Raw genomic sequence first — 57,671 nt, 5'->3', positions numbered from 1 at the left:
ACCGACGATACCTGCTGTGACAGTCTGTTTAAGTGCCTGTTCCCCGAATTGTGCTCCGACGGAAGTCGAGTACATCTCTTCCAGATGGACCGGAAGTGCTCCGGCGTTCAGAATACCGGCAAGATCTTTCGTCTCTTCGACGGTGAAGCTGCCGGAGATTTCAACATTCGAGGAATTGATGGTCTGACGGACGGACGGTGCAGATATGAACCGCGGGTCCGGTTTTTTCATCTCTTCCTTATAGGAATCTTTTCCTTCTTCAAAATCGAGCCAGATGACCATGACGTTCTCCGGTGCTTTGGCTGCGACTTCCGATGTGACTTCCGCAAACTTGGAAGGGTCTTTCATTTCCAATGTGACGACCGGGTTGCCGTTCTCGCCGAAGTTCGCTTTCGCTTTGCCGGCTTTCAGGTCGTTCCCGTCGAGAAGCAGTTTGTCATCCGCATCCCGGAATGTCAGGTTGGCCTGTGTGGACAGCAGTTCCCGTGCCTTCTGCTGGTCTTCGACGCCGGCAAGCTGGACACGGATCCGGTTGTTCGATTCGATCTGGATGCTCGGCTCACTGACACCAAGTACGTCGATCCGGTTGCGGAGCGCTTTCGCTGTGTCCGCGACAACGTCTTCCGTGATTTTCTGGTTGTGATCCCCAGTCTTCAGCGGCTGGACCTCGTACAGGACTTCGAATCCGCCCTGCAGGTCGAGACCGAGTTTTACATTGTTCAATATCGGATTCGCCGTTCCGCCGATCGTTGCTGCAAAAATGACGATCAGCAACAGGAAGGCGACGATCCGTCCTCTTTTCTTCATGATCCGTTTTCCCCCTCTATCCGTGAAGCGGTCGTGCTTTGGTATGTACGTAAGAAACATCAACAAAACAATTATGAGACAGTGCCCGCGCCGTGTCAAATCTAAATGGAAGTTTACTAGTTCTGTTTGTCCTTTCTGGGAGCCAGCAGCAGCTGCAGTTCCTCGCTGTTCAGGTCGGAGAACCAGTCGGATGAACGCTGCTCCTCGATCTGCGTGTAGGTCATATATTCCGCCGGTGTCAATTCCATGACGCCGTTGATGATCTCGTGGGTGCGCATTTCCCCGATAATCCGCTTGCGCCATTTCTTCTGCACGCAGTACTTCCAGATATCCGCATCGGTCACCGTTCTGTAGCCGTAGAAATGGAATTCTTCCCGTTTGCTCTCCACTGCAGGACGGACGTGGTTGAATAAGTCTTCGTATTTGATCTCCACTCGCAGTCATCCCTTCTTCTAGCGAAGTTGTAAATACAGTATGTACCGCATACAAGTAGTGTATATGAATTGGCTCGACTTGAGAAGGAGATGTTTTCAATGTCCTCATTTATCCGCGGAACGGTGATCTTGACCTTCGCCGTTTTTATGACGAAATTGCTCGGTTTTGTATACCGCATCCAGTTCATGCGGGTGGCCGGCGAAGAGGCGGTCGGTGTCTATATGACTGCTTACCCGGCGTTCATCTTCTTCCTGTCTCTTGTACAGCTGGGGATCCCGATCGCCATTGCAAAGGTGATCGCCGAGCTGACGGCAAAAGGGCAATCCGCCCGCTTTGCACAAGTGATGCGATCTTCCGTGCTTCTAACAATCATCACCGGACTTATCTTCCTGCCGCTGTCCATCTTGTTTGTCCCGTTCCTGTCGAATACCCTCCTTGGCAATCCGGCGGCATCCGTTACGTTATTTGTAGGCATCGCCATCGTGCCGATCGCGGCGGTCGGCGGAATCATCCGCGGTTATTTCCAGGGGATTGCCAGGCTGGAAGAGACAGCCTGGAGTCAGGTGATCGAGCAGATCGTCCGCATCGGGCTCATCACCTGGATGCTGCCGTACTTCCTGACTGACGGCAGTATTGCCCTGAATGCTGCATATGCGATGGGCATCACTCTTCTTGCAGAAGCCGTGTCGGTCCTCTATTTGTGGATCAAGTTCAAGAAACAGCAAAAAAAGACTGCATCCCTGCAGTCGAAAGACGGACTGTATCCGGTGAACCCTTTGCTTGCGGTCGCCCTGCCTTCTTCAGGCAGCCGGTTGTTCGGCAGTTTCACCTGGTTCCTCGAGCCGATCATCTTCATCCGTGCGCTCGCTGTGTCCGGTCTGACGGCGGCAGCCGCAACATCACTGTACGGAGTCATCTCCGGCGTGCTCATCCCGCTGCTGCTGTTCCCGCAGTTCATACCATATGCGCTGTCCGTCGTACTCGTACCCGCGGTGAGCGGTGCGTCGGCGGCTGGAAATATCAAGAAACTGCAGGAGCGCATCCACTTGTCTCTGCGGTTATCGGCTCTGACCGGTGCATTTGCAGCAGCTGTCTTCTTCGTTCATGGCAAGGAGATGGCCGAGACGCTGTTCCACGTCAAACAGGGGGCCTCGTATATGGTGGTGCTTGCGCCGATCTTCTTCTTTTATTACATTCAGAGCCCTCTGTTCTCGATTTTGCAGGCGACAGATGAAGCGAAAGCCGCGATGATGAATTCCGTGTATGGCGGGATTGCCAAGCTTCTCGTCATGTTTGTCCTGGCGTCCCAGCCCGGACTCCAGGAGACCGGTGCCATCGTGGCGATCGGTTTCGGCGTCCTCATCACGTCCTTCCTGCATATCGCAACGCTGCGCAGGAACCGGAAGACCGCCACCGGCTTCACGATGTTCGTCCTGCCGTATGCATCGTTCATCATCACAGCAGTGCTGCGTCCGATCTTCATCCCGACCGGCGGGTACGGCCTGATCGCGGATTGCAGCATCACTGCCCTGTTCCTGGCGGTCGTCCTGTTCTTCACCGGACAGATCCGCGGGGAGGACTTCAGGCATTTCCGGAAACTTGCCGTGCGTCAGAGGTAATCTTTCTTCAGCTGGACTCTGAAATCATTCCCTTCCAGGGCACAGTAGAACACTTGCGCGGGATCGGTGATTCCTTTCTGTTTCAGTTCATCAAGCAGCCAGTCCTCGCTTTTCTCATAGATGCCGAGGTGCTGGCGGTCGATGTCCCCGTCCAATATGAGCGGCAGGACAGGTTTGGTCTCACCTTTTTTGAATACGGAAAGGTTTCCGGACGGTTCCAAATACGCATAGTCGACTTCGTACACCGAGCCGATCTGCTGTTCACGCAGCTGCTGGAACAGGTCATCCAGGTTGTAGCGCTGCTTCCGCATCTCCTCTTCCTGGATGACCCCATCCCGGATCAAGACAGACGGATCCCCATCGACCACGTCCCGGAACTTTTTGTTTTTCAAAGAGATATAGGAAGACCCGAATTGAATCAGCAGTAAGACGAGCATAGGCAGAATGGAATTGATGAGTTTTTCCTCTGGGGAATCCAGTGCAAAGGCAGCGACCTCCGCGATAATGACGAAAACGACTATATCGATGACACTCAGCTCTCCGACTTCCCGCTTCCCCATCAGCCGCAAAACCAGAACGATAAGCGCATATAAAAAGACGGTACGTAACGCAATAATCAGCAAATCAGGCATACAGGGTCCCTCCTCCTTGCCTTTCAGTCTGCCCCGACCCGCGCCCGTTTAAACAGAGAATAGAAAAAGCTGTCCACCCGGGATTATGAGCCCGGGCGGACAGCTTCATTTTTTCGGTTATCAGATAGCTGGTGTACTTTCCGTCACACGGCCGACAGCCTGCCGGTCGAACTGAAGGACTGTACCATCTGCCATCTTCAAAAACACGGATGTTTCGTCGACTGCATCGATTGTCCCATGCAAGCCGCCGATCGTCACGACACGGTCGCCGCGTTTCAGATTGGTCTGCATTTCTTTTGTCTGCTTCTGGCGTTTTTGCGCCGGACGGATCAGCAAGAACCACATGATGGCGATCATTGCGATGAACGGCAGCAAGTTTACTAACGTTGCACTCATCTAAATTCCCCCCCTACCCTGACTAGTATACAAGAATTAAAAGTTTTTTGCATTTGGTTTGTTGAAACCGTACTGCTCGAAAAACTCTTCCCTGAAATCGCCGAGCCGGTCTTGCCGGATCGCTTCCCGCACTTCCTCCATCAAGTGGAGTAAAAAGTACAGGTTATGATAAGACGCCAGCCGGAGGCCGAAAGTTTCATTGGCCCGGATCAGGTGCCGGATATAGGCCCGGCTGTAATTTTTGCACGCATAGCAGCCGCAGTTTTCGTCGAGAGGACCGAAATCATGTTCATATTTCGCGTTTTTGATGACGACACGGCCGTGGCTCGTCATCAGCGTGCCGTTACGGGCGATCCGTGTCGGCAGGACACAGTCGAACATGTCGACGCCGCGGATCGCGCCGTCGATGAGTGAATCCGGTGAGCCGACGCCCATGAGGTAGCGGGGCTTGTTCTCCGGCAGCAGAGGCGTCGTGAATTCGAGGACCCGGTTCATGACGTCTTTCGGCTCACCGACGGACAGCCCGCCGATTGCATAGCCCGGGAAGTCGAGTGACACGAGATCTTTCGCACTCTGTCTGCGCAGGTCTTCGAATTCGCCGCCTTGGACGATACCGAACAGGCCTTGGTCTTCCGGCCGCTGATGGGCATTCAGGCAGCGTTCCGCCCAGCGCGACGTCCGTTCGACGGACGCTTTCATGTAGTCATGTGTGGCAGGGTACGGCGGACATTCGTCGAACGCCATCATGATATCCGAGCCGAGCGCATTCTGGATTTCCATCGCCTTTTCCGGGCTCAGGAACAGTTTGCTGCCGTTCAGGTGGTGGCGGAAATGGACGCCCTCCTCTTCGATCTTGCGGAAGTCGCTCAAGGAGAACACCTGGAAGCCGCCGGAATCTGTCAGGATCGGCCGGTCCCAGTTCATGAACTTATGCAGTCCGCCTGCTTCCCGGATGATGTCATGGCCGGGCCGCAGCCAGAGGTGGTACGTGTTGCTCAGGATGATGCCTGCACCGATTTCCTTCAGTTCTTCAGGCGACAGCGTCTTGACTGTGGCCATCGTCCCGACCGGCATGAACGCCGGGGTCTCGAACGAGCCGTGCGGGGTGTGGACGATCCCGAGGCGCGCACCCGTCTGTTTGCATGTTTTGATATGTTCGTATGTGACTGCTGGCATTAGTGGTTCCCCTTTCGTGCAGGGCGGATGAACATCGCATCTCCGAAACTGAAGAAACGGTATTTCTCATCGACCGCCTGCTTATAGGCCTGCAAGATGTATTCCCGGGAAGCGAGCGCGGAGACGAGCATGACGAGCGTCGACTTCGGCAGGTGGAAGTTCGTGATCAGCCCATCGACCGCCTTAAACTCATACCCCGGGTAGATGAAAATCGATGTCCAGCCGGAGCCGGCCACGATCTTCCCGTCGTGTTCACTCGCAATCGTTTCGAGCGTCCGAGTCGATGTCGTGCCGACGGAGATCACACGGCCGCCGCGTTCTTTCGCCCGGTTGATGGCCGCAGCGGTCTCCTCGGTCACCTGATAGTACTCCGCGTGCATTTCATGGTCTTCGATCGAATCGACGCTGACAGGACGGAATGTACCCAGACCGACATGCAGTGTGATGAATTCGACATCGACCCCTTTTGCGCGCAGTTCATCGAGCAGTTCCTCCGTGAAATGGAGACCTGCCGTCGGCGCTGCTGCTGAGCCGCGTTCTTTGGCGAATACTGTCTGATAACGCGACTGGTCCTCAAGCGTTTCGGTGATGTACGGAGGAAGCGGCATTTTGCCGAGAGCATCCAGCAGTTCGTAGAAGATGCCTTCGTACGAAAACTTGAACGTGCGTCCACCATGGTCGGCGACAGCCGTGCACTCCGCTGTCAGACGGCCGTCACCGAACGTGATGACCGTACCGGGCTTGACCCGTTTCGCCGGTTTGACGAGCGTCTCCCATTCATTGTCACCGATTTCCTTGAGCAGCAGCACTTCAATCGAAGCACCAGTTTCTTCCTTAACACCGATCAGTCGGGCTGGCAGCACTTTCGTGTCATTCAGCACGAGGACATCCCCTGCCTCCAGTTCATCGATAATGGCGCGGAATTGTGTATGCCGGACCTCCCCGCTTTCGCTGTCGAGCACAAGCAGCCGGCTGGCCGTCCGATCGGCGAGCGGTGTCTGCGCAATCAGTTCCTGGGGCAGGTCGAAGTCAAAGTCATTAACATCCATTGCTATAATCTCCTAACTCATTCAAATCTATGTGCGGAATCACCGTTCCAGCCAAACAAGATGCTGGCAGTCCGGTTTCATCCGGCTTGGTTAATTCAGCTCAGGCACCGGAAGGCCGAAGTGTTCATAGGCGGATGGAGTGGCAATCCGCCCGCGCGGGGTCCGCTGCAGGAAACCTATCTGCAGCAGATACGGCTCGTAGACATCCTCGAGTGTCACGGATTCCTCACCGATACTCGCAGCGAGCGTCTCAAGGCCTACCGGACCGCCGCGGAACCGTTCGATCATCCCTTTCAGCAGCTTATGATCGATATGATCAAGGCCATGGGAGTCGACTTGGAGCATTTCCAGCGCCTCCTGTGCAATTCCGAGAGAAATTGTACCATTCCCGCGCACTTCAGCATAGTCACGCACTCTGCGGAGCAGCCGGTTTGCAATACGCGGAGTCCCCCGTGATCTCCGGGCGATCTCGACTGCAGCCTGATCGTCGATCTTGACGTCGAACACGCCGGCGCTGCGGATGACAATCTCGCGCAGCGGCTCGATTTCATAGTATTCGAGCCGCAGCGGTACGCCGAACCGGTCGCGTAGCGGTGCCGACAGCGAGCCTGCCCGTGTCGTTGCGCCGACCAGTGTGAATGGCGGCAGGTCGAGGCGGATCGATTTCGCGGAAGGCCCTTTGCCCACGACGATATCGAGGGAGAAATCCTCCATCGCCGGGTACAGCACTTCCTCGATCGCCCGGTTAAGCCTATGGATTTCATCGATGAACAGCACATCCCCCGGTTCGAGCGATGATACGACAGCCGCGAGGTCGCCTGGCCGTTCGATGGCAGGACCGCTCGTCATCCGCACATTGACGCCCATCTCGTTCGCGATGACCGATGCGAGCGTCGTCTTCCCGAGTCCCGGCGGTCCGTAGAGCAGTACGTGATCGAGACTTTCGCTTCGCCGTCTCGCCGCCTCGATGAAGATCGACAGATTGTCCTTCACCTTGTCCTGTCCGATATAGTGAGCGAGCATCTGCGGGCGAAGCGACTGCTCGAAGCCCTCATCGAAATCGGACAATTCACTTGACAGTACGCGTGAATCCACGGCACTCCCTCCTTTTCTTATCTATGCCCGCGCAGGTCACTGCTGTTTCAGCAGCAGCTGCAGTGCACGTTTCATGTAGTCTTCCGTTGTCATGTCCTCCTGTTCGAGCACTTTCTTCACTTTCGCCGTTTCCCGCGCCGAGTAGCCGAGCGCCTCAAGTGCAAGCATCGCTTCAGCAAGTGAGTCGTTCTCAGCAAGCGCAAAGAGCGAATCACCGTCTTCCGGCATGTCCACTTCCGTAAACAGATCGGCAAGCTTCCCTTTCAGGTCGAGGATCATCTGGCGGGCCGTCTTCTTGCCGACACCCGGGAACTGGACGAGGAATTTCTCGTCTTCCTGCTCGATCGCCGAGATGACCTGCGACGGGATGCCGCTTGCGAGAATGGCGAGCGCCCCCTTCGGTCCGATACCGGAGACTGTGATCAGCTTCCGGAACAGTTCCCGCTGTTCGAGCGACAGGAAGCCCATCAGCAGTTCCGCATCCTCCCGAACGTGATGGTGGATGAACACCTGCTGGACGCTCTCCGTCAGATGGAATGCATATGGATTCGGCGTGTAAACCTGGAATCCGATACCGTTCGCTTCTATTGTGATATACTCGGGTGTCACTCTTGTGATGATCCCTTTTATGTAATCATACAATGCTGCTTACCTCCTAGAGTCTTATCATCCAGTATACCACAGACAGACGAAAGCACAGCAAAGTTGGCATTGAAAAAAGAACTGTCCGCTGCCGCGTTTGGCGGCGGCCGACAGTTCTCATGTCCTGTCTTGTTTCCTCTGCAGCTGACTGTCCGAAAAGCGGCACAGCCCCGGCCAGGCGTGCAGTCCCTGTTTCGTGAATTGCACGAGATGGTTCCGGATGCGGTGCCGCCCGGGATCCGGCAGTCCGGCAAAATACAGCCACTCCCGCATGACTTCGTTCGGATACTGCAGCATGATGAGCGCTTCTTCACTCAGCTCCTGCAGACGGGGCAGCTCCCGGAACAGCTGCTCCCCGTCATACGCCATATGAGGCAGGACCCGGTGCAGCCAGAGGGCGATTTCGGCAGATGCCGAACCGACAGCCGCAAGGTCGAAGTCGATCAGGTAGACCGTTCCATCGTCTGCTGCGAGCAGATTATGATGGACGACATCCCCATGCAGGATTGTCGGCACTTCTTCCTTTTCACTGACACCCTCCAGCCTCAGCAGCGCCTCTTCTGCATACAGGCAGATATCGCTGAATGCCGAGGTGCCGATATGGCCTGCAATCAGTTCTTCCTGCTGTCTAAACCGTTCCAGCCGCCTCACCCACTTGCGATGCAGATTGAACCGGGGCAGGTAAGTGACGGAATTCCAGTCGATAACCTCACGGGTCGCATGAAGCGCATTGAGCGACCGGAGGGATGCCCTCCGGTCGGTGATGCTCGCGTAATCCACAGGCCGTGTGCCGGACAGCCAAGGCTGGATGATGAGATGGTCGGTCCCTTTGTCGGTCAGCGGAGCGATATATGGGAACCCGACAGCCTGCAGCTGATTGTGCAGTTTCCTCACTTTCCCGGCCCCTTTGCTGTCCTTATACCGTTTGACCGCGAACGACTGGCCTTCTTCCTCAAGGCGCCAGACGTGCGGTTTCACTTCAAAGAATAAGGTTTCCCGTTTTTCCTTCACTTAACAATTATCCATCGGATCCGTTTGTTCCTGGCCGTATCCCGGCATTTCCGGATATTGGGCACCCGGCATCATGGACGGCATAGGCGCCATGTACGGTACCATGCCGTAATAAGGATACGGAGACATCTGGGAGCCGCATGACGTACACAAGTGCATATAGTTCGGATGCTGCGATGCCTGGATACCCGGCATCGGATAGTTCGGCTGCTGATACACCGGCTGCTGGAACTGCGGCTGCTGGTAAGGCGGCTGATGCGGGATCGGCTGCGGAACGTATCCGTTTTCAGGCGGGCAATAGGCTGGCGGTGTCAGATCGAAGCCGGATGACTCATGGGCAGGCGGACGGTGGTAACTGGATTCGCAGTGATCCGTTTCACAATCGGATGGCGACATGCCGGGGAACTGGCCCGGTTTGATCGGTGATTCGTCAGGCGGACAGTCATTCATGTCCGGGGATTCCGGCAGCGGGCTCATGTGAGGCGGCCCCTGCATATCCTGCGGCAGCATCGGCGGAGTCATCGGCGCCGGCTGGACAGGCGGACTCATCGGCGGGACCGGCATCTCCTGTGCAGGCGGCAGATGCTGATGGCCATACGGGTAACAGTCCGCATCATAGATCGGCATCCAGCCGCACGGTATACCGATATACATCGGCTGCATCATCGGCGGATGCGGATGCGGAACAGGTGCAGGCATCTGCTTTTCACAGACGGGCTTTTCCGCTTCAGGCGGCTTCGGCATCGGAGACGGTTTCACTTCCGGCATCGGTTTGATTTCCGGTTTCGGTTTCGGCTTCGGGACCGGCTTCACTTCCGATTTCGGCTGAGGCTTCGGCACGGGTTTCACTTCCGGCTGTGGCTTCGGGGCCGGCTTCACCTCTGGTTTCGGCTGCGGCTTCGGAGCTGGTTTCAGTTCCGGTTGCGGCTGCGGTTTCGTCACAGGCGGCACAGGCGGTGTCTGTGGTTTCGCCGGCTTCTCCATGTGCGGTATCTTCTCTTTCGGCGGCTGGCCGCTGTGAGGTTTGGAATGGGGTTTCGTCCCTTTTCCGCCCTCTGGCAGAAAAATTTTCATGCCCGGCACTATGTAGTCCGGGTTCGCGAGATGGGCATTCACCTTTTTCAATTCCTCAAATGAAATTCCGTATTGACGTGCAATCTTCCAAAGCGTGTCACCTTTTACAACAATATGGACATTCACTCTGTAAAGTCCCCCTTCCATCGACTCATCATATGAACGGGCGCTCCGGCATGTGACCGATTCACCGGAGTGCGCCTTCTCATTCATCTATACGAGCCTGCGGAAGGAAATAGACCTGCGAAGACGAAAAAGCCCGCCGATCAGGAATCGGCAGGCAGCAAGTCGTCATATGTATGGTAGGAACCGAACGATGTCACGTCGCAATGGAGTGCTTTCAATTCTTCAAGCGCACCTTTCATCATCGGTTCCCCCTCGGACGCCAGCACATCGACAATGAAGAAATAATTGCCGAGACCTGTTTTCAGCGGCCTCGATTCGATCTTGCTCAAGTTCAGTTTCCGCCAGGCGAAGACGGACAGGATCTGATGCAGCATCCCCGGCTGGTCGTCCTGCGGCAGCTTCACCATAAGAGTCGTTTTCAGCAGTCCCGGGTTTTCCATCTCCAGCGTTTCCTTGCGGAGCGACAGGACAACGAACCGTGTATGGTTGAAATGGAAATCATGGATCGAGGTTTCCGCCATCTCGAGCCCGTATGTTTCCGCGGCAAGCTGGTTGCCGATCGCCGCGATCGGAAGTTCGGGATGTTCGGATACATACTTTGCGGCCGCTGCGGTCGATGACGTCTGGATGAGCGGCACTCTCCGGTAATGATACTGCAGATACTTATGGCACTGCGCCAGTGCATGCGGATGTGAATGGATGGAGTCGAGTCTGTCCGTTCCGTCCGCCTGTTCCGGATGCACCATCAGATGCTGCCGGATCGGCGTTGACAGTTCGGCGTTGATGTACAATTCACTGCCGTGAAACAAATAATCGATCGTCAGCGGCACCGACCCTTCGAGTGCATTCTCAAGCGGCACGACGGCGTAGGCGACATGCCCCTCCGCCACCGCTTCGATACAGTCCGGAATCGACGGATACGGCACAAGACCGCCCTGCCCGAAAAAACCGCGCGCTGCGATATGGGTGAAAGACGCTTCAGGCCCCAAATATGCGACCGTCGGCTGTGCGGTTTTCCTATTCATCATCAGGTCTCCTCTCAAAGCGCGCCAGAACTGACCAGATGGACGGAATCGACGAAACTCGGTGCGTTCAGTTTGTGGATGAACGTCTCCACCGAGACCGTCATTTCCGTGACGTTCAGCGACAGTGTAATATTGGCTCTTCCCTGTACGGGGATCGTCTGGTGGATCGTCAACACGTTGCAATGGACGGACGAGATGGTCTCCAATAGGACTGCGAGCGATCCTTTCAGATCCTCCAGCTGGATGAACACCGTCAGCACCCGTTCGCGCGCAATCTCCTCGAACGGATAGACGGCGTCCTTATATTTGTAATACGCGCTTCTCGACAGGCCGACCTGCGCAGTCGCCTGCTGGATCGTCGACACGTCACCCGCAGCGAGCAGCCGCTTCGCTTCCAGCATCTTCTGCATGGACTCCGTCAGAACATCTTCGCGCACCAGATAGAACTGGTCCTCTCCCAGCTGCTTCATCGTTCATCCCCCTGCGGCCTTGAATACGGCCGTCTTACTCGATAAATTCAAATTCAAAGTCAAGCAGGCGCACGATATCCCCATTCTGTGCACCGCGTTCGCGGAGCGCGTCATCGACTCCCATTCCGCGCATCTGGCGCCCGAACTTGCGGACCGACTGATCGAAGTTGAAATCGGTCATCTTGAACATGCGCTCGATCGCGTATCCAGAAAGGACATAGGCACCGTCGTCATCGCGTGTGATTTTGAAGTCCGGTGTTTCCGGTTCGTATTTGTACAGGACGGAGTGTTCTTCTTCGTCCTCTGCGGTTTCATGAAGCGGGAAATCAGGCGTCACTTCAAGCAGGTCCGCGATTGCATAGAGCAATTCCTCCAGACCGTTCCTCGTCAGAGCGGAGATCGGGAAGATCTTGTGATCCGTTTTGCCGAGCTGCTCTTTGAACAGTTCCAGATTGTCCGCAGCATCCGGCATGTCCATCTTGTTCGCAACGATGATCTGCGGCCGCTCCGTCAGTCTCAGGTTATACTGTTCGAGCTCTGCGTTGATGGTTTCAAAGTCCTCGAATGGATCGCGTCCTTCCAGACCCGACATATCGATGACGTGGACGATGACCCGTGTCCGCTCGATGTGCCGCAGGAACTGGTGACCGAGCCCGACACCTTCATGGGCGCCTTCGATCAGCCCCGGCAGGTCCGCCATGACAAACGTCCGGTGGTCATCCGTCTCGACGAGTCCGAGGTTCGGGACGAGCGTCGTGAAATGGTAGTCGCCGATCTTCGGCTTGGCAGACGAAATGACGGACAGCAATGTGGATTTTCCGACACTCGGGAAGCCGACGAGTCCGACGTCCGCCAGCACTTTCAGCTCCAGGCTGATTTCGCGCTCGACGCCCGGTTCACCTTTCTCCGACAGTTCTGGAGCCGTGTTCTGAGGAGTCACGAAACGGCTGTTGCCGCGCCCGCCGCGTCCTCCGCGGGCGATGACCGCCCGCTGTCCGTCCTCGACGAGATCGGCGATGATCTCACCTGTTTCGACATCGGTGACGACCGTGCCGGGCGGTACTTTGACGACCATGTCCTCACCCTGGCGTCCATGCTGGTTCTTGTTCGCGCCATGCTGGCCGCGCGGCGCCTTGAAATGGCGCTGATACCGGAAGTCCATGAGCGTGCGCAGGCCTTCGTCCACGACGAATGTAACGTCGCCGCCTTTTCCTCCATCTCCCCCGGCAGGACCGCCGAAGGCAATATACTTCTCGCGGCGGAAAGCGACAATTCCATCGCCGCCGTCGCCGCCTTTTACATACACTTTTACGTGATCGACAAACATGTCAGTTCCTCCTAATGTCCACGGATCGTGAACGTCCAATACTCATTGCTTTTATAGACCTCTGCAGTCCAGTGTTCCCGCTCCTCCGATGTCCATTCGTGCGGTATCGGCTGCACGGGCAGCGTCAGTGTCACTTTCCAGTCCGCATCCTCTGCGGATACCATGATCTCCACGCTGTTATCCGTAAACGGATCCGCATGCTCTTCCAGCTGGCGGAACAGGGCGTCCAGAAACTCCGTGACATCCCGGTCATCGGCCTGCCGCGGTGCGGCCGCCGGAGATGTCTGCGCAACCAGTTCGGCCGCGAACGCCTTGAAATGCCAGCCGAACGTAAGCAACCACGTCTCGAGCGCCGGCAGTCCGAGCCCGGCGACCCGCGATGCCTGCTGCATCCGTTCCGTCGACGCGAGCAGCTGGTCCCGCGCTTCCGGCACACGGCCGAGATCCATCTGCATCAGGATGAGCTGCAGCTCATTCAAAAAGTCGTGCCGCGCATACTGAAGCGCCTGCCGTACTGTCAGTTCCGATTCGTTCATTCCTGTCACCGCCTGCCGTTTCGTTCCTTACAGTATAGCACTATCCGGGCAGGCCGCGTCAATCGGTTTCGCCGGCTGCAGATGCACCCGGTTTTGCAATGAAATTTCTTAGCGCTGTCTACGCCCGCGGCAGTCTGCCGGTTCCGGGAGTCCGTGCTGCCGCGCAGGAAAGGGCTTGAGCAATTATGGGCTGATTCGGGAACGGCCGGCTGTGTTCTCGTATAGCGGTCTCTCTTAGGTCATGAGAAGGGTTTTTTGGCGTTCGGGCTGTTGGGGCAGGCTTTATTGCATGAAGTGACCGGTTTTTCGGGGCTTCGTGTAAATAGAGGCCGCCTAATTGCATGAAGGACTGGAATTTCTTCAGCTTCGTGCAATTAGAAGCGTTCTTATTGCATGAACGATCAGTTTTTCTCGGCTTCGTGCAAATAAAGCATTTCTTACTTCGACTCACCCGCATATCCCGCACGCGAACCGCAGCTAGAAGCGCCCTTGCCAAAACTTGACCGGACACCCGGCGCCCGATAATCCCAATCAACCAAAAAAGGACTGCACGCAATGCTGTGTGCAGTCCTTTCTGGATTCAATTCTTATGCTTCCTGCACTGCAGGATACACACTTACTTTTTTCTTGTCGCGGCCGAAACGCTCGAAGCGTACGACGCCGTCAACTTTTGCGAAAAGAGTATCATCGCCTCCGCGGCCTACGTTTTCACCTGGGTGAATTTTCGTTCCGCGCTGGCGGTAGAGGATCGATCCGCCAGAAACGAATTGTCCATCGGCACGCTTTGCGCCAAGACGTTTCGATTCGGAGTCACGGCCGTTCTTTGTAGAACCTACCCCTTTTTTCGATGCGAAAAACTGAAGATCCAAACGTAACATATGTTCCACCTCCTGCTTACTGATAGGATACTTGTATGAATTGCCCGTAATCTTGTTCAATCGTCTCCATGGAAACAATCATCGCCCGCATGATCACCTGCTGGTCATGGTCATCTCCCGTTTCCGGAAGAACGACTTTCAGATAGCCGCCTTGGTCACCCTGTTCGATGACCGGAGTGATACCTGTCAGTGCGATCAGTGCATTGACTGCGCCGAATGACACAGCGGATGCCGCTGCACACACTAAGTCTTTCCCATGTTCCGCATAATCAGCATGTCCGCTCATCTCAAATGAGGTGATGCGGCCGGACGGCTGTTTCTCGATTCTCAGCTGAATCATCGCGGCTTATAGGTTGATGCCTTCGATGACAACTTTCGTGTATGGCTGACGATGACCTTGTTTGCGGCTGTAGTTTTTCTTTGGCTTGTATTTGAAGACAGTGATTTTCTTGCCTTTGCCCTGTTTCACGATTTTCGCTGATACAGTTGCGCCTTCCACGAATGGAGCGCCGACTTTCACGTCATCTCCGCCTACAAAAAGAACTTTGTCAAATGTGATCGCCTCGTCAGCGTCTCCCACTAATTTCTCGATGAAGATTTCCTGACCCTGCTCCACTTTGATCTGCTTTCCGCCGGTTTCAATAATTGCGTACATACTTGCACCTCCTCGAATTGTCTTAGACTCGCCTTAACGGGTGATCCATGTGGATGCTTGTACCCGGTTCAGAGCGGTTGCAGCACGGGTGCGCTACAAACATAACAGTAGAATAATATCACAGCCCGGCATATCATGTCAACCGGTTTCTTTTCAGCTGATCATAGATCCTCCGGTATCGCCTGTAGCGGAACGCGCCGATGTTCTGCAGACCGAGGAAGACGGCGAGAGCAATGAGCAGCGCGGTTTCCGGCAGGCCGGTGAACAGCAGGGCGATGCCGACGGCAAGGAAGCCGATCGAGAACAGCAGGAACGCCGTATGGTCGAAATAGCGGCTCGTCTCACTCTCGAACAGCACGAGCAGCGCCTGTCCGCCGTCGAGCGGCAGGATCGGCATGAGGTTGACGAGCAGGATGACGAGCTGGACGCGGATCACGTCATCAGCCCCCGGGAACGGGATGGCACAGGCAGCGGCCAGGACAGCAGCTGTTGCGCCCGGACCGCCGAGCGCCAGAAGGAGACGCGACCGCTTCGGATACGTGTCCCTGTCCGGCACGACCAGTTCCCCGCCGTACGGATAGATCGTCACGGACCGGATACGCATACCCGAGAATAGCGCCGCCGCAATATGGCCCGCTTCATGGAGCAGCAGGGACAGGAACACGATCACATATGCAGCAAGACCGTCCATGACGGCGAGGAAGACGAATAGCGGAAGCAGGACCGGGTGCAGCCGGAATCTCACTCCGCCACTTCCTCGAAAAATGCAGGCAGGACGGTCGGGTCAAGCACGAGTCCATCCCGCTTCACTTTCAAATACATCGCGCCTTCTTCCATCATGCCGAGCGTGTCCCCCCTTTCGACCGCCGTGTATGGCAATTTCGCGAACGATCCGACGAAACCGTATGTCACTTCATCTCCATTGTCGTACTGCACAGTGAGCGTCTTGCCCGACTGTCTCGTGAAACCGGTGAAGACGACGAGCCCGCTTCCCCTCGCCGCGATCGGCAGCGGTTCCGCATACGACAGGATGACCCCCGATTTGTAGGGCTGCATCGATTCATAAGCCGCGAACGGATCGACGGGCACCGCTTCCCCGCTCACCTGGATCATGCCGTTCGATTCAGGTTCGAGTTTTGACGCCACCCATTTTTTCATCGCAACGAAATCCTGGCCCGTCGACAGATACTGGGTGACCGGGCGGGTGACGGTGCCGTTCTTCTCCAATTGGGACACCCCGAGCACACCTGCCGTGAACACCAGAGCCGCCAGCCATCTCTTCCTAGCTTTCAAGCGCACTCCTCCTTTTTGCCAGTATATGAGGAGGGCCGCCCGAATAGTCGGGAACCTGGCGGACGGATGCTGCCTGTCATCGTTTCCGGGGAAATAAAACGCCCCCATGCCGCGCAGGCACAGGGGGAAGTATACTTATTTTTTAAACAAAGATTTCAGTTTGCCGAAGAATCCGGGTTTTCCGGTGTCGATGGACATGAGCGGCACCGACTCACCGAGGATCCGGCGTGCGATATTCCGGTAGCCGAGCGCTGCCGGATTGTTCGGATCCATGACGACGGGTTCGCCTCTGTTCGACGATGAGATGACGTTTTCATCATCGAGCACGATGCCGAGCAGGTCGATCGACAGGTGTGTCGTGATATCGTTGACGTCCAGCATGTCGTCCTGGTTCATCAGCGACCGCCGGATCCGGTTGATGATCAGCTTCGGGGGCTCGATGTCTTCCTGTTCGAGGAGGCCGATGATCCGGTCCGCATCACGGACGGCCGAAATCTCGGGGGTCGTCACGACGATCGCCCGGTCCGCGCCGGCAACCGCGTTTTTGTATCCCTGCTCGATGCCGGCAGGGCAGTCGATCAGGATGTAATCATAATCGCGCTTCAGTTCGGTGATCAGATCTTTCATCTGCTCCGGTGTGACGGCGTTCTTGTCGGTCGTCTGGGCGGCAGGCAGCAGGAACAGCCGGTCGTCGAACCGCTTGTCCTTGACGAGCGCCTGCTGGATCCGGCAGCGTCCTTCGATCACGTCGACCAGATCATAGATGATCCGGTTCTCAAGACCGAGGATGACGTCCAGGTTCCGCAAGCCGATATCCGTATCGACCAGACAGACTTTCTTTCCCTGAAGGGCCAATGCAGTGCCCAGGTTCGCAGACGAAGTGGTTTTCCCGACTCCGCCTTTCCCAGATGTTATTACGATTGCTTCTCCCACATTAGCTCCCCCCTTTGAATGTAGACAGATTCGGACGCAGCAGTCTCAAGTCCTGCAGACGGTCGATGGCGATGAACCCATTCGAATGCAGGTAGGCGCATTCCATTTCAGGCGACTCGGACAGAATCGCCAGTTCATCGGTCATCGTCTCCATCTGGTCCGCGATGATAAGATGGGTCGCTTCCAGCCAGGAAGCGGCGATCACCGCTTCCCGGTTGCCGGTGCAGCCGGCGTGCGCCTTCCCTTTCAGGCGTCCTAATATATAAATGCTTCCTGCTGCCGAGACGAAACCGTTCGGATTGACATCGCCGATGACGACCAGGTCGCCTTCCGCCCGGACTTCCTGCCCGGAACGGACGATGCCGATGTACGTCTCCGACTGCTGTTCCCGCACACGCTGGTTGCACTCTTCCATCGTGATGACATCACTTTGAATCTTTGAAACCCGCAATTGTCCGGCAGACTGCACCGTCTGGATGATCTCCTTCATCGCTTTGTCGCTGCAGTACCGGTGGCCGGTATGGATCTTCACCTCGACGGCACCTTCCAGTCCCGGATCCTGCGTCTTGCGGCCGAGTTCCTCCAGAAGATCCGTATACGCGCATTGATCGTCCAGCCGCAGGACCAGTCCGTCCTTCGTCCCTTTTATCGTTACCAGTTGTTGTTTCGGCAATTGCCTCACCCGCCCCTATCGCGTAAATTACATACCGATCTGCTTCTCTATGACTCGTTTGTACAGCCAGGTATGGAACACCCAGCCGAACAACAGGATGAAGACCGAATTCGCAATGACGGTCGGCACGAGCCTCGTTGTCAGAAAGGCTTCGAAGCCGATCGACGTCAGCGCAATGAGACTTGCGAACAGATAGGACATCATCTCGAGCAGGATGATCATGCCGAGGGACAGGGCCATCACCGAAAAGATGGAGCGGTGGACCTGCCGGATGAGCACTGCCGCCAAGTAACAAATGAGCGGATAGAGAAATGCATATATCCCAATAATATCAATGTGGTACATGTCATACAAGAGGCCGAAGACCAAACCGTAAATTATCGACTTCCGCCGGCCATAGTAGCAGGCAAGGAAGACGAGGAAGACGGTCAGGAACCGGGGGACGAGCGTATAGCGCACATCCCCGAGCTCGATCGGCGAAAACAGGCTGAAGACCGGCTCCACGAAAAACAAAACGACCGCAAGCAGAGGGATGAGGAATCGGGTCATGATCCTTCCTCCCCCTCCGCTGCAGACGCTTTCGCCGAGTCGGTCCCCTGTGCTGTTTCAGACTGCCGTTTTGCGACCATCACATGATCGAGCATCGAAAATTCAGCAGCCGGACGGACATACGCCAGCTTCGTGAGCCCGTAATCGTCGGTCGACACTTCGGTCACTTCCCCGATCAGCAGTCCCTTAGGAAAGATTCCGCCGAGACCGGAGGACATCACTTTCTGTCCAACTTTGACCTCGAAATTCGAATCGATCCGTTTCATGATCAATTCGCCGCGTTCATGGTCGAACCCTTCCATCAGGCCGAAAATATCTTTCTTGCCGGGAATCATCGCGGAGACCCGGAAGTTCTGGTTCTCCGTCGACAGCAGTTCGACAGTCGAGGTGAATGCTGTGACGAGGACGACTTTTCCGACGAGGCCGCTCGATGTCATGACTGCCATGTTCAGCTGGACGCCGTGTTTCTCACCTTTGTCGATGATGATCTTCTCTTCCCATTGGTCGGGATTGCGTGAAATGACGGTCGCCTGGACCGGATCGTAGGCGCGCAGATCGTCCTGTTTGCCGACAATCTTGCGCAGCCGCTCATTCTCCTCTTTCACATCCGCAAGCTCGACTTCGTTGGATGCATACTCGGTCAGACGCGCTTTCAGCGTCCGGTTTTCTTCATATGTATTCAGAATTCCATCGATATCATCGAAAAAGCCGGTGATGGCATGCGCCGGTTTTGAAAACAGCGATTGTCCAAAACCGACCACGTCTTTCACCATTTTTTCGGGGAGGCTGGCACTCTGCCGGTCTTTCATGGAGAAGGCAATCAATGCCACCAGGACAATCACGCCCACGAGCAGTAAAATAAGTCGTTTGTTCGAAAAAAATCGCGGCATTGCCGAGTTCCTCCCTTACTTATTTCGCCTGCATCTTCTTGATGACGTCGAAATTCTCGAGTGCTTTGCCTGTCCCGATCGCGACACAATCAAGCGGATCCTCGGCGATGAACACCGGCATATTCGTTTCGTCGGAGATGACCTTGTCCAGGTTGCGCAGCAGTGCACCGCCGCCTGTCAGGACGATTCCGCGTTCCATGACATCCGCCGACAGCTCAGGAGGTGTCGTCTCAAGCGTCTTCTTCACCCCGTCCACGATCTGGAGCAGTGATTCGCGAAGCGCTTCGACGATTTCATCCTGTGAGATCTCAAGAGTCTTCGGCAGGCCTGTCAGAAGGTCACGTCCGCGGATCTCCATCTTCTCGGCCGTTTCGACAGCGCTCGCCGAACCGATCTCGATCTTGATGGCTTCCGCAGTGCGTTCCCCGATCGTCAAGTTGTACGTCTTGCGTATGTAGCTGATGATCGCTGCGTCCATCGTATCCCCGCCGACACGGATCGACTCGCTCGTGACGATGCCGCCGAGTGAAATGACCGCAACTTCAGTCGTACCGCCGCCGATATCGACGACCATGCTGCCTGTCGGTTCCCAGACAGGAAGGTTCGCACCGATCGCTGCCGCAAATGGCTCTTCGATCGTATACGCGTCTTTTGCGCCTGCCTGGCGGGCTGCATCGATGACCGCACGCTGCTCGACGGAAGTGATGCCGTACGGCACGCAGATCATCACGTTCGGCTTCTTCCAAGCGCCGCCTGATGCCTTTGTCGCTTCTTTCATGTAATGCTCGATCATCGCTGTCGTAATGTCGAAGTCCGCGATGACGCCGTCTTTCATCGGACGTGTCGCCACGATCGAACCCGGCGTCCGGCCGATCATATTTTTCGCAGCGCTTCCGACTGCGACAATTTCATTTGTCATCGTATTTTTCGCAACTACGGATGGTTCCCGCAGAACAATGCCTTTTCCTTTGATGAAAACCAACGTATTGGCGGTGCCGAGGTCAATCCCGACATCTCTCGCTCCTAGTCCAAACAAATTCGTTCTTCCTTTCTGCAGTACCGTTTTATGAGGCTTGATAAAAGCATACACCATAGTATAACGGAAAGGCGAACAAATTCACAGTGTCACATGTATCCTTTCTCTTTCAGGGAAATATAGCGGTGATCGCCGATGATGATATGGTCAAGAAGATCGATGCCCATCAGCTCACCCGCTTCCGTCAGCCGCTTCGTCACCTCGATATCCTCCGGTGACGGCGTCGCGTTACCGGAAGGATGGTTATGTGCGACGACGAGCGACGCAGCCGACCGTTTCACCGCCTCGCGGAAGATCTCCCGCGGATGGACGATGGACGAGTTCAGGCTGCCGATGAAGATCGTCTGCTTATGCAGCACTTCGTTCTTGACATTCAGGAACAGGACGACGAAATGCTCCTGGTTCAGTTTCGACATATCCGTCATCAGATACGCAGCGGCATCTTCAGGCGACTTGATCGCATAGCGGCTTTCGTGCGGCATGGAATAGATCCGCTTGCCGAGTTCCGCGGCAGCCATGATCTGCACGGCTTTTGCGTCCCCGATCCCTTTGACGGCAGTCAATTCCTCGATCGTCACATCCCGCAGATCCTGGATGCGGTCGAATTCCGACAGCAGCTTGTTCGCCAGCACGAGCACCGATTCGGTCCGTGAGCCTGTCCTGAGCAGGATCGCGACAAGTTCCTGGTTCGACAGGCTTGCCGCCCCCTGGCGCGTCATCCGCTCCCGCGGCCGGTCCGCGAAATGGATGTCGCGGATCATGAGGGAATCCTTATACTCCGCCGTCATGGGAGCGCCTCCTTCTGCACCCGGATGAGTCCCCTGCTGCGGAGTACACTCGCGAGTTCAGCGATCGGCAGGCCGACGACATTGTCGTAATCGCCGCGGATCGATTCGACGAACAGGCCGCCCGCCGTCTGGATGCCGTAGCCGCCCGCTTTGTCGAGCGGATCCCCGGATGCTGCGTAGGCTCCGATAAGGTCTTCATCGAGGTCACGGAATGTGACGGCCGTGACAGCTGAGAAACGTACGATCTCTTCGTCCCGCATGATCGTCACGCCGGTTATGACACTGTGAGTCCGTCCCGACAGCTCGTTCAGGAACCGCTCCGCCTCGGCAGCGGATCCCGGCTTCGGGTACACCTTCCCGTCCAGCGCGACCACCGTATCGGCACCGATGATAACGGTTCCCGGATGGTCTTTTACAAGCGCAGACGCTTTTAGGGACGACAGCCGCTCTGCATAAGTTTCCGGAGTTTCGGACGTTTCGATCGGCGGTTCCTCCGCTCCGCTCGGCATGACGGTGAACGGGATGCCGAGCCGTGCGAGCAGTTCCTTCCTCCGCGGCGAGGATGATGCGAGGATGATCGTTTCATTCGTTTCAAACAACATAGGGTAACGCCTCCTTTGCCTCATCATACGACACAGGGGAGAAGAAGAAAATTGTCTCGGAATCCGGATAATGGCGTTTTGGCATGGTTTTGAGCGTCAAAACTGAAGTTTGACACAATCGCCGCTCTCCGCAAAATGGGCGATCACATGCATGCGGATGATGTTAAGATCGCCGGTGAACGCCGTGATGGCGGCCAATTTCTCGGCAAGCGGATCCTTTTTCCCGCCTTCCGCCGACTGTTTCCGCACATTCACCAAATCTTGGATTTCGGAAACTTTTCCCGCTTTCAGGACCGCCTGGACAAGCTCACCTCCCCCGCCTGTGCAGGCGAGCGGCGTGACGGAGAGCGACTTGCGGAATGCCCCTTCACTGCCTGCCGGATCCGCGTCCTGTTCAGTCGGACCGAGCGCACTCCAGACGAAGTACTGGCTGTCCGAACGGACGACCGCTGCGGCCGGCACCTGGCTGTCGGCTATGAAGGCCGCTGCAGATCCCTTCGACGAGAACACCCCGTGCTGGCGTGCATACATCGCAACAGGTGCACCGAGTGCCGGCACTTCCCCCGCTTTGGCCTCCAATTTCGGATCGGCCGCCGCCGGACCGTTTGCCGGTACATTCGGTTCTGGTGTCGCGGCAGCATCCGGCGCATCCGTCTTCATGAGAATGAAGCCGACGACCGCAACGGCGATGATGCCGAGCAGCACCCCTTGTCCGAGCGCGAGCATGATCGTCAGTTTCGAATACTTTTTTTTGAAATTCATCGCAATCCCCCCTCGTTCCATCGTAGCAGGGCGGACGCAAAAAAGAACAAGACTCCTGTCGTCTTGTTCTGAAGAATTGTTCGACTCAAGCTAACAGCGAAAGATACCATCCGACAAGCGCATCCCCTGCAAAATAGCAGATGACGGCGGCGACAGCGATCGACGGACCGAACGGCACCGGCGTCTTCCGTCCCTGTCCCGTCCTCCTGAGATGGATGATACCGACAATCGAACCGATCAGCGCTGCGAGGAACAGTGTGAGCAGCGTGAGTTCCGTGCCGAGCACGAGACCGAGCACGAAGAACAGCTTGATGTCGCCGCCCCCCATGCCGCCTTTCGACACGACGGCGATCAGGAACAGCACGCCGAAGCCGATCAATGCACCGAGCAGGCTGTCCCACCAAGGGCTCAGCGGACTGACAAGACGGAGGACTGCAAGCACGATCCCCGCCGGCAGCAGCACTTTATTCGGAATAAGCATATATGCGATATCGGACACCGTGATGATGACGAGCATCGACAGGAAAACGAGTGCAACGGTGAGTTCCGCCGTGAAACCGAAATGCAGGAACGCCCACGCAAACAGCAGGCCGGTCACGAACTCCATGAACGGATAGATCGGATTGATCCTCGTGCCGCATCCCCGGCATCTGCCGCGCAGGAACACGAACGACAGTACAGGGACGAGATCCGGCAGTGTCAGCCGGCGGTCGCATACGGTGCAATGCGACGGCGGGGTGACAACCGACTCCTTTTTCGGGACGCGTAAGCCGACCACGTTATAGAACGAGCCGAACACCGTCCCGTAGATGAAGAACAAGACTGCCCAGACAATCGTCATTCGGCGTCCTCCTCATCCTGGCGGGCGGTCGGATCGTCCTTGCCGGCCGGGTCAGGTGCATCAAGTTTCGGCGTCTCGCTGAACAGTTCCGTGAGATCCGGGCGGTAGAACGCCTGGAACGACAGGGTCAATTCGAGCGGCACCGTCTCCTCTTCGACTTCCCGCTGCTCCTCAGGCGGCGTCAGCTCGATCGACTGGACAATGAAGATGCGCTCCATTTTTTCGATTTCGCGGATGAACCGGTCGACCTGACTGTAATCAGAAGCCGTCAGCTCGACGTCGACCGTCATCACCTGGATGGCCGTCTCGGGAGAAGGCTCCGGGGCGTCCACGGTCTCGGAAGACTCCGCTGCAGGGTCCGTCAGTTCCGTCCCTGCCTCCCCTTTTATGAACTGCACGTCCCGGATGTCCGCACGTGACTTCACTTCCGCCTTCTCCAGCTGGACGAGGAGCTGTTCCTCGAGCGGCAGCACAGGCACTTTCTGCTGGAGAGGCCGCGAATTGGACGAGACCTCTTCCGGCTGGGCCGCGACTTGACGCTGCAGTTCGAACAGGACCTCGCGCTGGTCGGCGAGTGAGCTGACCGCCTGTTCATTGGCCTCCCGTGCCGGCGCATATAGCTGATACCAGCTGTACGCTGCCAGCAGCAGGAAAAAGATGATCGACAGGATGAGGACGGCGAGGTCCTTCTGCCGTTTAGTCAGACTCCGCATCGGATCCCTCCTGTTCCGTATCGGCCGGCGGTTCAGCGTCCGGCACTGTTCCATCCGCTGCCGGGTCATCGGTTTCAGGCGGTGCATCGGTCGCAGGCGGCGTTTCTTCCGGCACGGCAGGCGCTGCTCCGTCGAGCGTCCCGCGCGGATCGTTGAAGAAAATCGTATAGGTGGCGATATACCGCGGCAGGAAGCGGCGGATGACGGCTGTGCCGCCGTCCGTTGTATCGGCCGTATCCTCGATTTCCTCGGTTTCGACCGATTCAAGGGACGCGGTCTGAATCGCTTCGGACGCCTGGATGCGCGTCAGGTAGTACGCCGCTTCGGTTTTATCGTCAAACTGCACTTCGACCGTCGCCTGGTGGGGCGCGGCGAACGCGAACGACCGGAAAAATCCGCGCCGCGGCAGCTGGGCGGTCAGGTCCTCAAGCAGCGGAGCGGTCTCATAGCGGTAATTTTCCGCCCACTCGACGCTTGCCGCCAGTTCATCATGCGCCTGAGCGCTGTCCGAACGGTTCAGACGGCCGGACAATTCCGCCTGGGTCGCCTGAAGGTGGATCAGCTGATCGTCAAGGCGTTCCGTGTCGGCGGTCAGACTCCGGGCAAGGAGAAAAAACACGAGCCAGACAAGAAGAGCCGCGCCGATGACGCCCAGCGCGGCAACCAGGAAACCGGAACGTTCCCTCTCCTTTTCCGGCAGTAAGTTAATGTCGACTAGCATGGGACACCTCTTTCAGTGCAAGTCCGATCGTCCGGTTGAACGATGACGGCACCGCCCCGCCGGATGCAAACAGCAGCGGTTCGGGCAGCAGCGGACTCGCCGCAACATGGAGCCGGCCGGACGCAAGCGCCAGCAGGTCATCGAGATCGGCATAGAGGCCGTTGACAAGCACATGGGTGATCGTCGCAGTGCCATTCCACATATTGTAGCGGTAGAAATTGACGAGTTTCTCGAGTTCCTGCACGATCGCCTGGGGCGACAGCAGCGAACTCGACGCCGGAAGGTCCGGCGATGCTACATTGATATCTGCGGCACTTTCAAGATCGACCGGCCGCATGAACAGCGGGTAATGTTCGTGGAAGATCGACACGACGAGCTTGCCGGCGGTCAGATCTGCGAGCATCACGTGCTCGTCCCCCGTGAACTGATGCTGCCGGTGGGCGAGCCGGTAGAGGGCGAGCGGTGCGATGTCCGCGACGAGCGGATCGAACTTCGCGGACGCGAATGCCTCCTCGTAGCCATGCAGCACGCTTTCCTTCGAGGCGATCAAGATCGCTTCGTTGGATGTGGTATTCGGCAAATACGGCACCACGTCAAAAACCGGATCATCGAACGGCAAATAGATCGATGACCCGATTTCTATGAAAAAGTGCCCCTTCAGTTCATCATCCAGCACGTCCTCCGGATACGGCACTTTCCGGATCATCACATATGTATCGGGCGCGAGGAACTGGACACCGCGTTTGGCAATGCCCCACTCCTTCGCCAGCCCGTCAAGCACGGACACCAGCCCTGCAGGATCCACGACCCGGCCGTCATGCACGATATTCGGCGCAAGCGGCACGTCGACCGCTTCTTCGACGACCAGGTCCTCCCCCGCCTTCAGCTTCACATAGCGGACCGCGTCTTCTTCAATTGTCATCGAGACCGGCCGCTTCGGGCGGGTGAATGGGATTTGCATGGGTTGGCTCCTTACTTGCTTGGTTTACTGGTTGTTCCGATTTTAATTACATCAGTTTTCTCACTCAAGTCTTTCTTGGTAGCATCAGTAGCTGAGACAGTCTTCTTACCCGCCTCACCTGAAAAAGTAATAGTTAATGAGTTATCGTCTTTCTTGTTTACAGTTGCAGAAGTTAGCGAACTTTCTTGTAAATACTCTGGCTCTAACTTATAGCCGCCTTCTGTACTAGCAGTCTTTAAAGATACAGTTGTCTTATCAGGATGTTCAGCGAAGAATAGATTAGCTGCTTCTATTGCATTTGTGGCATCAGCTAAAACTGCTTTTTCACGGGAGTTTTGTATGATATTCCCAATCGACGGCACAGCAATCGCTGCGATAATACCCAAAATGACAATGACTGCGAGCAATTCGACGAGGGTCAGGCCCTTTTCGTTCTTGATTTTCTTCTGAAGAAACTCCTTCATGTGTTCTCCTCCTTAGTGTACTTGCTTTTGTTCTTATTGTCAGTATATCAAAAGTTCCAGAGAAGTCTATCTATTACTCTATGGAATTTCTAAAAAACTTGCTGATCGGTGATTCCAATAGTCTATAAGTTATCGATTTGATTAAATAGATCGAACATCGGCAGCAGAATTGCAAGTACAATAGTCCCGACTAATCCAGCAAGCAGGACGATCATGATCGGTTCGATGAGCGCTTTCAGCCGTTCCGTCGAGGCATCCACTTCGCTTTCGTAGAAATCGGCGACTTTCGCGAGCATCGAATCGAGCGAACCAGTCTGTTCGCCGATCGCAATCATATGCGGGATGAGCGGCGGGAATGCCCAGTGGCCTTCCATCGGCTCGGTGAGCGAACCGCCGCGTTCGAGCGATTCGCGCGAGCGGACGAGCACTTTCTTCACGACTTCGTTGCTGACGACGCGTTCCGTCATCGCAAGCGACTGCAGGATCGGCACGGAACTTGAGAACAGCGAGCTGAGCGTGCGCGTCAGTGTGGCGAGCACAGATTTCTTGGCAATGTCGCCGAACACAGGAAGCCGCAGCAGCAACGTATCGGTCATCATCCGGCCTTTCGGATTGGAACGAAGCAGATAGAAGCCGACGCCGACTGCCGCAACCGCCATGACGATGACATACCAGTAGGACAGTGCGAAGTCACTCGATGTCATGACGAAGCGCGTCAGCAGCGGCAGTTCCCCGCCGACACTGGCGAACAGGTCGACGAACATCGGCACGACGAAAGTCAGGAGGAAGATGACAACCCCGACCGCGACGATGCCGACGACGACCGGGTAGGACAACGCTGACATGACTTTCTGGCGAGTCTTGTACGCTTTCTCGTAATGGACAGCGAGACGGTCGAGCGAGTCGTCGAGTGTACCCGACAGCTCCCCGGCTTTGATCATGTTGATGACGAGCGGCTCGAACGCTTTCGGATGCTTTGCGAAAGAATCGGACAGTGCGCCACCGGTCCGCAAGTCTTCATTCACTTCCGTCAGGATCTTCTTGAACTGCTTGCCTTCCACCTGGAGGGAGAGGATGCGGATCGCCTCGACGATCGTCACCCCTGCCCGCAGCAGTGTCGAGAACTGCCTTAGGAACATTATGAAATGCTGGCGCTTGACCGGCTTGCCGAGATGGATCTCCTTCGTCAGCGTCGTCTCCGCCTGTTCGGTCAGGTTCTTCACCCGGATGCCGTCCCGTTTCAGCTTGAGGGCGGCATCCCGTTTGTTATCCGCGATGATGGTGCCCGTGCGGACGGATCGGGCATCCCGCCCTTCGTACTTGAAACGCGCCATGATCAGGACTCCTCCTGCAAGTATGGCTCAGCTGTGTCGTACGAAATGAGTCCCTTATCGAGCAGTTCTTTCACCGATGTATTCATCATATGCATGCCCGCCGCCCGGTTTGTCTGGATGACGTTCGGGATTTGATGGACTTTTTCGGAGCGGATCAAGTTCGCGACCGCCGGATTGTTGATCATCAGCTCGGTGGCTGCCCTGCGCCCCTGCCGGTCGGATGTCGGCAGGAGCCGCTGCGACAGGACAGCCGTCAGGACACCCGCCAGCTGGACGCGGATCTGCGCCTGCTGGCCGTGCGGGAACACGTCGATGATCCGGTCGATCGTCGATGCGGCGCTCCATGTGTGGAGCGTCGCAAGCACCAGGTGCCCCGTTTCCGCCGCAGTGATTGCGGTCGAAATCGTCTCGAGATCGCGCATTTCCCCGACGAGGATCACATCCGGATCCTGCCGGAGGGCCGCCCGAAGCCCGTCCGCGAATGTTGCGGCATCGAAGCCGACTTCCCGCTGGTCGATGATGCTCGCTGCGTGGCTGTGCATGTATTCGATCGGATCTTCAAGTGTCAGAATATGCTTGCGGGATGTCTGGTTCAAGTAGTCGATCATTGACGCAAGGGTCGTCGATTTCCCGGAACCCGTCGGACCGGTCACGAGGATGAGCCCCTGTTTCGTCTCAGCGAGCGTTTTCAGGATGCCCGGCATGTGCAGCGACTCGATCGTCGGAATGTCCGTCGGGATCGTCCGGAACGCGAGTGAAGTCACGCCCCGCTGCTGGAACGCATTCACCCGGAAGCGCGCGACCCCGGGCACGTCATACGAGTAATCGACCTGTCCATGCTCACGGAATTCAGGGAACAGCTTATCCGGCACCGTCGCCTGCACAGCACCCTTCGTATACTGTTCATCGATCGGCTCGGTTCCATAGCGTTTCAGGTCGCCGTTGATCCGGAAGACGGGCGGCGATCCGATTGTCAGGTGGATATCTGATGCATGCAGTTCCACTGCTTTTGCCAGAACGTCATTGATCTGGTCTTTCATCATATGGATTCCCCCTTACTCCGGCAAGGCGACGCGGAGCACTTCTTCCGTCGTCGTCATGCCCTGTTTCACTTTTTCCAGTCCGTCGTCAACGAGGAATACGGTGCCGCTGTCGACGGCCGCATCCCGCATCTTTGCAGGTGTCGCATGGCTGTTGATCAAGTCCCGCATGGCGTCGTCGATGATCAATACCTCATGGATCGCGACCCGGCCGCGGTAGCCCGTCATGTTACAGGCCGCGCAGCCCGGTCCGCGGTTCACCTGGTCGATCGTCATGCCGCGTTTAGCGAAAATCTCTTTTTCACGCTCAGTCGCCGGCATCTTGCGCCCGCAGTCCCGGCACACTTTCCGGATAAGCCGCTGTGCAACGACCGCGTTCAGCGACGCTGTCACGAGGAACGGCTCGACACCCATATCGAGCAATCGCGTGATGGATGCAACGGAATCGTTCGTATGGATGGTGCTGAGGACAAGGTGCCCGGTGAGTGACGCGCGGATGGCGATTTCCACTGTATCGCGGTCCCGGATCTCACCGACCATGACGATATCGGGGTCCTGCCGGAGGATCGAACGGAGGCCGGTCGCAAACGTCAGGCCGACGTTCTGATTCACCTGGATTTGATTGACGCCGGACAGCTGGTACTCGACCGGGTCCTCGACGGTGATGATGTTCACTTCTTCGGCATTCAGTTTGTTGAGCGCCGCGTACAGCGTCGACGATTTCCCGGATCCCGTCGGCCCGGAGATGAGCACGATGCCATTCGGGCGCGTGATTTCATTCAGGAACCGGTCGAGATTGAGAGGGCTGAACCCGAGTTTCTTCAAGTCGCTGAGGGAGCTGCTCAAGTCCAGGATCCGCATGACGATCTTTTCACCTAATATGGTCGGCAGGGTGGACACTCGCAGATCGATCGGCCGGAAATCGATCGTCGTCTTGATGCGCCCGTCCTGCGGCAGCCGCTGTTCGGTGATGTCGAGGTTTGCGAGGATTTTGATGCGTGCCGTCAGCATTCCCTGCATATGCTTCGGCAGCACCCGCTCCGTCTTCAGCATCCCGTCGAGACGGAACCGGATGAGCAGTTCGTTCTCCTGGGGATCGAGGTGGATGTCACTCGCCTTCTGCGTGACCGCGGACACCATGAGCTGGTTGACGAGACGGACGACCGGCGAATCGAGGTCCGTCAGTTCCTGCTGCTGCTGGGTCGCCGTCTCTTCCGGCTGGTCGATGAAGATGTCCTCGAACGATTCATTATCATAATACTTGGAAATCGTCCGCAGAATATCGTCTTTCGAGGCGATCGCCGTCTCGATATGGAATCCTGTTGACAGGCGAAGATCCTCGACGGTCAGGTAGTCCATCGGGTCGCTCATCGCGACAAACAGCCGGTCGCCGTCCGTCTTCAGCGGCACGAGCAGGTTGCGCTTTGCGAACTCCTTCGGCACGATGTTGAACAATTTCGGATCAAACGGATAGCGGAACAGGTTGATGTGCGGAATCCCGAGCTGGAATTCAAGCACTTCGATCAGCTGCTGCTCTGTGATGAACCCGCGGGAAAGCAGCGCATCACCAAGACGCTGATCCCGCGGTTTCTCGGCAAGCGCCGTGTCAAGCTGTGTAGTGGTGATCAAACCCGACTCGACGAGCAGATCGCCGAGCCGTTTACGGGGTGCTGCCATGGGTAGTTTCCTCCAGACGTACGTTCACTTGTTAGGGTGTCACTTGATGAGGTTTCCGCCTTTGTCGTAAATATGGCCGTCGCCTTGCGGTTTCGCAGAAGGCTTGCCATTGATGCTTCCGACTTGGTCATCTGGATTGCCGGAAGACGGCTTCCTATTTCCTGGGCTGCCGGAGTTCCCATCGTTGTTACCATCGGTGCCCGGTTTGCCGGGCTCATTATTTTGCGTATTATCAGTGCCCGATCCGTCAGATGAATTCCCATCTGGCGACGAATCGTTGGGACTGGATGAGCCGCCGTCCGCCGAGGAGCCCGGCGTTCCTGTATCGGTTCCACCCGAATCAGGTGTCTCCGTCTCAGGACGCGCAAGCGCATGCTCCTCGACACGGGAGACCGGAGGGTAGAAGTCTTCGGACACCGGCTCCACGGTCAGGAGTCCGCCATCTTCCAGGATTTTGCGCTGGACGATCACTTCGGAGCCGTCACGGCCTTCCGTCAGCAGATCGACGCGGCCAGCCGCCAGGTCTTTATTATAATGAACGGTCGTCTTCGGCTCGTACTTGTTCGTTTCAGCGACATACGGTTCGTATGCATAACGGAGCGGGAGACCGGCATATTCGACATGCAGTGCACCGCCGCTCCAATTCGAGCGGATTGCGTAAGAAGTCTGGTTCGGATTGGTCAGCACGAAGTCGAGCCCGAGCTGACGGTCGATCGCCGCTTCGAATCCCGGCTTGACTCCGTCGAGAAGTTCCGTCCGGATCGTCCGTTCCTCCACCCAGAAATTTGTACGAAGGGCGGCTTCATACAAAGCCGAAGCGAGAATGGTCATCTTGTCATCGGAAAGCAGGCCCGTTTCCGTTTCCTCGATGAAAGCTAGCAGCGAGAATGGCTCTTTCGGCTCAAGCTGCACACCATCGAGCGCGTCGAGCACATCCAGCATCTGTTGGGAGAACCCGTCTGTCGGCACGTCTGCAGACGCAACCGTGACGGCAGGCTGTGTGGTTTCCAAATACTCCGTCAGCTGGACGGACTGCGGCATGATGCCGGATGATAATTTATCGCTGATCCCCTGTGCAATCGAAGCCACTTCCGAATCGCTGAACTGCAGCATCGGCAGTTCCTGGGCAAGCAGCGCACGGAGGCCGTCTTCACTGACTGAGGCCACGAGCGGGTTCTCCGCTTCCGTTTGTGCCCGGTCCACTGTTGCAGATGAATCATAGGTGACGAGTTCCGCAGGCAGCGGAATCTTTGCATCTTGGTAGACGAGGTCCGCCTGCAGGTTGTCCTGCATACCAAGCAGATCGGACGTCAGCTTGATCTCTGCGTCGCGGCTCGTCCGGTTCGACAGATCGAACGGCCCGGCATATGTATGAGCGCCGAACCGCTTGCCGAACAAAAATTGATCCGCCGCAAACGAACCGGTGGAAGCAATACCGAACAGCAACAGTGACACGCCAGCGATACTGATGAAATAATTGATGATCCTTCGATTGCCCACGAACCGAACCTCCATTCAACAAACTGAACTTAATGACTTTCCTGCCGTTTCGCCAGCAGCACCGCTGTCGCGAACGACAGACCGATAATAACGAGCAGCGCGTAACAGATGGACATCGTCTGCGCGACGAGCATCGCGAGGAATGCGGTGGATGTTGCTAGCAGGACGATCCAAAGGGTAATCAGCGGCAGTCGGTTGATCCGTATCAAATAATAGATAAGCCCTGCGGAGAGCAGTGCAGCTGCCAATAGTAACAGATATGGAATCATAGGTACCTCCGGGATTATTATTAATACTCAACATCAAGTGAAGGTGATGGCCACTTGATGCCGCTTTCTGCAGGAGGGGCAGCGGTCACAGGACACTTCGTTGAAAAATCGGCGTCTGACAGCATTGGATACGGCTGCTCGGAGTCCCGCCTTCATAGTAGGCAAACGCCCCTTTATAGTAAATATAGCTGGATGACGAGATTTCGGGCTTGTTATCGATTTGAAGCGAGCCGGCGACACACACCTTCGATTTGTCTTTGACCTCCAGTTTGTTTCCGCTGCTGTGGAGGGCTCCGCCGATATATAAGTAGGAATCCTCGATTTCTGTGTTTCCCCGAAGCGCAGCACTTCCTCGGACAATCATTTTCGAGTCTTCCAGTTCGAATTCCTTCCCAGCGATTAATTCGCCTGCCACCTCGACAGTGGAGTCTTCGATTTCAATGTCTTCATCAGCTTTCAGATAACCGCCTATCTTCACAGTGGAGTCTTCAATTTCAAGCTCTTTTTTAGCATATAAATTGGAGCCTATGTTTACGATAGAGTCTTCGGTTTCAATATCTTTATCGGACGTGACGGAACCTTTTACATAGAAGTGGGAATCTTCGATGTCGATGTCTTTTGTGACACTCACAGACCCTTCAGAAGTGACAATAGAGTCTTCGATTTCAAGTTCGTTGCCGCCAACCGTCATACTGCCTTTGAAATAGACCTTGGAATCTTCAATGTCCAGCTTCTGTCTATTCAGAGTTGAAAACTCATACGGAAAGTAAACGGTCGAATCGTCGATTTCACTGATCCTGCTGGGTGTCACAGTTGATTTGCATTTTTTGTTTTCAATTTTCGTCTTGTCTGCGCACGCTGCAATGGTACTGTCTCCTGGGTATACCCAGTCCCCTCCGCCGCTGCCTGTGACACTTGAATCTGCTGGATCAAATGAAGGAACACGGAACTGCTGCTCGAACGTCAGGTATCTTATCGTGCCGTCCGATGTCTTCTCTCCTATCACACCGCCAGCCACCTTGATGGTAACGCCATCCGTCTGCAGCGAAATCTCTGGCAGCTTATCGGGGTTCACTTTGAAACTGTACTGGTTGTCAATAGATACCGACGCATTGTTGATCCGTTTTTCGTTAACACCCTTCAGTGCTAGTTCCAGGAGTCGTGCGCCTTCTTGCCGGGCAGCTGTATAATCAGCTTCGTTTGGCTGTCGCTTTCTACCATTCGGAGTTGTAAGTCTGTTCTCGAGGAATGTCTTTACTTGCGTTTCAATTACATCCTTCTTGTCGTAGTACTGGTTGGCGAAAAGGTTTTAACATAATCGACACCAGTTTCAGCAGCGACATAAGTCAGCTGGTTTCTGTAAGTGATTTGTTCCTGCTTAGCATTACTGATACTGGCTCGCATGAAAACAGCACCAAGGATTGAAATCAGGACAACGAGAAACAGGACAAGCAGCAGCGCGTATCCTTCTTCGTTTTTCGTCCGTTTCACCTGTCACCCTCCTTCACTCTGTTTTATATCGAGTTATAGACGTTGTTACATCCACTGCCAGATTTCTATTTTCCGGATCCTGAACAGTCAGGGTGAAATTATCGACGTTATTCTTTTTTGGTACATACTCAGATTTCACTGCTGAGCTGCTGTACCGGTAACTATTGCCGAGCACCAATTTAAAGGAATCCTGTCCTTCACAATTGGAGATGGATACTTCAGAGGACTCTACTGTCAGTCTGTAACAGGTTCTCGTCCGGTGTTCTTGCTGCAGCCGGGTGATAATCAGGTTGGCGTCCTGCTGCAGCTGAAGTTTAGTAGTTTCTACTGCGCTATGCCGTACACTTATATTAATGGCTGTCCAGATAATCCCAGTCACCAGCGATATCAGAACAAGGACAGCTAGCAATTCAACGAGGGTTACGCCGGATTCATCCTTATGAGTTTTCAGCATGCTCACCTCTACTTGACTTGTATATAGCCGAATGAACGGCTGCTCAATTTTCCTTTATCGTTCACTTCTATTGTGATTTTGTGCAATCTGGTCATGCCGGGTTTCAGCTCCTGGCCGAGGGGCGGTCCTTCATCCGGCAGCTTTTTTATTAATATCGTTGCATTCGGATTTTTCGGCTCAGTCTCTTTCCACCAGTCTCACTGAGCTGTAAATCTCGAAGGAGCAAGTGTTTTCTCTTTCCACTTTTCTTCCCGGTACTCTTCCAAAATGACCCGCGCCTCATTCATCGTCTCGAGCTTCGCTTCCGTGCGGCTGTTGAACAATGTCATTTGCGGGAAGATGGTCATGAAAGCAACAAACACGATGCCCAGGATGACGAGCGATGCAAGATTTCCACTAAGGTAAGTCCTGCTTCATGGTTTTTCTGGCTTTTCGCTGTCATGACATCACCCCGTTTCGGTCCTTTTTCCTATCTACAGCATACCGGACTGGGGATGCAAGTTCAATATAGGGATACTACAAATCTACAACAAAAACAGAGACTGCCGAAGCAATCTCTATTTCTGTCATTCGTTAAATACCGATCGGTTTTGAACGGTCAGCTTCATAGATTCCGACACGGTTGCGACCTGCCTGCTTGCCGCCGATGTACAGCGCCCGGTCGGCATTCCGCAGCAGGCTCGATTCGGAATCCGTATCTTCCGGAATAGAGGAGACGCCGAGACTCACGGTCAGGCGGATTCCAATCCGTTTCCGCTCCTTCGACAGGTCCGGCTGGATGGTGAACAGCGTCTCCTCCACTTCCCTGCGGATCCGTTCCGCGAGATCAGCAGCCCCGTCTTTCGTCATGTCGGGGAGCAGGAGCACAAACTCTTCTCCGCCATACCGGGCGAGCGTCCGGTCATTTGTTTCGTATTTTCGGAGAATGTCCGCAAACGTGACCAATATGTCGTTGCCGCTCTGGTGGCCGTACGTATCGTTGATGGATTTGAAATGGTCGATATCCATGATGATGGCCGACAAATCACTGAGCTCCCCGGACCGGATCCTATCCATCTCGCGGGTCATCTGCTTTGTCAGATACCTGAAGTTGTTCAGCTTGGTAAGACCGCAGCGTTCGCTGACGGCGAGCGTCTTTTCATAATGATACGCTTTGACAATCGACGTTTCGAAATAGCCTGTGAGCAGCTCGGCCATCCGCTTGTCGAGATCCTCAAAAAAGTTCTTCCGGAATGACGTCAATATCAGGAAGCCTTCTGTCGTTCCGTTGCGGATGACTGGAGCAATCAGAAGGCTCTGCACGGAATTACTGAACGAGAACTGGGTCAGTTTCCTGATTTCCTTGGCAGTCGGATGGATTACCGCTTTTTCTGCATTCATCAGATGATACGAATCCGGGTCGCAAGTGAAGAAATGGGAATTCTCTGCAATCTCTCCCGCTTCCGAGCAAGTGAGCAGCTTTAGTTCTTTCTGTTTCGTGACATCCAGCAGATACAGCTGGTCATAATTCACGACGTGTTTGATCTTCTCGATGAACTTTTCAATCACTTCATCCGTCAGCAGGCTGTCCGTCAGTTCATGGCCCATTTCAACGGCCGACGACAGTTTCTCCTGAAACTCCCCTGAAAAAGCGAACCGTTTGATGATCAGCAGAATGATCAGGAATGGAGCTCCCAACAGCAGGAGAGAATAGTTTCCAAGCTGATCTGCAAGCAGGCTGTAGGCGACAGCTAACGGGATGAATACCAAAGACGTGGCTAAATCCCATATAGTGAGTTTCCATTCGTTCTCCGTCGATTCACCTTCCAATTTCGTCATGCAGAAGATGATCAGTGAATTGATGAGTGAATAGGAGATTGCATAGATGATTGCGGCAAAGGTGAATGACCATAGAGTCGGCTCCGCGGTACTGCCGCCTGCGAGATAGAACATCCCTGCACTGAAGATCGACACCAGCGTGAACATGAGAGAGTTGGTCGAAAACCGGTATAGCGGCGGCAGACTTGACTTACTCAGAAATTGCAGTGTCAGTAACGCAATCTGCATGAATATCATCTCTGCAAAAAGGCCGTACTGGAAAAACACGACAAATATAATCCACCGTTCAACTGGAACGCTGTTCGAAAACACTTTGAAGGACATACTCAGCGCAACAAGCATCATGACGAAATTGGCAGACAGGAAACCGTAATTCACCGTTTCGAAAGGAAACCGGTCATACACCAGCCAAACGGCGACAGGAACAACGAGCAGCCACAGAGCAAATGCTGTAAACTGCCTCTTCGGATAATCTAGCACTTTACACACTCCATTCTGCAGTTCCTCACTTCACGTATACCCCCACCCGATTGCGTCCCGACTGCTTCGCTCCGATGTAGAGGGCGCGGTCTGCGTTTCGCAGGAGCACCATGGCTTCGTCGGTGTCCTCAGGCGAGGCTGCCACTCCTAAGCTGGATGTGAGGGTGATCGTTTCCTCCAGCAGCCCCTTATCCAGATGGCTCTGTATAGTCATTTGCGTTTTCTCGATTAACTGCCGAAGCATTTCAGCAAACGCTGCAGCTTTTTCTTTCGAGTATCCCGGGAGGATATAAACGAATTCCTCACCGCCATACCGTGCTGCCGTGCCGCCTGACGGACATTGTTCTTTCAGGAGTCTGCTGAGCTGCTGCAGGACACGATTGCCATTTTCATGGCCATATGTGTCATTGACCGCTTTGAAGTGGTCGATATCCAGCATGACGAGAGCGACCTGATCAATACTGCCCCGCTTTAGGGCGGCTATCTCACTCTCCAGTTGGCGTTCCAGATACCGGTAGTTATAGAGACCGGTGAGGGCACACATATCGCTCTCCTGTTCCGCTTCCTCGATATACTTCGCCTTCTCGGCAGCTACGACAAAATAGGAGCTCAATAAGTCCAGTACATTCAGATGAAATTCTTTGAAGCTGTTGCGTTTACTGCTGCCGAGCACGACTCCGCCGACCACCTTCTGATGCCGGATCAATGGGATGCACATGAGGCTTTCCAAGTTTTCCGGCACGACCGTGACAGTCTGGCGGATCCACTGTTCACGGCGCGTAAACAATTCACTCGTTTCACCTGACAGCAGCCTCCCGGCTATCCCCTGCCCAGCCGCTAAACGGACAGTCGGCGGTGTCTGTTTTTTTCCATCCGCATAGAAATACCTCGGTTCCAGCCATCCTTCGTAAGCGTCGTATAAGTAAATATAATCTGCGGAAAACAGACTGGATGCTTTCGTCAGATACTCTTCGTTAATCTCATTGCCTCTGGTCATGGCAGCGAGCTGCTGCCCGATTTTACCGGCCGCCTGGATAAAGCCTGTCAAGTCCTCCCGCTGTCCGTTGACACGCAGTAAGTAAGTCATCAGGAAAAACGGTATACCGATCAGCACATACCCGATGGCACCATAGAACACCAGCATGTAGTAAAGTGAAACAGCGAGCGGCACAACAAGAAGCAGTCTGAAATAATGGAACAGCGTCTCTCTCATCGTGTTGCGTCGCATCCGTCTCGTCAGCGTCCCGTACAGCTTGAAAATCGCATCATACAGCACGGAATAGACAACCTGATACGCAATCACGCCTGTGACAAGCGAACCGAACGCCAGGCTGCCGACTTCCGCACCAGCGAGCGCAAAGGCGGCAGCGGACAGGAATGACAGCAGGAAGTACGCAAGCGAGTTGTACAGCAGCCGGTATAGCACATCGCCTGTATGAGCTTTTGAGAGGACTGCAGTGATGACGATCAGCTGCGTGACGAGTACTTCTGCAGTCAGGCCATACAAGAGGAAGACAGGAAGCGTGAACCAGACGAACAGGACGATCGATTTCCCGTTATAGATGATGGGAAAATATATACTAAAAAATCCGAAAATAGCAGACAGACCGAGCCACAGCCAGTTCACATCAGGCAGTGGGTGTGCTGTCAAAAGGTATACAGTGCCGGCCGGGACAATCAGTGTCCAGAGCAGCAGCAAAATCAGAAACGGCCGGCCTGTCAGCTTCATTCATTTCACTCCTTCGTCGGTCAGAAATGCCCATTGAGTACTGTCTATAGTTCCATACTCAGTATATGAGACTTTAGACTGTTTAGCAAGTACAAAGACCCTGAGACTATTTTCTTTCGGCCTGGGTTCTCTCTTAGTAGTATAGAAGCATCCAAATGATCTGTCACCTGTTTATTTCCAAACTGGCACATTTCATACAATGTGCCGGCAGGAGCTGCACCGGGTTCATCAAAATCGACGAATGTGAACGACGCGGCGACCGGAATGAGCTCCGCAAGAACGGCTTCTATATCCTTGTTCGCCATCATGCCAATGACAAAATCGACGGTTTCGCCGGGAAACTGCTGCTCGATCGTCTCCCGAAGGCGTTTTGCGGCCGCCGGGTTGTGGGCGCCGTCAAAAAAGACGCCAGGCGCCGCTTCCTCGAACCGGAATGACAGCTGCGCTTCTCCGATGCCTGTCCGGACCGCTTCTTCCTCTATATCAGGATATGCAAGATGCACCGCCTCGATTGCCATTGCTGCGTTAACCGCCTGATGAGGGCCTTTCAGCTTCCTGTTTAGCCGGTCAATCGTGCGGATCCCGCAGAACCGGTCACCTTCCATGCTGAAGTCGTTGCCGTACCGATAGAGCGGACTATCCCCTTCTGCTGCAATCTTTTCCGCTTCCGCCATGGCTTCTCGCGGCAGGTCCCCGACGACTGCCGGGATGCCGGATCTGAAGATGCCCGCTTTGTGCCAGGCAATCGACTCAAGTGTGTCTCCGAGGAACTCGGTATGCTCTTTCGCAATCGATGTGATGACCGTGACGGCGGGATTCAGCACATTCGTACTGTCATACCTGCCGCCGAGTCCGCATTCGACGAGGAGGATGTCGGGTTTCGCCTCTGCAAATGTGACGAATGCTGCCGCCGTCAGCAGTTCGAAGTCGGTCAGGCAGCCGTCGAGTCCTGCTTCGCTGATCAAGCGGAAACTGTCCTTCAGCTGTGCAGGGGTTGCATTCCGGCCGTTCACGCGGATTTGGTCGTGGATGTCGATCATCGCCGGTGAGGTGAAGACGCCGGTCGTCACGCCCGCCGTCTGCAGAATGGACTCCATGAACGCGACCGTCGATCCTTTGCCGTTCGTGCCGGCGACATGGATTGCCCGCAGCTGGTCCTGCGGATTGCCGAGCGCCTGCATGGCATGACGGATCGCTTCGAGACCCGGTTTGATCGTGCTGCTGCTCGTCAGGCCAGCATGTTCTATGTACACATCCAATTTCGGTATCATGCTTTTTCCCCGCCTTATGCTAGAATTGAATGAATTCGATAAGTTCTACTGTATACCAAAGTATAGCACGGGGAGAAGGGTTCATTTTGAAAAAATGCTGGATTATTTATAATGGCAGTCTCGTCAGCGAAAAGTTCAGGGATCAGGCGGAACTCATCGCCGGGGCGGCGGAGCGAGCAGGCGTCTATGCGCGGATCCTGAAAAACTATGAAGTGCTCATGGATGTGACCCAGCCGCTTGATGATTTGCCGGATTTCGTCGTCTTCCTGGATAAAGATATCGTGCTAGCGACCTATTTGAAATCGCTCGGCATTCCGGTGTATAACGACCCGGAAGTGATCGAACGGTGCGACAATAAGACGAAGCAGGCGGTTGCCCTTGCGCGCGACGGCATACCGATGCCACGGACGATTCTGGCGCCGAAAGTGTATCCTAAGTTCACGATTTCTGGCAGCGGATTTTACGAGCGGGTACTGGGTGAGCTGGGTCTCCCAATGATCATCAAAGAAGCCCGGGGCTCGTTCGGCATGAATGTTTATTTGATCGAAACTGAAGAAGCGTTTTACGAGAAGGTTGATGAACTTCGCGGAATCGATTATCTGTTCCAGGAATTCGTCGCGTCGAGCCGTGGCCGCGACATCCGGGTGAACGTCATCGGCGATCGGGTTGCCGCTGCGATGGCGCGTTCCTCGGAAACCGATTTCCGGGCGAATATTACAAACGGCGGGACTGCCGCTGTCGTAGAACTCACGGCTGAACAGGAATCCGTCGCTCTCCGGGCTGCCCGGTCGGTCGGTGCGGACTTTGCCGGTGTCGATCTGCTGTACGATCCGGACGGGCAGCCGCTCGTCTGCGAAGTCAACGGTGCGGCCCATATCCGTAATCTCTACAATGTTACGGGCATCAACGTCGCTGACGATATGATCGCCTGGATACTGGAGGAACTATCATGACGGGATGGCTAATCTACAGCCGCGAAGAAGCGGAGCGGAATGCGTGGTTCATAGGGCAGCTGATCGCGGCAGCTCAAAACTGCAGGCTGGATCTTGAACTGAAGATCGAGGAAGAATTGCAGCCGGATGACGCTCAGCCGGATTTTGCGTTGTACCGCGGCCGTGACTTTGACATCAGCCGCGGCCTGGAAGACGCCGGCGTCCGCGTGTTCAACCGTACCGAAGTGAACCGGATCGCGAATGATAAACTCGCGGCATCACAGCTCGCGATGATGCTCGGCGTTCCGGCGATTCCAACGGCTAAAGTGAGAGCTGTGGACGAGATCCGGTCGTTCCCGGCTGTCGTCAAGACGGCCGATGGGCATGGCGGCAGTGATGTGTTTTTGCTGGAGGATGAGAAGTCGGCTGCGGAATTGTTTGCGGAACGGCCCACGGAGCAGTGGATTGTCCAGCCATTCATCGATCACACGCCGTCCGACGTCCGGCTCTATATGCTCGGAGTTGTCTGTATCGGTGCAGTGAAGCGGACAGGCGCCGGGTCGTTCAAGTCGAATGTCGCACTCGGCGGCACAGCGGAGCCGTTCAGCCCGCCGGCCGCGCTCACTGCCTTCGCGGAACGGATTGCCAAGGCGCTGAAAAGCGATTATGTCGGTATCGACTTTATCCAGGATCAGGATGGGATCTGGCTGTTCAATGAACTTGAAGATCCTGTTGGCGCGCGGTCGCTGTATGCAGCAGGCGACCTGGATGTTGCGGAGGAATTGATGAAGTACATTTCTGATAAGCTGGACGATCCGTTTGCGGGATAGCTGCCTGTTTACGGAAGATAGGAAAAGCGAAGTGCCTGATTTGTGGCGCTTCGCTTTTTTATGCCGGGATGGCTGCTGATGCGGAGCATTGCCCGCTTGCGTTATGAGCGGTTTCTCCTGTTTTATGATCACTTTTCGGGATTTATGATCACTTTGGTGAGTTTATGAGCGGAATTCTGTGTTTATGATCACATTCTTCGTTTTATGATCATTTTTCAAGATTTATGATCATTTTCGGCCGGTTTATGAGCGTTACGGCCGCCTCCGCCCCCATGGAAAAAAGGCTCCGCAGCTGCGGAGCCTCCCTTAGTTAAATCTCTTTCAGTTCCTCGATCCGGCGCTGGACGGCGGCGTGTTTTTCGAGGTAATCCTTCTCTTTCGCACGCTCTTCGTCGACGACGGCCTGCGGTGCTTTCGAAACGAAGCGTTCGTTGGACAGTTTGCCCTGGACGCGCTTCACTTCGCCGGTCCATTTGCCGAGTTCTTTCGTCAGACGTGCGATCTCCTCGTCGATATCGAGCAGCCCTTCAAGTGGCATGAACAGTTCCGCGCCTGTCACGACGGCGGACATCGATTTACCTGGCGCCTGGACGTCCAAACCGATTTTGAGGGATTCCGGATTGCAGAACTTCTCCAGATACGCCTGGTTCTCATCCAGCACGGCAGCTGTCGCCTCATCTTTCGCAGCGATGTAGAGAGGCACCTGGCGGCTCATCGGTGTGTTCACTTCCGCGCGGATGTTGCGGACCGCTTTGATGATATCCGTCAGCAGTTTCATGTCATCCGAGCGTTTTTCATCCGAGTAGGCAGCATTCACTGTCGGCCATGGTGCCACCGTGATCGACTCGCCGCTGTGCGGCAGGTTCTGCCAGATCTCTTCGGTGATGAACGGCATGAGCGGGTGCAGCAGACGCATCGTGTTGTCGAGGACATAGGCGAGCACGGAGCGCGTCATCTTCTTCGCGTCCTCGTCTTCCCCATACAATGGCAGCTTCGCCATTTCGATATACCAGTCGCACACGTCATCCCAGATGAAGTTGTAGAGCGCACGGCCGACTTCGCCGAATTCATACCGGTCGGACAGCTTGGTGACGGAATCGATTGTTTCGTTCAGGCGCGTCAGGATCCAGTCATCCGCGACAGATCGCTTGCCGGACAGGTCGATTTCCTCGTATGTCATGCCTTCCATGTTCATGAGCGCGAAACGGGAGGCGTTCCAGATCTTGTTCGCGAAATTCCAGATCGCTTCGACTTTTTCCGTCGAATAGCGCAGGTCCTGCCCCGGTGATGACCCTGTCGCCAGGAAGTAGCGGAGCGCATCGGCACCGTACTGGTCGATGACGTCCATCGGATCGACCCCGTTGCCGAGCGACTTCGACATTTTGCGGCCGTCTTCTGCACGCACCAGTCCGTGGATCAGCACATCATTGAACGGACGCTGATCGGTGAATTCGAGCGCCTGGAAGATCATCCGGGACACCCAGAAGAAGATGATGTCATATCCTGTAACGAGAGCGTCCGTCGGATAATACCGTTTGAATTCAGGGTCTTCCGTATCCGGCCAGCCCATCGTCGAGAATGGCCAGAGTGCGGATGAGAACCACGTATCGAGCACGTCATTCTCCTGATGCCAGTTCTCGATGTCCGCCGGCGCTTCCTCACCGACATACACTTCGCCAGTTTCGTTATGATACCAGGCCGGAATGCGGTGGCCCCACCAGAGCTGGCGGGAGATGCACCAGTCGTGGACGTTCTCCATCCATGTCAGATACGTCTTCTCGAACCGCTCGGGAACGAAGTTGACTTTGCCGTCCGTCTTCTGCAGTTCGATCGCCTGTTCTGCCAGCGGCTGCATCTTGACGAACCATTGTGTCGACAAGTATGGCTCGACGACTGCGCCGCTCCGCTCCGAGTGGCCGACGGAATGGTTGTGCTCTTCGATTTTGAACAGGACATCCATCTCCTGCAGGTCCTTGACGATCGCTTTCCGGCATTCGAAACGGTCCATGCCTTCGTATTTGCCGGCCATGCTGTTCATCGAGCCGTCTTCGTTCATGACGAGGACACGCGGAAGGTCATGGCGGTTGCCGATCTCAAAGTCGTTCGGGTCGTGTGCCGGCGTGATCTTGACTGCACCGCTTCCGAAGTCCATTTCCACGTAATCATCCGCAACGATCGGGATTTCACGGCCGACAATCGGCAGTTTGACCGTCTTGCCGATCAGGTGCTGGTAGCGTTCATCATCCGGATGGACGGCGACCGCCGTATCCCCGAGCATCGTCTCCGGGCGGGTCGTCGCGATTTCGATACTTCCGGTTCCATCTGTGAGCGGGTAGCGCATATGATAGAAGGCACCCGCTACATCTTTATGGATGACTTCGATATCGGACAGCGCTGTTTTTGTTGCGGGATCCCAGTTGATGATGTACTCGCCGCGGTAGATCAGCCCTTTGTCATAGAGCTTTACGAACACTTCCCGGACTGCACGCGACAGGCCTTCATCGAGTGTGAACCGTTCGCGGGAATAATCGAGCGCGAGACCGAGTTTCGCCCACTGCTCCCGGATATGGCCGGCATATTCCTCTTTCCATTCCCATGTCTTCTCGAGGAATTTCTCGCGGCCGAGGTCATAGCGGTTCTGGCCGTCCGCACGGAGCTTCTCCTCCACCTTCGCCTGTGTCGCAATACCCGCATGGTCCATGCCGGGCAGCCAAAGAGCATCGTAGCCCTGCATCCGTTTCATGCGGATCAGGATATCCTGCAGCGTTGTATCCCACGCATGGCCGAGGTGAAGCTTGCCTGTCACGTTTGGCGGCGGGATGACAATTGTATACGGCTCCTTGCCGCTCTCCGGCTGGGCTTTGAAGTACCCGCCTTCCAGCCACCATTCATAGCGGTCTTTCTCGATCGTCTGCGGATCGTACTTCGTCGGCATTTCTGTCTGCTGTTTGTCCGTCATAACGGTTCCTCCTCATATGTCCTTATGGATGTGTCAGTGATCGCCGGGCATCTGCCCGGCGTGCAGCTGTATCGCGGATGAAACACAAAAAACCCCTTCGTCTGTAAAGGACGAAGGAGTCAGTTCGCGGTACCACCTTTATTCGCATGCGTGCCTAAAAACACGATGCCTCGAAAAACATAACGGCTTCTAACCGGTTTCCGCTAGTGACGACTGTGTTCACGAAAACTGCTGACGGGTGACGTTCAGTCAGGCTGCACTGGGTCCTCGCACCATTCCCGGACCCTCTCTGAAAAATGCCAGCCGGCTTACTTTCCCGCTCACTGCATCCCTATGCTGTTTCCATCAGTGTACCGGAAACGTGCCGGACCCGTCAAGCCTGCAACGAAAGGATGGTGTCATGAGAAGAGGATACAACCCATACTTGCTGCCGCCCTGGCTCCGGAAAACGAGATTCTACTGCAAGATGATCATCATCCCGATTTCCGTCTTCCAGCTCATCCGGCTGCTGATCATCCCGACGACCGGTGATTTCCTGCTCTTCTGCGTACTGTGCGGCTGCGCGTTCCTATTCCACCGCAACATTATTTAGCACATACGGCGTGACAGACACGTCATCGTCCAGGTCCTGGATGAACGCCAGCATTTCGTGATGCCCGCTGTCTTCAGTCACTGTCATCGCAATCGCCACGCTCGAACTGTCACTGTCCAGATCCGCTTCCGCGGAATCAGCTGCTGCTGCAGCGGAAGTCACTTCAGCTGCCTGCTCATCCGCTGCAGTTGCAGTATTTGACTCTGCCGCGCTGACGATCTGCTCAGCCGCCTCGACAGCTGCCGTTTCCGCAGCCACTGCAGGAACGGCCTCTTCCCTGGCGGATGCTTGTACGGTCCACATGACCAGCAGCTCGCCGCTGTCCGTAGCGGATGCCGACGCATCGACCACTGTCGCTGTCACACCGACACCGTCAGCTGCCGGCAGATCGACTTGCAGCGGAACAGCGTACTCGAAATAGCCTTTCGCGCCTTCCAGCTCCACGTCATCGATGAGGATTGCGTCCTCCGCTGTATTTTCTGCATCGGCCACGCCTTCTCCAAACGTCACATTCGCCGCAATATGGTAGATGCCCGACAGCCGGACGGCATCTTCCGTCTGCTTATCATCATAGCCTGCGGTCACTTTCACACTGTCCGCCTCTGTCACCCTGCCTGCTGATGCGGGGAATTGGAATGTTTCGGATAATGTCCATTCGATCGGTTTCATCTCTCAGCCGCCTCCTTTATTCTCATGCATTGTATGCGGGGACGGCCGGAGACAGAACAAAAAGCCTTACCGGCACGATGATGTCCGATAAGGCTTTTTAAATTATTTCTTCAGTTTGCTGAAGACGGTATGGAACGCCTTCACCGTTTCTGCAATATGCTCTTCGGTATGCGCTGCAGACAGGAACATGCCTTCGAACTGGGACGGCGGCAGGAAGATCCCCTCGTCCGCCATCATGCGGTAGTATTCCGCGAACAGCTTGAGATCGGATGTCTTCGCCGATTCATAATCGACGACATCCTCGTTCGTGAAGAAGAAGCCGATCATCGATCCTGCCCGGTTGACCGTATGCGGAATGTTGTTCGCTTGCGCCGCTTCGCGGAACCCTTTCTCCAGCTGGTCGCCGAGTTTCATGAAGTGATCGTATGACGCAGGCGTCAGGCGCTTCAGTGTCTCGATCCCTGCAGTCATCGCGAGCGGGTTGCCTGAAAGTGTCCCTGCCTGGTAGACCGTGCCCGCCGGTGCGATGTGTTCCATGATCTCCCGTTTGCCGCCGTACGCGCCGACCGGCAGTCCGCCGCCGATCACCTTACCGAGGCATGTCAGATCCGGAGTGACCCCGAAATGACCCTGTGCACAGTTGTAGCCGACGCGGAACCCGGTCATCACTTCGTCGAAGATGAGCAGTGTGCCGTTCTCTTCCGTCATCTTGCGGAGCTCTGTCAGGAAACTGTCCTTTGGCGGGACAACACCCATATTGCCGGCAACCGGTTCAACGATGACAGCTGCCAGATCGTCACCGTATTCCTTGAAGGCGAGTTTCAGGCTCTCCAGATCGTTGTATGGCACTGTAATCGTATTCTTCGCAACGCCTTCCGGGACGCCCGGGCTGTCCGGCAGGCCTAGTGTCGCAACGCCGGATCCCGCTTTGATGAGAAGGGAATCTCCGTGACCGTGGTAGCACCCTTCGAATTTCAAAATCAGGTTGCGCTTCGTATAGCCTCGGGCAAGACGCAGGACACTCATCGTCGCTTCCGTACCAGATGAAACCATCCGGACCATCTCGATTGACGGCACCCGCTCGATGACGAGTTCAGCAAGCTCGTTTTCAAGCAGTGTCGGCGCACCGAAACTGGACCCTTTCACCGCTGCGTCCTGAAGTGCTTTCACGACGCCTTCCTCGGCGTGTCCAAGAATGAGCGGTCCCCATGACAGGACGTAATCGATGTATTCGTTGCCGTCGATATCCTTGATGATCGCACCTTTGCCGCTCTCCATGAAGATAGGGTCCATATTGACCGATTTGAAGGCGCGGACCGGGGAATTCACTCCGCCCGGCATGAGATCGACCGCTTCTTTGAATGCCTGCTTCGATTTTGTATAGTCTCTCATTTCGTCTCCTCCAGCCAGCGCGCCGCATCTTTCGCATGATAGGTCATGATCAGATCTGCACCCGCGCGTTTCATACTTGTCAGTGTCTCCAGAACAATCCGCTGCTCATCGACCCAGCCGTTCAGCGCGGCTGCTTTCACCATTGCATACTCCCCGCTGACGTTATAGGCGACAAGCGGCAGCAATGTGTTGTTTTTCACATCACGCATGATATCCAAGTAGGATAATGCCGGTTTGACGATGAGGAAATCTGCGCCTTCTGCAACATCGGATTCCGCTTCACGGAGCGCTTCCATCCGGTTGGCCGGGTCCATCTGATACGCTTTCCGATCACCGAATTGCGGTGTCGAATCCGCAGCATCGCGGAACGGACCGTAATAGGCAGAGGCATATTTCACTGCGTAGCTCATGATCGGCGTCTCTTCGAAGCCTGCTTGGTCCAGGCCGTGACGGATGGCAGTGACGAATCCATCCATCATGTTGGACGGTGCAATGATATCCGCACCGGCTTTCGCCTGGGACACAGCCGTTTTCACCAGAAGTTCGAGGGACGGATCGTTCAGGACCCGGTCCCCTTCGATCACGCCGCAATGTCCATGATCGGTATACTCACACAAACATGTGTCTGCGATCACCATCAGATGCGGGTGGCGGTCCTTCGCAAGGCGGATCGCTTCCTGGATGATGCCTTGATCATGATACGCCCCGCTGCCGACAGCGTCTTTTTCAGTCACGACACCGAAAAAGATGACAGATGGAATTCCGAGCGCGACCGCCTCATCGAGCTCCTCGCCGAGACGATCCATCGAGTGCTGATAGACACCCGGCATGGACGGAACCTCCTGCTTGATATCCTCCCCTTCGATCACGAAGATCGGATAGATGAAGTCGGATGCATCCAGCTGTGTTTCGCGCACCATGGCGCGCATCCCCGCAGAGCTGCGCAGACGGCGGTGCCGTTTGAAGTTCAATTGTGTCATCAGTCAGTTCCTTCCTTTCGACTCGGCGAGTGCCCGCACGAGTTCCGGTAATGTATAGACGGACGGCATGACGCCGGCATGCGCGCCGGCTTCCATCAGTGCCCGTTCCGTAATATGCCCGATTGCACCGATTGTAAAGCCCGTCCAGCCGATCTGCGGCGCCAGGTATTCTCCGAACACCGAAACTGCGGACGGACTGGCGAACAGGATCGACAGCGGCAAGTCTTGTCGTGCCAGATCCACAATCCTTTTGATGGAAGCCGTTTCAGGGACTGTGTCGTATACTGTCCATTCATCGACAGACAGGGAGAGTTCGGTTGAGATGAGCGATCCTGCCAGGTTCCCCTTCAGGAACAGCGCACGGAGTGCTCTGCCGGCAGGGTTGAACTGCTTGACGAATACATCGGCGCTGAACACATCGGGGATGAAATCCACGCCGAAGCCGAGCTCACGCAGGGCAGCCGCGGTTTTCTCGCCGACGGCTGCGACATGCACGGGAAACGACTCCGCGTCCATGCCGGAACGTCCAAGCTTCCTTTTGAATGCAGCTACTGCGCTCTGGCTCGTGAAGATGAGCCAATCGTACGCCTGCGCCTGCAGCAGCCGGGCATGATCATCATCGCGCTGCCTATCGGTTGTCCGGATGAGCGGCAGGGAGACCGGCTCCCCGCCGAGCTGCCGGACGAGCTCGTACGGCTCCTCTGATTTTTTCGTACTTGTGAAGATGACGGTCTCACCGCAGAGCGGCTGCTTACTGGACATCCATTTCGGCCTTCACTTTCTCGATGACTTCCGCTGCCCCTTCTTTCCGGAGTGTATCCGCCACGATTTCACCTGCTTCCACGGGTGTGTCTGCCAGCGCGGTGTGACGGTAGACAACGGACGCATCCGGCGCTGCGATGAAACCTGTCATCTCAATGCCTTCTTCTTTCACACGGGCAAAGCCGCCGATCGGCACTTGGCACGATCCGTCCATTTCCCGCAAAAACGTCCGTTCCGCTTCCACTTCTCGGAAAGTCTGCTCATCGTTCAGCTTTGCCAATTCCGCAAGCAATTCTGCGTCGTCCGACCGGCATTCAATCGACAGGGCACCTTGCCCGACTGCGGGAATGCAGTCTTCCAGGTTCATATATTCAGTGACGATATCTTCGCTCCAGCCCATCCGCTTCAGGCCGGCTGCCGCAAGCAGGATGGCGTCGTATTCCCCGCTCTGCATCTTTTTTAGGCGGGTGTCGATATTGCCGCGGATCCATTTGATGTCGAGATCGGGACGCAGCAGCAGCAGCTGGGAACTTCTCCGGAGACTTGACGTTCCGACAACAGCACCTTTCGGCAGGTCCTTGAACGCTACATTGCCATTCGAGATGAACGCATCGCGCGGATCCACACGTTTCGGGATACAGCCGACAATCAGTCCTTCCGGCAGGACAGACGGCATGTCCTTCATGCTATGTACCGCAAAGTCGATTTCCTTGTCGAACAGCGCCTGCTGGATCTCCTTGACGAAGAGCCCTTTCCCGCCGACTTTCGACAGCATGACGTCGACGATCTGGTCACCCTTCGTCACGATCTCTTTCACTTCGAATTCGAACGGCACACCTGCCGCCTTCAGCTGATCGATGAACCAGTTCGTCTGGGTCAATGCGAGCTTGCTTCTTCTCGAACCTACAATAATTTTTCTCAAAGTCCTCTTCCTTTCCGGTTGTATGGATTCCCGGCCAGTTGCGTTCACAGCCAGAAGTGGAATTGCGATAGTCTGCTTCCTAAAAAGAAATTGATGATGATCAGCACGAATGCGATCACGTTCGCCCAGGCGAAATCCGCCGCCTGCAGTTTCCCGCGCCGATTCAGCATTAGCAGCGAACTGTAGACGATCAGCAGCAGAAACGACCCGACAATCTTGAAGTCGAAGATCGTCCAGTCGTCAAGAGCCGTATAGGCCCACTGGATGCCGAGGATCAGGCTCACGAGCAGCATAGGGATTCCCGTATAGATCGCCGATTTCGTACCGGTCAGCGCATGCTGGAGCGAAGGAAGGCGGCTGAACTGTGCCGACCATTTCTTTTTCTTCAGCAAATTATATACGAGCAGGTACAGAATCGCGAATACGAACGCCATCGCGAATGCGGCATAGGACAAAATCGCGAACGTGATATGGATGAACAGCAGTTCGGAAATGAGCGGCTCCCCGACTCCGCTCCCGGCCGGTCCGGCAGGTGCGAAAATATGGAAAGTCATGAAACTGAACCCGATCACATTCAAAAAGAATCCCGCATAGCTTGAGCTGTACCGGAGCTGGATGCCGAGCGACAGGGCGATCAGGATCCAGGTGAAGAAATAGACTCCGTCGGTGAGTGACAGAACCGGCAGCTGCCTGGTCAGGATGATCGTCCGCAGCAGGAACCCCGTCTGCATGAAGAATACGGCAGCGGTCAGCCAGAAAGCCGCCCGCTGTGCATGCGGTTCTTTTTTCAGGAAATCGATGAAGTAGAAAACCAGGCTGACGGCATACAGCACAAGCATAGCTTCCTGTAGCCGCGCCATCGTCATTTCAACCATAGGCCAATCTCTGCCTTTCTGTTAAAAAAGCCATTTCCGCATCAGCCGGCAAAGAAGCGGGATGGGAAATGACTTGGACAAACCTTGTCAATATGTCATATCAGGCTGCAGCCCGGCCGTTTGGGAAGCACCGGCTCCCTGTTCCGCTTTTTGCTGTTGTGCCTGCAATTCTTTTTCACGCTGCACCTCTTCTGCAATGCCGAAAATCGACTGGAACAGCTCGAGCTTCTCTGCCGCTTTCGGATCGGAAGCGAACTCCTTCGCCTGCAGGATCGGTTCTTTCAATAACTGATTGATGATCGATTTCGTATGCTTGTTCAGCACTTTCTTTTCGCGGTCCGTCAGATCAGGCATCTTGTTCTCGATGCTCGCCATCGTCTCCGATTGGATGGACAGCGCCTTTTTACGCAGAGCTGTGATGACCGGAACGACACCGAGTGTGACGAGCCATTCCTTGAAGAGCACGACTTCACCGCGGATCATCGTCATGATTTCATCCGCCGCCCGTTTCCGTTCTGCGAGATTCGCTTCCACGATCCCCTGCATGTCATCGATATCGTACAGGAACATGTTCGGAAGCTCGCCGATGCGCGGATCCATGTCGCGCGGCACCGCGATATCCACGAGGAACAGCGGTCGCCCTTTACGCAGCCGCTCGACGAACTGCATCAGTTCCAGATCGATGATGTAGTCTTTCGACCCTGTACTGCTGATGAGGATATCGACATCCAGCAGCGTGCACTGCAGTTCCTGGAGCGGTTTGGCGGCCCCATCAAATTTGCCGGCCAAGTCCTCCGCTTTGGAAAGTGTCCGGTTCAGCACAGTGATTTTGCCCACACCGCTTCCCTGCAGGTTTTTGATAGTCAGCTCGCCCATTTCACCCGCGCCGACAATAGCGATATGTTTGTTCTTCAGCGAACCAAAGATCTTCTTGCCGAGTTCGACGGCCGCATATGAAACGGACACGGCATTCTCGCCGATCGCTGTTTCGGCATGGGCCCGTTTTGCGACAGTGATCGCCTGTTTGAACAGTTCGTTGAAGATCGTGCCGGTCGTACCGATTTCCTGCGCTTTCAGGAAACTTGTACGGACCTGGCCGAGGATCTGTGTCTCACCGAGAACCATCGAATCGATACCCGACGTCACAGCCATCAAGTGTTCGACAGCTTCGTCCTCTTCTTTGATGATGAGATGCTGGCTGAAACTTTCGACCGGCAGGCGGAACCATTCCGCCAGAAAGTTTTTGACATAATAACGACCTGTATGCAGCTGATCCACGACGGCGTAGATCTCTGTCCGGTTACAGGTCGAAACGATGATATTTTCAAGTATGCTTTTTGTCGATTGGAGAGTTTTCATGGCGTGCGGCAAATCAGCTTCATTGAACGAAAGCTTTTCTCTGATTTCTACCGGCGCTGTCCTGTGATTGACTCCGATTGCGAGCAGTTTCACTACGGATTCACACCTTTCGCGTCTATTTCCTGTTCCTAAGTATAACACAGCATGCGTACAGTTCATGGACGATTTATGAACAACATATGACGTCTGACCGGAGCGCATTCTCTTTATAATCATTATAAAGTATTTGCCGCCCGCTTTCCAATGGTCTGTTTCTGGACGCATCACCATATTATGCCCGGCCGAAAAAGCTGTTCCAGTCACAACGGCCGGAACAGCCTATGCAGACGCCGGATGGAGATTCCGGCAGTTACATCCTGCTTTCGATTTCCGTCCATACTTCTTCGACACCGATCCCCTTTTCAGAGGAGAAGACGAACAGCGGGTCGTCGCCGAGCATGTTGAGAGTCTGGCGGACGATTTTCTTGTGCTTGTCCCACTTGCCCCGCGGAATCTTATCGGCTTTTGTCGCGATGACGATTGTCGGAATGTTGTAATGGACGAAGAAATTGTACATATTGACATCATCTTTCGACGGTGCATGGCGGATGTCGACAATCTGGATCGCTGCCCGCAAGTGTTCGCGGCCGGTCAGGTACCGCTCGATCATGCCGCCCCATTTCTCTTTCTCCGTTTTCGATACGCGTGCATAGCCGTAGCCCGGCACATCCACGAAGAACAGCTGCTCTTCAATTTTGTAGAAATTCAGGGTCTGTGTCTTGCCGGGTTTCGATGACGTCCGGGCGATGTTCTTCCGGCCCAGCATCTTGTTGATGAACGAAGACTTGCCGACGTTCGACCGTCCGGCGAGCGCAAATTCCGGGAAACCGTCCTCCGGATATTGTTCCGGACGGACGGCGCTCATCACCATTTCAACGTTGTGTACTTTCATAGCTCCGTTCCTCCAATGCAGCGGCGAGCACCTGCTCAGCATCGTCTGCCAGTTTGAATGTAAGATCGTTCCGTATTTCAGCGGGGACCTCATCGATATCCCGCTCGTTCTCCTTCGGCAGGACGATGACACGGAGACCCGCCCTATGCGCACTCAGTGTCTTCTCCTTCAGGCCGCCGATCGGCAGCACCCGGCCGCGCAATGTGATCTCGCCCGTCATGCCGACTTCTTTACGGATCGGCCGGTCGGTGAGCGCGGAGACAAGCGCTGTGGCGATGGTGACGCCTGCGGATGGACCGTCCTTCGGCACGGCTCCCTGAGGCACGTGGATATGGATGTCGTTCGTTTCGTAGAACTTCGGATCGATGCCGAGACTTTCGGCTTTCGATCGCACATAGGACAGCGCCGTCTGGGCGGATTCCTTCATAACGTCTCCGAGCTTGCCTGTCAGGATCAGTTTGCCTTTTCCAGGCGACAGTGATACTTCAATCTGCAGCGTATCACCGCCGACCGATGTATAGGCAAGTCCGGTTGCAACGCCGACCTGATTCGTCTCCTCGGCCTGTCCGTGGCTGAACTTCCGTTTCCCCAGGTAGGCCGGAAGGGTCTTTGCACTCACTGTGACGCTTTTTTTCTTGCCGCCCGCAATGAGACGCGCCGCTTTCCGGCAGACACTTGCGATTTCCCGCTGCAGCGAACGGACCCCGGCCTCACGCGTATAGAACCGCACGATATCGAGGATTGCCGGCTGCTGAAACTTCACTTGCGACTTTGTCAGCCCATGCTCCTTCAGCTGTTTCGGAATGAGATGGTTCGCTGCGATCGCCTGCTTTTCAAGCTCGGTATAACCGGCGATCGAGATGATTTCCATCCGGTCGCGCAGCGGTCCCGGAATCGCACTCAGATCATTGGCGGTTGCAATGAACAAAACTTTCGAGAGATCATACGGCTCTTCTATGTAATGGTCACTGAATGTGCTGTTCTGTTCAGGGTCCAGCACTTCAAGCATAGCGGAGGACGGATCCCCCCTGAAGTCGTTCGACATCTTGTCGATTTCATCGAGCAGGAAGACCGGATTGACGGTGCCTGCTTTCTTCATCCCCTGGATAATACGGCCCGGCATCGCACCGACGTACGTCCGGCGGTGTCCCCGGATTTCGGATTCGTCACGGACGCCGCCGAGGGAGACCCTGACGAACTTCCGGTCGAGCGATTCCGCAATCGACTTGGCGAGGGATGTCTTCCCAACACCAGGCGGTCCTTCGATGCAGAGGATCGGCCCCCGGAGCGACTTTGTCAGCTGCCGGACGGACAGGAATTCGAGAATGCGTTCCTTCACCGTATCGAGCCCTTCGTGATCCCGTTCCAGAATCTGCTCGGAGCGGCTGATATCCAGCTGATCTTTCGTTGCATACGACCAGGGAAGTGCAACGAGCCAGTCGAGATACGACCGGATGATCCCGCTTTCCGCGGCAGCCGACGGAATCTTTTCATAGCGGTCCAATTCACGCTCCGCAATTTTCCGGACGTCTTCCGGCATGCCGGCGTCTTCGATCTGCTCGCGCAGCGACTCGACCTCAAGCCCTTTGCCGTCCTTGTCGCCGAGTTCGGTCTGGATCGCTTTCATCTGCTCGCGCAGGTAGAACTCTTTCTGCGTGCGCTCCATCGCCTCACGGACCCGTTCGTTGATCTTCTGCTCGAGGTCCATGACTTCCTGCTCATTGAAGAGCCGGCCGATCAGCCATTCGAGTCGTTCGTTGACATTGCGTGTTTCCAGGATGTCCTGTTTTGCACGGATTTTCAGCGGCAGGTAGGATGCAATCGAATCTGCTAGCCGACCGGGTTCCTGGATGCCTGATACGGCATTATACGCATCTTCGTTGATACGCTTCGACACTTCCGTATATTTTTTGAAGTAAGCAAGCAGCGTCCTCATGAGCGCTTCGGTCTCCGGATCGACTTCAGTGGAATCCGGGAAACCATTGACGGAAACGACAGGATAGAGGTCCGCCTCTTCATAGTCCATCCATTCCGCGCGCTCGACACCTTCGAGCAGAACACGGTAGACGCCGTTCGGCAGCTGCGTCATCGATTTAACGAGCGCAAGCGTTCCGAGATGATACAGGTCTTCGGGTTCCGGGTTCTCTTCGTTCATGTCAATCTGGGTTGCCAGGAAGATGAGGTTGTCGTTGGCGAGCGCATGCTCGATTGCGAAGACGGAGCGTTCACGGCCCACGTCGATATGTAAAGTCATTGTCGGGTAAATCAGTATGCCTCTCAATGGTAGAAGAGGGATTGTATGTCGTACTGCCATTTAGAAACGTCACCTCCATAAGTAACTATATCGATTCGTATGTATGACGGCAATAACTAGAATTAGGAAAAAAGCTGACTCATTCAGCACATTTGCGCTTTTTACAAGTCAGCTTCCCAATCTGTTTACGCTGTATGTTGTTCGTTATCAAGCTTCATTTCCGAACCGTCTTCGCGATAGAGGATCGGCGACCCTTTCCCAAGAACGGAATCTTTTGTGATGAGACACTCTTTCACTTCTTCAAGTGACGGCAGCTCATACATGACGTCAAGCATGATGTTTTCGATGATGGACCGCAGACCGCGGGCGCCTGTCTTCCGCTCGATCGCTTCGCGGGCGATTTCGATCAGTGCGTCGTCTTCGAAACGAAGTTCCACGTCATCGAGGCTCAGCATCTTCTGATACTGCTTGACGATTGCGTTCTTCGGCTGCGTGAGGATCTGATACAGTGTATCTTCGCTCAGCTGCTCAAGTGTCGCGATCACCGGCAGACGCCCGATGAATTCCGGAATCAGACCGTATTGCTGGAGATCTTCCGGAATCATGCGGGACAGAAGTGAACGTTCTTCTTCTGCAGCATTTGGATCGGAACCGAAGCCGATGACTTTCTGACCGACACGGCGTTTGATGATCTCTTCGATGCCGTCGAACGCACCACCGACGATGAACAGGATGTTCGTCGTATCGATCTGGATGAATTCCTGATGCGGATGCTTCCGGCCTCCCTGCGGCGGAACGCTTGCAACAGTGCCTTCCAGAATCTTCAGGAGGGCCTGCTGGACGCCTTCACCAGATACATCGCGGGTGATCGATGCGTTTTCGCCTTTACGGGCGACCTTATCGATTTCATCGATATAGATGATCCCTTTTTCAGCACGGTCGATATCGAAATCAGCCGACTGGATCAGCTTGAGCAGGATATTCTCGACGTCTTCGCCGACATAGCCGGCTTCTGTCAGCGATGTTGCGTCTGCAATCGCAAACGGCACATCCAGAATGCGTGCCAATGTCTGAGCGAGAAGCGTCTTACCGCTTCCTGTCGGCCCGATCAGCACGATGTTCGACTTCGCGAGTTCGACATCGTCGACTTTACTGCCGGAATTGACACGCTTGTAGTGGTTGTAAACGGCAACGGACAGCGATTTCTTCGCACGGTCCTGCCCGATAATATACTCATCCAGGATGGACTGGATCTCTTTCGGTTTCGGTACGTCCTTGAACTCGAAGCCTTCTTCCAGACCGACTTCTTCCTCGACGATCTCAGCGCAGAGTTCCACGCATTCGTCACATATATAAACCCCTTGTCCTGCGACCAGTTTGCGGACTTGGTCCTGCGTCTTGCCACAGAACGAACAGCTCAAATTGTCTTTTTCATCATTGAATTTGAACAAATTGCTCACCCCTATTCAGTGAAATCTTACAAGATTCCATCTGGTTTATCAAATGATTTGACCTCTTGCAGTATGTACACAGGATTTCTTTTATGATGCCATGGAATCAGGACTGCACAGCAGGCAGGCGGCGGCAGAGTCCCGCAATGCAGGCATCCATCGGGCATGTACAATGTGCTGCCACCGCTGGAACGGCTGTTTTGCTCATAAAATCAGGAAAGTGATCATAAAACGATAAATGTGATCATAAATCGCGGAATGTGATCATAAAACCTGTTGAGTGATCATAAAACACAAATAGTGATCATAAATCCCTGAAAGTGATCATTAATCCCAAAAAGTGATCATACCTTCAAAAACCCGACGGACAACCCGCCATTCCGCAGGCCCTGTACCTGCAGTCTTCCCTAAGCCAAGCATCCTATCCCGATGATATAGAAAAGCAAGGTACGGATTGCTGCGTACCTTGCCTAGAGTACAACTATTATTCAGCGTCTGTGATCTTTGCGTTGTCAACAAGCAGCTGGACTGTCTTGTTGAAGCGCAGGTCGTTCTCAAGCATGCTTGTGCCGCCGAGAGCTGTTTTGATCTGCTCGATATCCATGTTGAACTGCTTGGACATCTTGTCGAGCTCTTCGTTGATCTCCTCTTCGGAGATTTCGACGTTCTCTTCTTTGCCGATCGCTTCCAGAGTGAGTGATACGCGTACACGGTTGATCGCGTCGTCGTGCATCTGGCTGCGCAGAGCGTCTTCATCCTGACCGGAGAACTGGTAGTAGAGATCCAGGTTCATGCCCTGCATCTGCAGGCGCTGACCGAATTCCTCAAGCATACGGTCTGTTTCTGCATTCACCATTTCTTCAGGCACTTCGAATTCCGCGTTGCGGGCTGCCGCTTCCACGAGGTCATCGCGAAGCGCTGTTTCTGCTGCCGACTGCTTTTCGGTTTCAAGGTTTTCGCGGATCTTCTTGCGGAGCTCGTCCACTGTTTCCACGTCTTCGTCCATTTCTTTTGCAAGCTCATCGTCGAGTTCAGGCACTTCTTTCGCCTTCACTTCGTTGACTTTCACTTTGAACACTGCCGGCTTACCAGCAAGTTCTGCTGCGTGGTATTCTTCAGGGAATGTCAATTCGACATCTTTTTCGTCGCCTGTCTTCAAGCCGACGAGCTGCTCTTCGAAGCCCGGGATGAACGATCCGGAACCTACGACAAGGTCATAGTTCTCGGCTTTTCCGCCTTCGAACGCTTCACCTTCCGAGTATCCGTCGAAGTTGATGTTGGCCGTATCGCCGTCTTCGATTGCGCCGTCTTCTTTGACGACCATCTCAGCCATGGACTCACGGCGTGTTTCCAGCTCAGTATCGATTTCTTCGTCTGTCACTTTAGTCTCCTGGCGTGTTGCTTCCAGGCCTTTGTACTCGCCGAGTTTCACTTCAGGCTTCAGAGGGACGATTGCAGTGAATACGACCGGCTCGCCCTTTTCGAGTTTCTCGATGTCGATTTCAGGGGAAGCGATCGGCT

At 55.1% G+C, this 57,671-nt stretch carries 59 protein-coding genes and 2 other annotated features (2 of these 61 only partly in view); of the genes, 4 read left to right on the top strand and 55 right to left on the bottom strand.

The genetic code is table 11. The annotated features are described in order from the left end of the window. On the bottom strand, positions 1 to 807 hold the start of the coding sequence (gene secDF / locus QWT68_RS04255) for a protein translocase subunit SecDF (protein ID WP_040286382.1). Its footprint begins 1,470 nt before the window's first position; only the first 807 of its 2,277 coding nucleotides appear in the window; it begins with the start codon at positions 805 to 807; its stop codon lies beyond the left edge, outside the window. A gap of 116 nt (positions 808 to 923) precedes the next feature. Then, positions 924 to 1,241: a post-transcriptional regulator gene (locus tag QWT68_RS04250; protein ID WP_040286381.1), complete on the bottom strand. Its 318-nt coding sequence runs from the start codon at positions 1,239 to 1,241 to the stop codon at positions 924 to 926. 99 nt (positions 1,242 to 1,340) lie between these two features. Here QWT68_RS04250 and QWT68_RS04245 point away from each other — a divergent pair, with 99 nt between their 5' ends. Next, positions 1,341 to 2,861: a putative polysaccharide biosynthesis protein gene (locus QWT68_RS04245; protein WP_290149784.1), complete on the top strand. Its 1,521-nt coding sequence runs from the start codon at positions 1,341 to 1,343 to the stop codon at positions 2,859 to 2,861. Here QWT68_RS04245 and QWT68_RS04240 read toward each other — a convergent pair. The 41 genes from QWT68_RS04240 to QWT68_RS04045 form a co-directional block, all read right to left on the bottom strand. Next, positions 2,852 to 3,493: a DUF421 domain-containing protein gene (locus QWT68_RS04240; protein ID WP_040286379.1), complete on the bottom strand. Its 642-nt coding sequence runs from the start codon at positions 3,491 to 3,493 to the stop codon at positions 2,852 to 2,854. The genes QWT68_RS04245 and QWT68_RS04240 overlap by 10 nt on opposite strands. 120 nt (positions 3,494 to 3,613) lie before the next feature. Then, positions 3,614 to 3,889: a preprotein translocase subunit YajC gene (gene yajC / locus QWT68_RS04235; protein ID WP_040286378.1), complete on the bottom strand. Its 276-nt coding sequence runs from the start codon at positions 3,887 to 3,889 to the stop codon at positions 3,614 to 3,616. 36 nt (positions 3,890 to 3,925) lie between these two features. Next, complete coding sequence (gene tgt / locus QWT68_RS04230) at positions 3,926 to 5,065, bottom strand: tRNA guanosine(34) transglycosylase Tgt (protein WP_040286377.1); 1,140 nt, start codon at positions 5,063 to 5,065, stop codon at positions 3,926 to 3,928. Next, a complete protein-coding gene (gene queA, locus QWT68_RS04225) occupies positions 5,065 to 6,114 on the bottom strand; it encodes a tRNA preQ1(34) S-adenosylmethionine ribosyltransferase-isomerase QueA (protein ID WP_040286376.1) in 1,050 nt (349 codons plus the stop codon). The genes tgt and queA overlap by 1 nt, the downstream gene beginning before the upstream one ends. A 90-nt stretch (positions 6,115 to 6,204) precedes the next feature. Next, complete coding sequence (gene ruvB / locus QWT68_RS04220) at positions 6,205 to 7,209, bottom strand: Holliday junction branch migration DNA helicase RuvB (RefSeq protein WP_040286375.1); 1,005 nt, start codon at positions 7,207 to 7,209, stop codon at positions 6,205 to 6,207. A gap of 36 nt (positions 7,210 to 7,245) precedes the next feature. Then, the gene (gene ruvA, locus QWT68_RS04215) at positions 7,246 to 7,851 is read right to left on the bottom strand and encodes a Holliday junction branch migration protein RuvA (protein WP_290149778.1); all 606 of its coding nucleotides are present in this window, start codon (positions 7,849 to 7,851) and stop codon (positions 7,246 to 7,248) included. 117 nt (positions 7,852 to 7,968) lie between these two features. Further along, a complete protein-coding gene (locus tag QWT68_RS04210; protein ID WP_290149777.1) occupies positions 7,969 to 8,862 on the bottom strand; it encodes a phosphotransferase in 894 nt (297 codons plus the stop codon). After that, entirely contained in the window at positions 8,863 to 10,149 is a 1,287-nt protein-coding gene (gene safA, locus QWT68_RS04205) for a SafA/ExsA family spore coat assembly protein (RefSeq protein ID WP_290149775.1), read from the bottom strand. Between the two features lie 53 nt (positions 10,150 to 10,202). Beyond that, positions 10,203 to 11,087 (bottom strand): prephenate dehydratase, encoded by an 885-nt coding sequence (pheA, locus tag QWT68_RS04200; protein WP_290149774.1) that lies wholly within the window; start codon positions 11,085 to 11,087, stop codon positions 10,203 to 10,205. A 14-nt stretch (positions 11,088 to 11,101) separates the two neighbouring features. Then, the gene (locus QWT68_RS04195; RefSeq protein ID WP_040286372.1) at positions 11,102 to 11,557 is read right to left on the bottom strand and encodes an ACT domain-containing protein; all 456 of its coding nucleotides are present in this window, start codon (positions 11,555 to 11,557) and stop codon (positions 11,102 to 11,104) included. 34 nt (positions 11,558 to 11,591) lie between these two features. Then, complete coding sequence (gene obgE / locus QWT68_RS04190; protein WP_040286371.1) at positions 11,592 to 12,884, bottom strand: GTPase ObgE; 1,293 nt, start codon at positions 12,882 to 12,884, stop codon at positions 11,592 to 11,594. 11 nt (positions 12,885 to 12,895) lie between these two features. Continuing rightward, positions 12,896 to 13,420 (bottom strand): Spo0B domain-containing protein, encoded by a 525-nt coding sequence (locus QWT68_RS04185; RefSeq protein WP_290149770.1) that lies wholly within the window; start codon positions 13,418 to 13,420, stop codon positions 12,896 to 12,898. Between the two features lie 587 nt (positions 13,421 to 14,007). Beyond that, positions 14,008 to 14,298, bottom strand: coding sequence for a 50S ribosomal protein L27 (rpmA, locus tag QWT68_RS04180; RefSeq protein ID WP_025783524.1), 291 nt, complete (start codon positions 14,296 to 14,298; stop codon positions 14,008 to 14,010). Positions 14,299 to 14,314: 16 nt separating this feature from the next. Further along, complete coding sequence (locus tag QWT68_RS04175) at positions 14,315 to 14,638, bottom strand: ribosomal-processing cysteine protease Prp (protein WP_290149767.1); 324 nt, start codon at positions 14,636 to 14,638, stop codon at positions 14,315 to 14,317. Positions 14,639 to 14,644: 6 nt separating this feature from the next. Then, a complete protein-coding gene (rplU, locus tag QWT68_RS04170) occupies positions 14,645 to 14,953 on the bottom strand; it encodes a 50S ribosomal protein L21 (RefSeq protein WP_040286369.1) in 309 nt (102 codons plus the stop codon). Positions 14,954 to 14,967: 14 nt separating this feature from the next. Then, positions 14,968 to 15,042: a sequence feature (ribosomal protein L21 leader region), on the bottom strand. A 44-nt stretch (positions 15,043 to 15,086) separates the two neighbouring features. Then, positions 15,087 to 15,698, bottom strand: a complete 612-nt coding sequence (locus QWT68_RS04165) for a zinc metalloprotease (protein ID WP_290149766.1) — start codon at positions 15,696 to 15,698, stop codon at positions 15,087 to 15,089. Then, positions 15,695 to 16,246, bottom strand: a complete 552-nt coding sequence (locus QWT68_RS04160; RefSeq protein WP_290149764.1) for a hypothetical protein — start codon at positions 16,244 to 16,246, stop codon at positions 15,695 to 15,697. Before QWT68_RS04160 ends, QWT68_RS04165 begins: the two co-directional genes overlap by 4 nt. Positions 16,247 to 16,381: 135 nt before the next feature. Further along, positions 16,382 to 17,179: a septum site-determining protein MinD gene (gene minD, locus QWT68_RS04155; protein ID WP_040286366.1), complete on the bottom strand. Its 798-nt coding sequence runs from the start codon at positions 17,177 to 17,179 to the stop codon at positions 16,382 to 16,384. A gap of 1 nt (position 17,180) precedes the next feature. Then, positions 17,181 to 17,852: a septum site-determining protein MinC gene (locus tag QWT68_RS04150; RefSeq protein ID WP_040286365.1), complete on the bottom strand. Its 672-nt coding sequence runs from the start codon at positions 17,850 to 17,852 to the stop codon at positions 17,181 to 17,183. Positions 17,853 to 17,879: 27 nt separating this feature from the next. Continuing rightward, on the bottom strand, positions 17,880 to 18,401 hold the full coding sequence (mreD, locus tag QWT68_RS04145) for a rod shape-determining protein MreD (RefSeq protein WP_040286364.1): 522 nt from the start codon (positions 18,399 to 18,401) through the stop codon (positions 17,880 to 17,882). Beyond that, entirely contained in the window at positions 18,398 to 19,291 is an 894-nt protein-coding gene (mreC, locus tag QWT68_RS04140) for a rod shape-determining protein MreC (protein WP_040286363.1), read from the bottom strand. The genes mreD and mreC overlap by 4 nt, the downstream gene beginning before the upstream one ends. A gap of 19 nt (positions 19,292 to 19,310) precedes the next feature. After that, positions 19,311 to 20,327, bottom strand: a complete 1,017-nt coding sequence (locus tag QWT68_RS04135) for a rod shape-determining protein (protein ID WP_040286362.1) — start codon at positions 20,325 to 20,327, stop codon at positions 19,311 to 19,313. An 89-nt stretch (positions 20,328 to 20,416) separates the two neighbouring features. Further along, positions 20,417 to 21,115 (bottom strand): RadC family protein, encoded by a 699-nt coding sequence (gene radC / locus QWT68_RS04130; protein WP_290149758.1) that lies wholly within the window; start codon positions 21,113 to 21,115, stop codon positions 20,417 to 20,419. Then, positions 21,112 to 21,717, bottom strand: coding sequence for a Maf family protein (locus tag QWT68_RS04125; protein ID WP_290149756.1), 606 nt, complete (start codon positions 21,715 to 21,717; stop codon positions 21,112 to 21,114). Before QWT68_RS04125 ends, radC begins: the two co-directional genes overlap by 4 nt. A 96-nt stretch (positions 21,718 to 21,813) precedes the next feature. Continuing rightward, positions 21,814 to 22,479: a hypothetical protein gene (locus QWT68_RS04120; RefSeq protein WP_290149754.1), complete on the bottom strand. Its 666-nt coding sequence runs from the start codon at positions 22,477 to 22,479 to the stop codon at positions 21,814 to 21,816. 85 nt (positions 22,480 to 22,564) lie between these two features. Next, positions 22,565 to 23,320, bottom strand: a complete 756-nt coding sequence (locus QWT68_RS04115) for a prepilin peptidase (protein WP_290149753.1) — start codon at positions 23,318 to 23,320, stop codon at positions 22,565 to 22,567. Continuing rightward, positions 23,317 to 24,033, bottom strand: a complete 717-nt coding sequence (locus QWT68_RS04110; protein ID WP_290149751.1) for a hypothetical protein — start codon at positions 24,031 to 24,033, stop codon at positions 23,317 to 23,319. The genes QWT68_RS04115 and QWT68_RS04110 overlap by 4 nt, the downstream gene beginning before the upstream one ends. Further along, positions 24,017 to 24,754 carry a fimbrial assembly protein gene (locus QWT68_RS04105; RefSeq protein WP_290149749.1) on the bottom strand — a complete coding sequence of 246 codons (738 nt, stop codon included), beginning with the start codon at positions 24,752 to 24,754 and terminating at the stop codon, positions 24,017 to 24,019. Before QWT68_RS04105 ends, QWT68_RS04110 begins: the two co-directional genes overlap by 17 nt. Then, a complete protein-coding gene (gene pilM, locus QWT68_RS04100; RefSeq protein WP_290149748.1) occupies positions 24,738 to 25,715 on the bottom strand; it encodes a type IV pilus biogenesis protein PilM in 978 nt (325 codons plus the stop codon). Before pilM ends, QWT68_RS04105 begins: the two co-directional genes overlap by 17 nt. A gap of 11 nt (positions 25,716 to 25,726) precedes the next feature. Continuing rightward, positions 25,727 to 26,179 (bottom strand): type II secretion system protein, encoded by a 453-nt coding sequence (locus QWT68_RS04095; RefSeq protein ID WP_040286357.1) that lies wholly within the window; start codon positions 26,177 to 26,179, stop codon positions 25,727 to 25,729. Between the two features lie 122 nt (positions 26,180 to 26,301). Then, the gene (locus QWT68_RS04090) at positions 26,302 to 27,513 is read right to left on the bottom strand and encodes a type II secretion system F family protein (protein WP_290149744.1); all 1,212 of its coding nucleotides are present in this window, start codon (positions 27,511 to 27,513) and stop codon (positions 26,302 to 26,304) included. A gap of 2 nt (positions 27,514 to 27,515) precedes the next feature. Beyond that, entirely contained in the window at positions 27,516 to 28,553 is a 1,038-nt protein-coding gene (locus QWT68_RS04085) for a type IV pilus twitching motility protein PilT (protein WP_290150450.1), read from the bottom strand. A gap of 15 nt (positions 28,554 to 28,568) precedes the next feature. Beyond that, a complete protein-coding gene (locus QWT68_RS04080; RefSeq protein ID WP_290149742.1) occupies positions 28,569 to 30,230 on the bottom strand; it encodes a GspE/PulE family protein in 1,662 nt (553 codons plus the stop codon). Between the two features lie 39 nt (positions 30,231 to 30,269). Further along, a complete protein-coding gene (locus QWT68_RS04075; RefSeq protein ID WP_290149740.1) occupies positions 30,270 to 31,730 on the bottom strand; it encodes a G5 domain-containing protein in 1,461 nt (486 codons plus the stop codon). A gap of 29 nt (positions 31,731 to 31,759) precedes the next feature. After that, complete coding sequence (locus QWT68_RS04070; protein ID WP_290149737.1) at positions 31,760 to 31,999, bottom strand: hypothetical protein; 240 nt, start codon at positions 31,997 to 31,999, stop codon at positions 31,760 to 31,762. Between the two features lie 85 nt (positions 32,000 to 32,084). Beyond that, positions 32,085 to 33,005 (bottom strand): hypothetical protein, encoded by a 921-nt coding sequence (locus QWT68_RS04065; protein WP_290149734.1) that lies wholly within the window; start codon positions 33,003 to 33,005, stop codon positions 32,085 to 32,087. A gap of 263 nt (positions 33,006 to 33,268) precedes the next feature. After that, positions 33,269 to 33,490, bottom strand: a complete 222-nt coding sequence (locus tag QWT68_RS04060; protein ID WP_290149732.1) for a hypothetical protein — start codon at positions 33,488 to 33,490, stop codon at positions 33,269 to 33,271. A 13-nt stretch (positions 33,491 to 33,503) separates the two neighbouring features. Continuing rightward, on the bottom strand, positions 33,504 to 33,944 hold the full coding sequence (locus QWT68_RS15595) for a prepilin-type N-terminal cleavage/methylation domain-containing protein (RefSeq protein WP_040286350.1): 441 nt from the start codon (positions 33,942 to 33,944) through the stop codon (positions 33,504 to 33,506). Between the two features lie 573 nt (positions 33,945 to 34,517). Further along, on the bottom strand, positions 34,518 to 36,242 hold the full coding sequence (locus QWT68_RS04055) for a sensor domain-containing diguanylate cyclase (RefSeq protein WP_290149730.1): 1,725 nt from the start codon (positions 36,240 to 36,242) through the stop codon (positions 34,518 to 34,520). 25 nt (positions 36,243 to 36,267) lie between these two features. Continuing rightward, positions 36,268 to 37,971 carry a sensor domain-containing diguanylate cyclase gene (locus tag QWT68_RS04050; RefSeq protein WP_290149728.1) on the bottom strand — a complete coding sequence of 568 codons (1,704 nt, stop codon included), beginning with the start codon at positions 37,969 to 37,971 and terminating at the stop codon, positions 36,268 to 36,270. 44 nt (positions 37,972 to 38,015) lie between these two features. Continuing rightward, positions 38,016 to 39,242, bottom strand: coding sequence for a bifunctional folylpolyglutamate synthase/dihydrofolate synthase (locus tag QWT68_RS04045; RefSeq protein ID WP_290149725.1), 1,227 nt, complete (start codon positions 39,240 to 39,242; stop codon positions 38,016 to 38,018). 86 nt (positions 39,243 to 39,328) lie between these two features. On the opposite strand from QWT68_RS04045, the gene QWT68_RS04040 reads away from it, so the two are divergent. Both QWT68_RS04040 and QWT68_RS04035 read left to right on the top strand, forming a co-directional pair. Then, positions 39,329 to 40,195: an ATP-grasp domain-containing protein gene (locus tag QWT68_RS04040; protein ID WP_290149724.1), complete on the top strand. Its 867-nt coding sequence runs from the start codon at positions 39,329 to 39,331 to the stop codon at positions 40,193 to 40,195. Next, positions 40,192 to 41,004: an ATP-grasp domain-containing protein gene (locus QWT68_RS04035; protein ID WP_290149723.1), complete on the top strand. Its 813-nt coding sequence runs from the start codon at positions 40,192 to 40,194 to the stop codon at positions 41,002 to 41,004. Before QWT68_RS04040 ends, QWT68_RS04035 begins: the two co-directional genes overlap by 4 nt. Before the next feature lie 310 nt (positions 41,005 to 41,314). Here the strand turns inward: QWT68_RS04035 and QWT68_RS04030 are convergent, their stop codons facing one another. Then, the gene (locus tag QWT68_RS04030; protein WP_290149719.1) at positions 41,315 to 43,963 is read right to left on the bottom strand and encodes a valine--tRNA ligase; all 2,649 of its coding nucleotides are present in this window, start codon (positions 43,961 to 43,963) and stop codon (positions 41,315 to 41,317) included. Between the two features lie 103 nt (positions 43,964 to 44,066). Further along, positions 44,067 to 44,296: a binding site (T-box leader), on the bottom strand. Positions 44,297 to 44,363: 67 nt separating this feature from the next. Here QWT68_RS04030 and QWT68_RS04025 point away from each other — a divergent pair. Further along, complete coding sequence (locus QWT68_RS04025; protein ID WP_040286342.1) at positions 44,364 to 44,555, top strand: hypothetical protein; 192 nt, start codon at positions 44,364 to 44,366, stop codon at positions 44,553 to 44,555. Here the strand turns inward: QWT68_RS04025 and QWT68_RS04020 are convergent. From QWT68_RS04020 to tig, 11 genes are all read right to left on the bottom strand, one after another. Beyond that, positions 44,532 to 45,224, bottom strand: a complete 693-nt coding sequence (locus tag QWT68_RS04020) for a hypothetical protein (protein WP_290149716.1) — start codon at positions 45,222 to 45,224, stop codon at positions 44,532 to 44,534. The two genes, QWT68_RS04025 and QWT68_RS04020, sit on opposite strands and share 24 nt — an antisense overlap. A gap of 102 nt (positions 45,225 to 45,326) precedes the next feature. Beyond that, a complete protein-coding gene (gene hemL, locus QWT68_RS04015) occupies positions 45,327 to 46,616 on the bottom strand; it encodes a glutamate-1-semialdehyde 2,1-aminomutase (protein WP_290149714.1) in 1,290 nt (429 codons plus the stop codon). Continuing rightward, a complete protein-coding gene (hemB, locus tag QWT68_RS04010; protein WP_290149712.1) occupies positions 46,613 to 47,596 on the bottom strand; it encodes a porphobilinogen synthase in 984 nt (327 codons plus the stop codon). Before hemB ends, hemL begins: the two co-directional genes overlap by 4 nt. 3 nt (positions 47,597 to 47,599) lie before the next feature. Beyond that, entirely contained in the window at positions 47,600 to 48,358 is a 759-nt protein-coding gene (locus QWT68_RS04005; RefSeq protein ID WP_290149711.1) for a uroporphyrinogen-III synthase, read from the bottom strand. Further along, positions 48,348 to 49,280: a hydroxymethylbilane synthase gene (gene hemC, locus QWT68_RS04000; RefSeq protein WP_040286338.1), complete on the bottom strand. Its 933-nt coding sequence runs from the start codon at positions 49,278 to 49,280 to the stop codon at positions 48,348 to 48,350. The genes QWT68_RS04005 and hemC overlap by 11 nt, the downstream gene beginning before the upstream one ends. A 44-nt stretch (positions 49,281 to 49,324) precedes the next feature. After that, positions 49,325 to 50,155 (bottom strand): cytochrome c biogenesis protein CcsA, encoded by an 831-nt coding sequence (gene ccsA / locus QWT68_RS03995; protein WP_290149709.1) that lies wholly within the window; start codon positions 50,153 to 50,155, stop codon positions 49,325 to 49,327. A gap of 87 nt (positions 50,156 to 50,242) precedes the next feature. Continuing rightward, a complete protein-coding gene (gene hemA / locus QWT68_RS03990; RefSeq protein WP_290149707.1) occupies positions 50,243 to 51,607 on the bottom strand; it encodes a glutamyl-tRNA reductase in 1,365 nt (454 codons plus the stop codon). A 256-nt stretch (positions 51,608 to 51,863) separates the two neighbouring features. After that, positions 51,864 to 52,445 (bottom strand): ribosome biogenesis GTP-binding protein YihA/YsxC, encoded by a 582-nt coding sequence (yihA, locus tag QWT68_RS03985; protein WP_040286335.1) that lies wholly within the window; start codon positions 52,443 to 52,445, stop codon positions 51,864 to 51,866. After that, complete coding sequence (lon, locus tag QWT68_RS03980) at positions 52,426 to 54,759, bottom strand: endopeptidase La (protein ID WP_290149705.1); 2,334 nt, start codon at positions 54,757 to 54,759, stop codon at positions 52,426 to 52,428. Before lon ends, yihA begins: the two co-directional genes overlap by 20 nt. A gap of 125 nt (positions 54,760 to 54,884) precedes the next feature. Then, a complete protein-coding gene (clpX, locus tag QWT68_RS03975) occupies positions 54,885 to 56,150 on the bottom strand; it encodes an ATP-dependent protease ATP-binding subunit ClpX (RefSeq protein ID WP_040286333.1) in 1,266 nt (421 codons plus the stop codon). Positions 56,151 to 56,634: 484 nt separating this feature from the next. Beyond that, positions 56,635 to 57,671 carry the 3' portion of a trigger factor gene (gene tig, locus QWT68_RS03970; RefSeq protein WP_040286332.1) on the bottom strand. It continues 256 nt past the right edge of the window, so 1,037 of the gene's 1,293 nt are visible here — the last part of the coding sequence; its start codon lies off the right edge, out of view; it ends in the stop codon at positions 56,635 to 56,637.

The sequence above is a fragment of the Sporosarcina trichiuri genome, from assembly GCF_030406775.1.
GTDB classification, from domain to species: domain Bacteria; phylum Bacillota; class Bacilli; order Bacillales_A; family Planococcaceae; genus Sporosarcina; species Sporosarcina trichiuri.
Note: the sequence above shows the minus strand (reverse complement) of the source record. Positions and strands in the feature narration are given on the sequence as shown.

Coding starts and splice junctions, on each gene's coding strand:
- yajC (WP_040286378.1), bottom strand. CDS start 3,889: ATGAGTGCAACGTTAGTAAACTTGCTGCCGTTCATCGCAATGATCGCC.
- QWT68_RS04070 (WP_290149737.1), bottom strand. CDS start 31,999: ATGATTCCATATCTGTTACTATTGGCAGCTGCACTGCTCTCCGCAGGG.
- QWT68_RS04090 (WP_290149744.1), bottom strand. CDS start 27,513: ATGGCGCGTTTCAAGTACGAAGGGCGGGATGCCCGATCCGTCCGCACG.
- QWT68_RS04120 (WP_290149754.1), bottom strand. CDS start 22,479: ATGAATTTCAAAAAAAAGTATTCGAAACTGACGATCATGCTCGCGCTC.
- QWT68_RS04110 (WP_290149751.1), bottom strand. CDS start 24,033: ATGCGGAGTCTGACTAAACGGCAGAAGGACCTCGCCGTCCTCATCCTG.
- radC (WP_290149758.1), bottom strand. CDS start 21,115: ATGACGGCGGAGTATAAGGATTCCCTCATGATCCGCGACATCCATTTC.
- queA (WP_040286376.1), bottom strand. CDS start 6,114: ATGGATGTTAATGACTTTGACTTCGACCTGCCCCAGGAACTGATTGCG.
- ccsA (WP_290149709.1), bottom strand. CDS start 50,155: ATGGTTGAAATGACGATGGCGCGGCTACAGGAAGCTATGCTTGTGCTG.
- QWT68_RS04035 (WP_290149723.1), top strand. CDS start 40,192: ATGACGGGATGGCTAATCTACAGCCGCGAAGAAGCGGAGCGGAATGCG.
- QWT68_RS04195 (WP_040286372.1), bottom strand. CDS start 11,557: ATGAAGCAGCTGGGAGAGGACCAGTTCTATCTGGTGCGCGAAGATGTT.
- QWT68_RS04045 (WP_290149725.1), bottom strand. CDS start 39,242: ATGATACCGAAATTGGATGTGTACATAGAACATGCTGGCCTGACGAGC.
- QWT68_RS04175 (WP_290149767.1), bottom strand. CDS start 14,638: ATGATTCAGCTGAGAATCGAGAAACAGCCGTCCGGCCGCATCACCTCA.
- safA (WP_290149775.1), bottom strand. CDS start 10,149: ATGAATGAGAAGGCGCACTCCGGTGAATCGGTCACATGCCGGAGCGCC.
- QWT68_RS04085 (WP_290150450.1), bottom strand. CDS start 28,553: ATGAAAGACCAGATCAATGACGTTCTGGCAAAAGCAGTGGAACTGCAT.
- rplU (WP_040286369.1), bottom strand. CDS start 14,953: ATGTACGCAATTATTGAAACCGGCGGAAAGCAGATCAAAGTGGAGCAG.
- QWT68_RS04095 (WP_040286357.1), bottom strand. CDS start 26,179: ATGAAGGAGTTTCTTCAGAAGAAAATCAAGAACGAAAAGGGCCTGACC.
- QWT68_RS04240 (WP_040286379.1), bottom strand. CDS start 3,493: ATGCCTGATTTGCTGATTATTGCGTTACGTACCGTCTTTTTATATGCG.
- QWT68_RS04125 (WP_290149756.1), bottom strand. CDS start 21,717: ATGTTGTTTGAAACGAATGAAACGATCATCCTCGCATCATCCTCGCCG.
- tgt (WP_040286377.1), bottom strand. CDS start 5,065: ATGCCAGCAGTCACATACGAACATATCAAAACATGCAAACAGACGGGT.
- pilM (WP_290149748.1), bottom strand. CDS start 25,715: ATGCAAATCCCATTCACCCGCCCGAAGCGGCCGGTCTCGATGACAATT.
- QWT68_RS04185 (WP_290149770.1), bottom strand. CDS start 13,420: ATGAACGAATCGGAACTGACAGTACGGCAGGCGCTTCAGTATGCGCGG.
- QWT68_RS04025 (WP_040286342.1), top strand. CDS start 44,364: ATGAGAAGAGGATACAACCCATACTTGCTGCCGCCCTGGCTCCGGAAA.
- hemL (WP_290149714.1), bottom strand. CDS start 46,616: ATGAGAGACTATACAAAATCGAAGCAGGCATTCAAAGAAGCGGTCGAT.
- QWT68_RS04030 (WP_290149719.1), bottom strand. CDS start 43,963: ATGACGGACAAACAGCAGACAGAAATGCCGACGAAGTACGATCCGCAG.
- QWT68_RS04080 (WP_290149742.1), bottom strand. CDS start 30,230: ATGGCAGCACCCCGTAAACGGCTCGGCGATCTGCTCGTCGAGTCGGGT.
- hemB (WP_290149712.1), bottom strand. CDS start 47,596: ATGACACAATTGAACTTCAAACGGCACCGCCGTCTGCGCAGCTCTGCG.
- QWT68_RS15595 (WP_040286350.1), bottom strand. CDS start 33,944: ATGCTGAAAACTCATAAGGATGAATCCGGCGTAACCCTCGTTGAATTG.
- yihA (WP_040286335.1), bottom strand. CDS start 52,445: ATGAAAGTACACAACGTTGAAATGGTGATGAGCGCCGTCCGTCCGGAA.
- QWT68_RS04115 (WP_290149753.1), bottom strand. CDS start 23,320: ATGACGATTGTCTGGGCAGTCTTGTTCTTCATCTACGGGACGGTGTTC.
- obgE (WP_040286371.1), bottom strand. CDS start 12,884: ATGTTTGTCGATCACGTAAAAGTGTATGTAAAAGGCGGCGACGGCGGC.
- QWT68_RS04005 (WP_290149711.1), bottom strand. CDS start 48,358: ATGTCCAGTAAGCAGCCGCTCTGCGGTGAGACCGTCATCTTCACAAGT.
- lon (WP_290149705.1), bottom strand. CDS start 54,759: ATGGCAGTACGACATACAATCCCTCTTCTACCATTGAGAGGCATACTG.
- mreD (WP_040286364.1), bottom strand. CDS start 18,401: ATGACCCGATTCCTCATCCCTCTGCTTGCGGTCGTTTTGTTTTTCGTG.
- QWT68_RS04050 (WP_290149728.1), bottom strand. CDS start 37,971: ATGAAGCTGACAGGCCGGCCGTTTCTGATTTTGCTGCTGCTCTGGACA.
- mreC (WP_040286363.1), bottom strand. CDS start 19,291: ATGCCGCGATTTTTTTCGAACAAACGACTTATTTTACTGCTCGTGGGC.
- pheA (WP_290149774.1), bottom strand. CDS start 11,087: ATGAATAGGAAAACCGCACAGCCGACGGTCGCATATTTGGGGCCTGAA.
- QWT68_RS04020 (WP_290149716.1), bottom strand. CDS start 45,224: ATGAAACCGATCGAATGGACATTATCCGAAACATTCCAATTCCCCGCA.
- QWT68_RS04105 (WP_290149749.1), bottom strand. CDS start 24,754: ATGCTAGTCGACATTAACTTACTGCCGGAAAAGGAGAGGGAACGTTCC.
- rpmA (WP_025783524.1), bottom strand. CDS start 14,298: ATGTTACGTTTGGATCTTCAGTTTTTCGCATCGAAAAAAGGGGTAGGT.
- QWT68_RS04245 (WP_290149784.1), top strand. CDS start 1,341: ATGTCCTCATTTATCCGCGGAACGGTGATCTTGACCTTCGCCGTTTTT.